Annotated in this window: 36 protein-coding genes and 1 pseudogene; 25 read left to right on the top strand and 12 right to left on the bottom strand. The window is 71.4% G+C overall.

Features of this window, described 5'->3' with window-relative positions; translation table 11 throughout:
- Positions 1–252: 252 nt before the first annotated feature.
- The 3 genes from QYS60_RS25290 to QYS60_RS25280 all read right to left on the bottom strand — a co-directional run bounded on the left by QYS60_RS25290 (position 253) and on the right by QYS60_RS25280 (position 1,832).
- Positions 253–474 carry a GIY-YIG nuclease family protein gene (locus tag QYS60_RS25290; RefSeq protein WP_003937946.1) on the bottom strand — a complete coding sequence of 74 codons (222 nt, stop codon included), beginning with the start codon at positions 472–474 and terminating at the stop codon, positions 253–255.
- A 509-nt stretch (positions 475–983) separates the two neighbouring features.
- Positions 984–1,370, bottom strand: a complete 387-nt coding sequence (locus tag QYS60_RS25285; RefSeq protein WP_371384603.1) for an alpha/beta fold hydrolase — start codon at positions 1,368–1,370, stop codon at positions 984–986.
- Positions 1,371–1,424: 54 nt separating this feature from the next.
- Complete coding sequence (locus QYS60_RS25280; protein ID WP_371384602.1) at positions 1,425–1,832, bottom strand: alpha/beta fold hydrolase; 408 nt, start codon at positions 1,830–1,832, stop codon at positions 1,425–1,427.
- Between the two features lie 597 nt (positions 1,833–2,429).
- On the opposite strand from QYS60_RS25280, the pseudogene QYS60_RS25275 reads away from it, so the two are divergent.
- Positions 2,430–2,684, top strand: a pseudogene (locus QYS60_RS25275) (integrase); the annotation flags it as partial.
- A gap of 40 nt (positions 2,685–2,724) precedes the next feature.
- Here the strand turns inward: QYS60_RS25275 and QYS60_RS25270 are convergent.
- The 3 genes from QYS60_RS25270 to QYS60_RS25260 all read right to left on the bottom strand — a co-directional run bounded on the left by QYS60_RS25270 (position 2,725) and on the right by QYS60_RS25260 (position 3,964).
- Entirely contained in the window at positions 2,725–2,955 is a 231-nt protein-coding gene (locus tag QYS60_RS25270; protein ID WP_371384601.1) for an alpha/beta hydrolase, read from the bottom strand.
- A 65-nt stretch (positions 2,956–3,020) separates the two neighbouring features.
- Positions 3,021–3,653 (bottom strand): ATP-dependent Clp protease proteolytic subunit, encoded by a 633-nt coding sequence (locus QYS60_RS25265; protein ID WP_371384605.1) that lies wholly within the window; start codon positions 3,651–3,653, stop codon positions 3,021–3,023.
- Between the two features lie 41 nt (positions 3,654–3,694).
- Positions 3,695–3,964, bottom strand: a complete 270-nt coding sequence (locus QYS60_RS25260) for a helix-turn-helix domain-containing protein (RefSeq protein ID WP_371384600.1) — start codon at positions 3,962–3,964, stop codon at positions 3,695–3,697.
- Positions 3,965–4,082: 118 nt separating this feature from the next.
- Between QYS60_RS25260 and QYS60_RS25255 the strand changes: the two genes are divergently transcribed.
- Entirely contained in the window at positions 4,083–4,922 is an 840-nt protein-coding gene (locus QYS60_RS25255) for an alpha/beta fold hydrolase (RefSeq protein WP_371384599.1), read from the top strand.
- An 85-nt stretch (positions 4,923–5,007) separates the two neighbouring features.
- On the opposite strand, the gene QYS60_RS25250 is transcribed toward QYS60_RS25255, so the two are convergent.
- The 3 genes from QYS60_RS25250 to QYS60_RS25240 form a co-directional block, all read right to left on the bottom strand.
- Positions 5,008–5,652 (bottom strand): hypothetical protein, encoded by a 645-nt coding sequence (locus QYS60_RS25250; protein WP_003937952.1) that lies wholly within the window; start codon positions 5,650–5,652, stop codon positions 5,008–5,010.
- 231 nt (positions 5,653–5,883) lie between these two features.
- Positions 5,884–6,339: a universal stress protein gene (locus QYS60_RS25245; RefSeq protein ID WP_371384598.1), complete on the bottom strand. Its 456-nt coding sequence runs from the start codon at positions 6,337–6,339 to the stop codon at positions 5,884–5,886.
- Between the two features lie 311 nt (positions 6,340–6,650).
- Entirely contained in the window at positions 6,651–7,151 is a 501-nt protein-coding gene (locus QYS60_RS25240) for a DUF427 domain-containing protein (RefSeq protein WP_371384597.1), read from the bottom strand.
- A 314-nt stretch (positions 7,152–7,465) separates the two neighbouring features.
- On the opposite strand from QYS60_RS25240, the gene QYS60_RS25235 reads away from it, so the two are divergent.
- Positions 7,466–18,010, top strand: coding sequence for an SDR family NAD(P)-dependent oxidoreductase (locus tag QYS60_RS25235; RefSeq protein WP_371384596.1), 10,545 nt, complete (start codon positions 7,466–7,468; stop codon positions 18,008–18,010).
- Positions 18,011–18,144: 134 nt separating this feature from the next.
- Here QYS60_RS25235 and QYS60_RS25230 read toward each other — a convergent pair whose 3' ends face one another.
- Complete coding sequence (locus QYS60_RS25230) at positions 18,145–18,834, bottom strand: MBL fold metallo-hydrolase (RefSeq protein ID WP_003937956.1); 690 nt, start codon at positions 18,832–18,834, stop codon at positions 18,145–18,147.
- A gap of 173 nt (positions 18,835–19,007) precedes the next feature.
- On the opposite strand from QYS60_RS25230, the gene uvrA reads away from it, so the two are divergent.
- Both uvrA and QYS60_RS25220 read left to right on the top strand, forming a co-directional pair.
- Positions 19,008–21,941 carry an excinuclease ABC subunit UvrA gene (uvrA, locus tag QYS60_RS25225; RefSeq protein WP_289381040.1) on the top strand — a complete coding sequence of 978 codons (2,934 nt, stop codon included), beginning with the start codon at positions 19,008–19,010 and terminating at the stop codon, positions 21,939–21,941.
- Positions 21,942–21,983: 42 nt separating this feature from the next.
- Positions 21,984–23,132 (top strand): lipase family protein, encoded by a 1,149-nt coding sequence (locus tag QYS60_RS25220; protein WP_371384594.1) that lies wholly within the window; start codon positions 21,984–21,986, stop codon positions 23,130–23,132.
- A gap of 8 nt (positions 23,133–23,140) precedes the next feature.
- Here the strand turns inward: QYS60_RS25220 and QYS60_RS25215 are convergent, their stop codons facing one another.
- Positions 23,141–23,842: an alpha/beta fold hydrolase gene (locus QYS60_RS25215; protein ID WP_371384593.1), complete on the bottom strand. Its 702-nt coding sequence runs from the start codon at positions 23,840–23,842 to the stop codon at positions 23,141–23,143.
- Between the two features lie 118 nt (positions 23,843–23,960).
- On the opposite strand from QYS60_RS25215, the gene QYS60_RS25210 reads away from it, so the two are divergent.
- On the top strand, positions 23,961–25,772 hold the full coding sequence (locus QYS60_RS25210; protein WP_371384592.1) for a pyruvate kinase: 1,812 nt from the start codon (positions 23,961–23,963) through the stop codon (positions 25,770–25,772).
- Between the two features lie 11 nt (positions 25,773–25,783).
- On the opposite strand, the gene QYS60_RS25205 is transcribed toward QYS60_RS25210, so the two are convergent.
- Positions 25,784–26,137 carry a DUF1844 domain-containing protein gene (locus QYS60_RS25205; RefSeq protein ID WP_003937961.1) on the bottom strand — a complete coding sequence of 118 codons (354 nt, stop codon included), beginning with the start codon at positions 26,135–26,137 and terminating at the stop codon, positions 25,784–25,786.
- A gap of 357 nt (positions 26,138–26,494) precedes the next feature.
- Here QYS60_RS25205 and infC point away from each other — a divergent pair, with 357 nt between their 5' ends.
- From infC to tyrS, 19 genes are all read left to right on the top strand, one after another.
- Positions 26,495–27,154 (top strand): translation initiation factor IF-3, encoded by a 660-nt coding sequence (gene infC / locus QYS60_RS25200; RefSeq protein ID WP_003937962.1) that lies wholly within the window; start codon positions 26,495–26,497, stop codon positions 27,152–27,154.
- Between the two features lie 89 nt (positions 27,155–27,243).
- Positions 27,244–27,438, top strand: a complete 195-nt coding sequence (rpmI, locus tag QYS60_RS25195; RefSeq protein WP_003937963.1) for a 50S ribosomal protein L35 — start codon at positions 27,244–27,246, stop codon at positions 27,436–27,438.
- A 64-nt stretch (positions 27,439–27,502) separates the two neighbouring features.
- Entirely contained in the window at positions 27,503–27,889 is a 387-nt protein-coding gene (rplT, locus tag QYS60_RS25190; RefSeq protein ID WP_003937964.1) for a 50S ribosomal protein L20, read from the top strand.
- 49 nt (positions 27,890–27,938) lie between these two features.
- The gene (locus tag QYS60_RS25185; RefSeq protein WP_003937965.1) at positions 27,939–28,751 is read left to right on the top strand and encodes an RNA methyltransferase; all 813 of its coding nucleotides are present in this window, start codon (positions 27,939–27,941) and stop codon (positions 28,749–28,751) included.
- 108 nt (positions 28,752–28,859) lie between these two features.
- On the top strand, positions 28,860–29,930 hold the full coding sequence (gene pheS, locus QYS60_RS25180) for a phenylalanine--tRNA ligase subunit alpha (protein ID WP_003937966.1): 1,071 nt from the start codon (positions 28,860–28,862) through the stop codon (positions 29,928–29,930).
- Positions 29,931–29,985: 55 nt separating this feature from the next.
- Positions 29,986–32,472: a phenylalanine--tRNA ligase subunit beta gene (gene pheT / locus QYS60_RS25175; protein ID WP_289381030.1), complete on the top strand. Its 2,487-nt coding sequence runs from the start codon at positions 29,986–29,988 to the stop codon at positions 32,470–32,472.
- A gap of 28 nt (positions 32,473–32,500) precedes the next feature.
- Positions 32,501–32,887, top strand: coding sequence for a PspA/IM30 family protein (locus QYS60_RS25170; protein WP_371384590.1), 387 nt, complete (start codon positions 32,501–32,503; stop codon positions 32,885–32,887).
- Between the two features lie 60 nt (positions 32,888–32,947).
- Complete coding sequence (gene argC, locus QYS60_RS25165) at positions 32,948–34,021, top strand: N-acetyl-gamma-glutamyl-phosphate reductase (RefSeq protein ID WP_371384589.1); 1,074 nt, start codon at positions 32,948–32,950, stop codon at positions 34,019–34,021.
- Entirely contained in the window at positions 34,018–35,274 is a 1,257-nt protein-coding gene (gene argJ, locus QYS60_RS25160; protein ID WP_371384587.1) for a bifunctional glutamate N-acetyltransferase/amino-acid acetyltransferase ArgJ, read from the top strand. The genes argC and argJ overlap by 4 nt, the downstream gene beginning before the upstream one ends.
- A complete protein-coding gene (gene argB / locus QYS60_RS25155) occupies positions 35,271–36,209 on the top strand; it encodes an acetylglutamate kinase (RefSeq protein ID WP_003937971.1) in 939 nt (312 codons plus the stop codon). Before argJ ends, argB begins: the two co-directional genes overlap by 4 nt.
- Positions 36,206–37,393, top strand: coding sequence for an acetylornithine transaminase (locus tag QYS60_RS25150; protein WP_371384586.1), 1,188 nt, complete (start codon positions 36,206–36,208; stop codon positions 37,391–37,393). The genes argB and QYS60_RS25150 overlap by 4 nt, the downstream gene beginning before the upstream one ends.
- 4 nt (positions 37,394–37,397) lie before the next feature.
- Positions 37,398–38,327 (top strand): ornithine carbamoyltransferase, encoded by a 930-nt coding sequence (argF, locus tag QYS60_RS25145; protein ID WP_003937973.1) that lies wholly within the window; start codon positions 37,398–37,400, stop codon positions 38,325–38,327.
- Positions 38,300–38,854, top strand: coding sequence for an arginine repressor (locus QYS60_RS25140; protein WP_371384585.1), 555 nt, complete (start codon positions 38,300–38,302; stop codon positions 38,852–38,854). Before argF ends, QYS60_RS25140 begins: the two co-directional genes overlap by 28 nt.
- Before the next feature lie 58 nt (positions 38,855–38,912).
- Positions 38,913–40,112: an argininosuccinate synthase gene (locus QYS60_RS25135; protein WP_003937975.1), complete on the top strand. Its 1,200-nt coding sequence runs from the start codon at positions 38,913–38,915 to the stop codon at positions 40,110–40,112.
- A gap of 2 nt (positions 40,113–40,114) precedes the next feature.
- The gene (gene argH, locus QYS60_RS25130) at positions 40,115–41,536 is read left to right on the top strand and encodes an argininosuccinate lyase (protein WP_371384584.1); all 1,422 of its coding nucleotides are present in this window, start codon (positions 40,115–40,117) and stop codon (positions 41,534–41,536) included.
- 127 nt (positions 41,537–41,663) lie between these two features.
- Positions 41,664–44,627 carry an AMP-binding protein gene (locus QYS60_RS25125; protein WP_371384604.1) on the top strand — a complete coding sequence of 988 codons (2,964 nt, stop codon included), beginning with the start codon at positions 41,664–41,666 and terminating at the stop codon, positions 44,625–44,627.
- Between the two features lie 42 nt (positions 44,628–44,669).
- Complete coding sequence (locus tag QYS60_RS25120) at positions 44,670–44,903, top strand: Trm112 family protein (protein ID WP_003937978.1); 234 nt, start codon at positions 44,670–44,672, stop codon at positions 44,901–44,903.
- Positions 44,904–44,905: 2 nt separating this feature from the next.
- The gene (locus QYS60_RS25115) at positions 44,906–45,523 is read left to right on the top strand and encodes a DNA-3-methyladenine glycosylase (protein ID WP_289381928.1); all 618 of its coding nucleotides are present in this window, start codon (positions 44,906–44,908) and stop codon (positions 45,521–45,523) included.
- A 7-nt stretch (positions 45,524–45,530) separates the two neighbouring features.
- The gene (gene tyrS / locus QYS60_RS25110; RefSeq protein ID WP_289381929.1) at positions 45,531–46,808 is read left to right on the top strand and encodes a tyrosine--tRNA ligase; all 1,278 of its coding nucleotides are present in this window, start codon (positions 45,531–45,533) and stop codon (positions 46,806–46,808) included.
- Positions 46,809–47,309 lie beyond the last annotated feature (501 nt).

Raw genomic sequence — 47,309 nt, 5'->3', positions numbered from 1 at the left:
CCCGCTGCTGCAGCGGCTTGACAGCAAACATAGGGACACCCCCCGCGTCAGGTGTGTATGACAAAACGGTGTCTGGCGTAGGGGCGTTCCGCAGTTCCCGTGCCGTCTCCGGGGTTTTCCAGAGGATGGACAAGGCTCGATCGGCCGAAGGCGGCCTTGTCGCGCTGCATGCCAGTAAGCACCCTCACCCGCTGGCAGGACTACCCAGGCATGGACCGCGGCATTCGGCGGGCCCCGGTGCAGTTCCCGGCGTCAGAACGAGGCGTCTTTTCTGCCGATGCTGATCCGGTATTCCTCCGCCTCGGGTTCGGCGGTGTAGGAGAGTACCTCCCCGACGTGCTGGCGTAGCACGTCGAGCACCTCCTCAGGGGTGGCGTAGAAGAATTCCCGCCGGGGGTTGACCTTGTTGACCCGGCGGTCGGGGAAGGCCTGGTGCAGCGTGTTTCCACGGTGACGTGCGCCGCCGGTGCTCATCGAGGATTTCCACAGGGTGGTCACGACCGCCCTGTTCGGCCCCAGCACCGCGAAGACCTCACCTGCTCACACCGTGAGGGACGCCCCCCGTCGACGGCGCGCACGTCCCCACCATGCGGGCTCATCCCCAGGGGATGAGCGTCGAGAAGCCCTTGTGGCGCAGGCCGGCGTGTACCTCGACGGGGACGGGCAGGCGGCGGAACCGGTGCAGCGGGGTGAAGGGCCGTCGATCATCCCGCGGCCGGTGGTGCCCAACGGTGCCGGGCTGTACCGGAACCTGCTCCGGCACGGGACTCCACCGAGACCGTCCCCTCTTCCGAGCGGAGCAGAGGCCACCGCCCGGAGGTGGGGACCGCGGCGGTGGGGCGAGTACCGATCGTGAGGGCGAGGTGCGCGCACGTCGAGCGCTGGTTGTTCGCGGACGCGCAAAAGCGGCCCTCGACATCGGATGGTCCGTCACCTGGGTCGGTTGCAGCTCGAGGTGGGCGTCGGATAGGTGATGTCCCGTCTCAGCTCGGTCGAGGCTGCCGGAGGAAGGTGTCCACCTCGCGGGTGAACGCCTGCGGTTCCTCGACGAACGGCGCATGCCCGCTGCGTTCGAACACGACCAGTCGACTGCCCGTGATCCCTGCGACCAGCTCGCGGGCACACGGAATCGGTGTCTGCGGATCGTGCCGCCCGACGGCCACCAGAGTGGGCGCCGTGACCTGGGTGAGACGGCGGTGGTAGTCCACCTCGCGGACCGTCTGCAACCAGATCGCCCGCGCCGGCTGCGGCCGTCGCCGGTCCCCGCGCTCGATCACGAACGGTTCGGCCAGGCGGGGATCGACGTACGAGGCGCCCTCGACGAGGTTGTCCAGGCGCCGGTAGCTGGCGAGGGTGCCACGGCCCACCATGTGGCGGGTGCCCCACCAAATGCACTGCCACCACTGCCGGTCGCGCCACGGGCTTCAGTTGTGCGGGATGCCCCAGCGGCGCGCGGCGGGGAAGCCGGACAGCGAGCCCACCAGCACCAGGCGCGCGACGAGGTCGGGTCGCTCGACGGCCAGCCCCAGCGCACACAGCGAGCTCATGCTGTGGCCCACGGTCGACACCGGTACCCCGATGCCCGCCACGGCGAGGGCCTCGGCGCAACAGTCGAGCATCTCGGGCATGTCGCCGCGCATCGGGCGCGACGACTGATAGGCCCCCGGCGGGTCGAAGGACACCACGGCGAAGCCGGCCCCGACGAGGACGTCGGCCAACAAGTCCTCCGCCATCGGCCGATGCGTCGACGCGTGCGGGTAGGGCGGTACCAGAACCGGCGGCCCCGTACCGCGCCGGTACACCGCCAAGCCCTCGTGCTCGAGGATGTCCACATCGCCTCCCGCAGGGCACCCGAGGAAGCACCCACCGTGTCCGGCCCCGGCCCTCAGCCAGCGTCGGCTGCTCCCATCGCACCCTGGGCCGGATGGCGTCCGTGATGCCACGGCTGCTGCCCGTCCTCGCGGGGCCTGGCATCGATGTTCGCCCCGATAAGCGCCTCCTGGCCGACTCTCATCGTCGCACCGGGAAGTAGTTCCGGTCTTCGCGGAAGCGCACCGAGCGTTATCCGCACCCTTGCAGAGCGGGTGCATGACGCAGCACGCCATCGAAAGGGACAGGTGTCCGGTGTGTTTCCTCGGCCCGGAGTCGGTGTCCGAGATGTGGGGCCGGCCGGCGCGCACGGGAACGGGGCGAGAGAGGAAGAGCGACAGTCGAACCTCGACGGGCTGTCCCTAGACGAGGGAAAGTCGCAGGAGGTGATCTCGATGCGGCTGCGCCATGCCGCGCCCACACCGTGAGCACCGACCTGTCCGCGGCCGCACGGCACCGACTCGACTCCGACTCCGGCGACGGCGCCCACGGCCCTACGCCCGGGCCGTGGTCGACATCCCACCCCTGCGCCCATGCGGTCGCGGTCACGGGTTGCGGGCACACCGTTGTCCGGGGCGGCGGTGCACCACGCGATCCGCCGCCGCGCCGAGCTGGCCGGCTACGACCCCGAGATCATGAGCCAGCTCGGTAGACACTCGCTGCGGGCCGGATTCGTCACCAGGCCTTCCGCAACGGCGCCAGTGCGCACGCGATCATGCGCCCGACCGGACACACCACCTCCCGCCATGCTCGAGGTCTACGCCCGCGAACACGCACCCCTGCTCGGCAACGCCGTGACGAAATTGGGTTTGTAGCGCCGAGAGCATCCCCGCTGACCGGCGCGACGACCCACCGCTACCACCCGACGTGGCGGGAGCGCGGTACCGGCACGACTGGGCACTGCTCACCGACCGGTGCACCGCCACCGACCAACTCCCGCCGCCCGCCGGCCGAGTCCCCTGCTGTTGCGATGCGTGTGGGCTCGATTCCTTGGGTAAGCAGCCACCAGAAGACCTTCTGTGCTTCGTCGAGTTGGTTCGGGTACGGATAGTCGGGTGTCCGGCGGTGATCGACCAGCACTTTCACACCGGCCGCCTGGCCGGGTGACCGGCGAGTTTGCGGTGACGTCCGGCCAGTGGCCGGCCCGACGATCACCCCCTGTCCGGCGGCCTCGGTGCGTGCAGCCTCCGATCCCCGCCGATCGCATCGACCAGGCCGTAGTCACGTGCCTGCTCGGCGGTCAGGATCCGGTGGGCGCGCATGTCCTGGGCGATCTCGTCGATGGGGTGGCGGCACAGGTCCGCGAGCCGTTGCTGCAGTGCCCGCAGTTCCTGCCGGTAGCGGTCCACCTGGGCGTCGACGGTTGCCGCGGGACCGTCGCACGCGGTGCGGGGCTCGCGCAGATGGAAGGTGGCGTGCGGCGCGGCGGTGCGCCGGTCGGCGGCCGCCAGGAGGGCGACGGCCGCGCCGGTGACGGCGCCGAGGCAACTCACCCGGATCGGCACACCCATCAGGTCGAGGGTGTCGAGGAGCGTCGTCGCGGTGTCGAGATCGGCGTCGACGTCGTGCAGCCACAGCTGCACCGGGTCGTCGCCGGAGGCGTCGAGCAGCGCGAGCGTGGCGGCGGCGCGGTTGGCGGCGTCGTGGCCGAGACGACCTGTGAGCCGGACGATCCGCTGGTCGAACAGTCGCTCGGTGAGCCAGTCGGAGCCGGGCGCGACGAGCGAGGTGTACTGCGCCGGTGCCGGAGCCGGCGGGCGCGGTTCGGGCTGCCACGGGGGCATCGGCGGGGGCGGGGGAGGGGGAGGAACGGGCGGCCAGATGTTCATGTCGTCTCCGGGGGCGGGTGGATCTGCCAGTCGACGGTCTGCCCCACCGCCTGTGCATACCGTTCGAGGGTGGACAGGCGCGGATCGAGATCGCCGCGCTCGAGTCGGGCCACCGCCGACTGGGAGGTGCCCATCCGGGCCGCAATCTCGGTCTGGCTCAGTCCCTGTCGTCGCCGGGCCGCCGCCAGCTCGTCCACCAGCGCTCGACGCCGGTCGGCGAGACGGTCCAGACCCGGGAACGACGTTCGGCGAGGCGACGTCGACATATCAGCAATGATATCTCGGCAATGCGCTACCGGACAGCCCTTGACACGGGCGGCGCTCGGCGCCGATCCTCGACCCATCCGAGACGGTTCCGCGTCCCGGCCCGACCCGGAGCACGCCATGACCATGCCCCGAATTCCGGACACGCGACGGTCGTACCTGCGGGTGCGCGACGTCGACCTGTACTGCGAGGACACCGGCGGTGAGGGCGAGCCGATCCTGTTCCTGCACGGGTTCCTCTTCGACGGGCGAATGTACGAGGCGCAGATCGCGGCACTGCGGGATCGGTACCGCTGCGTCACCCTCGACTTCCGCGGGCAGGGCCGGTCCGGGCACGCCCGGACCGGATACCAGCTCGAGCAACTCACCGCCGACGTGCTCACCGTGATCCGGCGGCTCGACCTCGCCCCGACACACCTGGTCGGTCTGTCCATGGGCGGCTTCGTCGGCATGCGCATCGGCGCGCGGGAACCGGACCTGTTGCGCTCGCTGACCCTGCTCAACACCGGCGCATCCCCGCATCCGCCCGGGCGGTACCCGCTGCACCTTGCCCTCACGGCCGTGGCACGGTTGCTCGGGCCGTCGCCGGCCCCCGTGCTGCGGGGCATCGAGAAGGAACTCTACGGCGAACCGTTCCGCAGCGAACCCGGCCGAAAGGCCGACCGTGAGGTGTGGCGCAGACGATGGGAGACCGCCGATCGGTCGTCACTGGCGAACACGATGCTCGGCATGATGGTCCGCCCCGACATCCGGGACGAGCTTCCCGGCGTGAGTGTGCCGACGCTGATCGTCGCGGGGCAACTGGACGTCGAGATGCCACCGCGTCTCGCCCGCGAGATGCACACCCTGATCCCGGGCTCGCAACTGGTCGAACTCGACGGTGTCGGTCACAGCGCGACGCTCGAAGACCCGGCCCGGGTCACCGGGATCCTGGAGCGCTTCCTCGCCGAGATCGGCTGACCGGCGAGAACACTCCCGGCGGTGCGTGGCGCCCGGTCCGTCAGGCCCCTCACCCGGGCGGCGACACCGTCCCGACCCGCGCGTCCTAGATCGGACGGAACCCCGCCCCGGCCCCGCCCCGCGCATCGGCGTCACCGACGACGGCCGTCATGCTCGTGCCGACCTCCGGACCGAGGCAGGCAACGGTGAGGTAGCCGTTCACCATGCCGACGAGGGTGGTTCCGACCACCACCGGACCTCCCGAGTCGCCGAGGTCGACGCACGTCTGCGTCCAGGTCTGCCCCGAACCGAACACATCGCCGTAGGCCACCCCGCAGGTATGTCCCGTGGTGCGGCCCTGCTTGCAGACGATGTCCGGGAACTGCGCCGGACCCCCGATCCCCGTGATCGTCGTGTTTCCGACCCGATTCACGGGCACCACCTTCGCCGGCTCGAACACGATCACCGCGTAGTCCAAGTCCGCATCGGTGTAGGCGATCGTGCCGACCACACCGGCATCCGGATCTGCCTCCGAGGCGACCGTGGACCCGGCGTTTCCGCAGTGCCCCGCCGTGAATCCGACCAGCCGGCCCCCGGAATCGGGACCGATCGTGGTGAGGGTGCAGTAGTTCCGGCCGTCCATGACGATGCCGGAACCGCCGCCGAGGACGGCCGGATCGGCGGCCGCTGCAACACCGGTGCCGGCGAGCAGCGACGCGCCGACGGCGAGAACGAGGATGCCGAGTCTCATGGCGGGCCTCTTCCGAAGGTCGAGCGAACGAGTCGGACACGCGCAGGAAGGGGGGTCGCGCGTACGATCCACCGCCCTCGGGCGCTGCTTCTCGATCATCCGCCGCCCCCGGGGCTGTTCGCAGCGTTTTCCGGGACGAGAAGGCGCGGCGGGGCCGATCCGGGGAGGGGGACCACCGGATCGGCAGATCGGGGCGGCCCGGTGCGCCGGGGGAGCGTCGTCGCGATCGCCTCAGGGCGAGACGGGCGGGGGCGGGGTGTCGCCGTGGATGACCAGCACCGGGCAGTGTGCGTGCTCGGCGCATGCGGCGCTGACCGAACCGAGCAGCAGGCCGCTGAAGCCGCCGTGCCCCCGGCTTCCCACCACCAGGAACTGCGCATCGCGGCTCTCGTCGAGCAGGACCCGCGCGGCTCCGCCGCGGCGAACCAGTTCCTGCACGGACACGCCGGGCTCGCTACCGAGGACGCCGGTGACCGTCTCGTGCAGCATCCCGGACGTTTCCCGCTCGGGGTCCCAGTCGGACGGCCAGCCTTCGGCGGCAGCCCAGGGAATCTCCCAGGCCGCCACGGCGTCGACCTCGAATCCCGCCGAGCGGGCGACGAATCGTGCCCACCGCAGTGCTCCCTTCGACGGCTCCGATCCGTCCACTCCGACCACGACGCGGCCGGTCACTTCGCCGCCGGTCACGTCGGCTCCTCTCCGGCCCGGCACGGTCGGGAACGATCGGACCGGTCCGCGCCGGGATCCTCGACGCGGCCGGCGCCGAGGGACGGTCGCTCACCGCATCCGGGCGGTACCGCTTCGTGCGGGCCGGTGCGTGACCGTCCGAGCGAACCCGCGAAGCCCGCGCCGGAGGGAGGGCTGGACTCGACCACCGGCCAGCGGGAGTGCCCTGCACCGGCGCGGTGCGTATCGACATCGGAAACGATGCCCATCGGCCCAGTCTAGTGCTCGCGCCGCCCGCAGGCGCGCATCGGCTTCGACGCACAGCGGAGCGGCTACCAGCCCGCCGACCCGGGGATTCCCTTGAACGGGCCGACGACCGAGCTGGTGATCCAGCCGCCGTAGAACCCGCCCGGTTGCGGGACGACCTCCTCGCCGTCGACGGTGCACCGGTCGACCTGCGCGGCCATCACCGCGACGGCCCCGGCGATCGCACGGAAGGCGGGGGTGGGATCGTGGTAGGTCCATGCCGCCTTCGGCGCGACCCGCGAGTCGGTCACCAGGTCGTAGTAGCTCGCCCTGCCCTTCCACTCGCACCACGACGAGCCCGGCGCCTCCCACAGCACCCCGTCGGCGAAGGCGTCGGCGGGAAGGTAGTAGGTCGGCGGATGGCTGGTCTCCAGTACCCGCCAGGCGCGCGTGGTCGACGCGATGGTCCGGCCGCCCAATTCCACGGTGATCGAGCCGGTGAAGGGCTCCACGCGGGGCGGACGGGGATAGTCCCAGACCGACTCCTGCCCCGCAGCAGGTTCGACGGGTTCCGGCCGGGTCGTCACGGCGACCTCCTCGTGGTCACCTCCCCAGGTTACGGGGGACGACGCCAGGGGGCCGGGCGCGATGCCGGGGGACGGGGCGAGGAGGTGCGCTGCGCCGGTGGTGTGCAGCGGAGCTGTCGTGGCCGCAGATCCGCCCGCAGCGTGCGGCTGCGGCGTGCCCACCGTGCCTCTCGCACAGCGAACCGCGGCCCGCCCTCGCATCCGGACGCGCAGCGGTCACGATCGCACGAGCAGATCGCTGTGTCCGGGTGGGGGCGGCGGATACCATCGAGTTCTCGGCGCCGGCACGACGGCTCTCGGATTGGAGCTCGATTATGGCCGATGATGCGAAGCTCCTCGACTATCTGAAACGGGTGACCGCAGAGCTCTATCAGGCCCGGGAGAAGCTTCGCGAGCTCGAGGGGGTGAGCCGCGAACCGATCGCCGTCGTCGGGATGGGTTGCCGGTTCCCCGGCGGTGTCCGCTCCCCACAGGATCTGTGGCACCTGGTGGAATCCGGTTCGGAGACCGTCGCCGGGTTCCCCGCGGACCGGGGTTGGGAAGCGGCGGACCTCTACGATCCGACGGGCCGGCAGGCCGGCAGGACGTACACGGTGCAAGGTAGTTTTCTCGACGACGCAGCGGGTTTCGACCCGGAGGTCTTCGGAATCTCGCCTCGCGAAGCACTGGCGATGGACCCGCAGCAGCGACTCCTGCTCGAGACGAGCTGGGAGACCTTCGAGCACGCCGGCATCGATCCGCGGTCCGTGCACGGCAGGCAGATCGGCGTCTTCACCGGCCTGTCCGGGATCGACTACTCGGCACGGGCGGGCGGCGCCCCGCCCGAGGAACTCGCGGGCTACTTCATCACCGGGACCGCGATGAGCGTCGCCTCCGGCCGTGTCGCCTACAGCTTCGGACTGAACGGACCCGCGATCACCGTCGACACGGCATGCTCGTCGTCCCTGGTGTCCGTCCACCTCGCCATGCAGGCGCTGCGCAACGGCGAGTGCGAACTCGCCCTGGCCGGCGGGGCGACCGTCATGTCGACGCCCGCCGTGTTCGTCGAGTTCAGCCGGCAGCGTGGACTGGCCCGCGACGGGCGCTGCAAGGCGTTCGCCGCCGCGGCCGACGGCACGGCGTGGGGCGAAGGCGCCGCGATCCTCGCGCTGGAACGCCTGTCCGACGCCGAGCGCAACGACCGCCGGATCCTCGCCGTCGTCCGCGGCAGCGCGGTGAACCAGGACGGCGCCAGCAACGGCCTCACCGCCCCCAACAAGCAGGCCCAGGAACGGGTGATCCGGCAGGCCCTGACCGACGCCGGACTCGGCCCGGCCGACGTCGACGCGGTCGAAGCGCACGGCACCGGCACCACGCTGGGCGATCCCATCGAGGCGTCCGCCCTGCTGGCCGGCTACGGCCGCGATCGGCCCCCCGACCGGCCGTTGTGGCTCGGCTCGGTGAAATCGAACCTCGGGCACACCCAGGCCGCCGCCGGAGTGGCCGGCGTGATCAAGATGATCATGGCGATGCGCCACGGTGTGCTGCCGGAGACCCTGCACGTCGACCGTCCCACCCCCCACGTCGACTGGTCCGCCGGATCGGTGTCCCTGCTCACCGAGAACCGGGAATGGCCGGCGGCCGACCGGCCCCGCCGGGCGGCGGTCTCCTCGTTCGGCATCAGCGGCACGAACGCCCACGTCGTGCTGGAGCAGCCGACCCCGTCCCCGGACGCTGCGCCCACCGAGGGGGTCGACGCGTCGGACGACGTCGTGGCCTGGTTCGTGTCGGGCCACACCGAACCGGCACTGCGCGCGCAGGCCCACAGGCTGCGCGACTACGTCGCCGACCACCCCGAGCTGACACCCGCCCAGGTAGCCGGCCCGCTGCTGACGTCGCGCGCGACCTTCGACCACCGCGCCGCCGTGCTCGGCGCCGATCCGGCGGCCCTGCTGTCCGGTCTCGACGCGCTCGGCCGAGGCGCCCCCGACCCGGGTGTGATCACCGGCGTGGCCGTCGAGGCCGGCGACCGGCCGGTCTTCGTCTTTCCCGGGCAGGGTGCGCAGTGGGTGGGCATGGCCACCGAACTGCTGGAGTCCTCCCCGGTTTTCGCCGACAGCCTGCGCGAGTGCGCCGACGCCCTCGCCCCGCACACCGAGTTCGCGCTGCTCGACGTGCTCCGCGACCGCGATCCGGCGGCCCTGGACCGAGCCGACGTCGTGCAACCGGCGCTGTTCGCGGTGATGGTCGGTCTGGCGCGGCTGTGGCAGGCACACGGCGTCGAACCGGCGGCCGTGGTCGGACACTCTCAGGGCGAGATCGCCGCCGCCCACATCGCCGGCGCGCTGACCCTGCCCGACGCGGCGCTCGTCGTCGCGGCCCGCAGCCGGGTGATCACGGAATCGGCCCGGCGCGGCGGTGGCATGGTGTCGGTGGGTCTGCCGGCGGACGCCGTGCGGCAGCAGATCGAACCCTGGGCCGGGACCGTCGAGGTGGCGGCGATCAACGGTCCGGCCGCGACGGTCGTGTCCGGCCCAAGCGACGCCCTCGAGATGCTGGTCGCGCAGTGGCAGGCCGACGGTGTCCAGGCCCGGCGCATCACGGTGGACTACGCCTCCCACTGCGCGGACGTCTCGGTGCTGCGCAGGCCCGTTCTCGACGCTCTTGTCCCGATCACCCCGCAGCGTTCGCGGATCCCGTTCTACTCGACGGTGAGCGGGGACGTGATGGACGGCACCGCACTCGACGCCGACTACTGGTACCGGAACCTGCGCCGACCGGTGCGCTTCGAAGACGCGACGAGGTCCCTGGTCCGCGACGGGTACCGGCTGTTCGTCGAGTCGGGCAGCCATCCGGTCCTGACCGTGCCGCTGCAGGAGACCCTGGACGCGGCCGGCGTCGCGGGTCGCGCCCTCGGCACCCTCCGCCGCGACCGGGCAGGCCTGCGTCAGTTCACCACCGCCCTCGCCGAGGCACACGTGTCCGGGGCGCACATCGCGTGGGACCGGATCGGGTGGGCGCGCCGCACCGGTCACCGGCCGTGGGTGGACCTGCCCACGTATGCCTTCCAGCACCGCCGCTACTGGCTGGACGGGGGCGCGCCGCAACGTGATGCCGCCGCAGCCGGCATGGATGCCGGGGACCACCCGATGCTCGCCGCCTCGGTCGAACTCGGCGACGGCCGCGGCGCGGTGTTCACGGGCGTGCTGTCGCCGCACCGCCTGCCGTGGCTGAACGAGCACGCCGTGGACGGCACCGTGGTGCTGCCCGGCACGGCGTTCGCCGAACTCGCCCTGCACGCCGGGCACCGCGCCGGCTGCAGCCGTCTCGCGGAACTCACCCTCGAGACGCCCGCGACGATTCCCGCCGGTGGGGAACTCGCGGTGCAGGTCGCCGTCCTCACCGCCGACGACGCCGGGCACCGCACGGTGTCGGTGCACTCCCGCCCGGCGGACGCCCCGGCGCAGACACCGTGGACCCGGCACGCCGTCGGCACCCTCACGGGCGCGGCGCACACCGCGCCGGTTCCGATCCGGCAGTGGCCCCCGGCCGATGCGACGGCGATCGACGTGAGCGGTCTGTACGACGCGCTCGACGAGACCGGATACGGGTACGGGACGGTCTTCCGGGGCCTGCGCGCGGCGTGGCGCCACGGTGACGACCTGTACGGAGAGGTGCGCCTGGGGGGAGAGGACCCCGCCGCGGCGGTCGCCGGGTACGGGATCCATCCGGCGGTGTTCGACGCGGCGCTGCACCTGATCGCGTTCGCCGCCGCGGCCGGCGCCCGCGACCTGCGGCTGCCGTTCGCTTGGGACGACGTGCAGCTGCATGCCGTCGGTGCCACCGCCCTGCGCGTGCACATCGCCCCCGCCGGACCCGAACGGTACCGGGTGGCCGCGTACGACACCGCCGGCAATCCCGTGCTGACCGCCCGGTCGCTGGCGCTGCGGCCGTTCACAGGTCCGCGGGCGCCGGCCGCCGCGACCGGCACCGGCCTCTACCGCGTGGAATGGATCCCGGTCGAGGCCGGCGCCGCCCCGACGGCAGACCTCGCCCCGCTCGGGGAGGCACTCACCGGCGGCGATCCCGCCGGCCGCACCCTGCTGCTGGCCGGGACCCCGGACGACGACTCCGACGTGCCGACGCGCGCCCACGCCGCCGCGGAGGCGGCGTTGCTGGCGGTACAGGCCTGGCTCGCCGACGACCGCCTCGCCGAGACCCGACTGCTGGTGACGACAAGGCGCGCCGTGGCGATCGCCGACGACGAACCGATCGACGTCTGCGCCGCGCCCGTCTGGGGGCTGATAGGTGCGGTGCAGAACGAGCACCCGGACCGGATCACCCTGCTGGACCTGGACGGGCCGCCCGGTGGCCATCCCGATCCCACCGTGCTGTCCGCGGCCCTGGCCTGCGACGAACCACAACTGGCGGTCCGCGCCGGGACCCTCCTCGCGCCCATGCTCGCAGCGGCGGCGCCCCCCACCGACGCACCGCCCGCGGATCCGGTGCCGTTCGGCCCCGAGGGCACCGTCGTCGTCACCGGCGGCACCGGAACCATCGGCCGGCTCGTCGCCCGGCACCTCGTGCGGCGCTACGGGGTGCGCCGGCTCGTGCTGACCGGCCGACACGCGGTCCGCGCCGAGCGGGCGGCGGACCTGCGCGCCGAGTTCGCCGACGCGGGCGCCGAGATCCGCGCCGTGACCTGCGACGTCGCCGATCGGGCCGCGGTGGCCGCCCTGCTCGACACCGTCCCCGACCTGTCGGGTGTCGTCCACGCCGCCGGAGTGCTCGACGACGCCACCGCCGCCACCTTGGCTCCGGACCAGTTGCACGCCGTCCTGCGCCCCAAGGTGGACGGTGCCTGGCATCTGCACGAACTCACCCGCGATCGCGGTCTCGCGGCGTTCGTGCTGTTCTCCTCCGCGGCCGGTGTGCTCGGCGGCGCCGGCCAGGCGAACTACGCCGCGGCCAACGTCTTCCTCGACGCGCTCGCGCAGCACCGCCGCGCCGAGGGACTGCCGGGACTGTCCCTGGCCTGGGGACTGTGGGACCGTCCCAGCGGGATGACCTCCCATCTGAGTGCGGCCGATCTGGATCGGCTCCAGCGCACCGGCATCGACACCCTCACCCCGGAAGCGGGGCTGGCCCTGTTCGATGCGGCACTCGCCGCGAACCGTCCGTTGACGGTGCCGATACGGCTCGCGGCGCCCTCCCGCCGATCCGACGGTGACGCCCTCCCGCCGATCCTGCGCCGAGTGCTCGGCACGTCCCGTCGGCGCGCCGCGGCCGCCCCGTCGGCCCCCGGCCTCGCCGACGAACTGCGCGCGCTCGACCCCGCCGGGCGGCACGCCCGGGTCCTCGAGATCGTCACCACGCACGTCGCGGCGGTACTCGGCCACGACGGGAAGGAAGCCATCGATCCGGAGCGTGCCTTCAAGCAACTCGGCTTCGACTCGCTCACCGCGGTGCAGCTACGCAACCAGCTGACGACGGCCACCGGGGTACGGCTGGCCGCGACGGTGGTGTTCGACCACCCCACCGCGGACGCGCTCGCCCGCGAGATCGCGGCCCGGCTGCTCGGCCCCGAGGACGCCCCGCAACCGACCCGTCCGGCGCGCCGGCGCCACGACGACGACCCGATCGCGATCGTCGGAATGGCCTGCCGATACCCCGGGCAGGTCTCCTGCCCGGACGAGCTGTGGCGCCTCGTCCGCGACGGCCGCGACGCGGTGGGCGCGTACCCCGACAACCGCGGCTGGAACCTCGACGAGGTGTACCACCCGGATCCCGAGCGCAGCGGCACGACCTACATGCGGTACGGCGGCTTCCTCTACGACGCCGACCGGTTCGACGCCGCGTTCTTCGGGATCAGCCCCCGCGAGGCCGTCGCGATGGACCCGCAGCACCGACTGCTGCTCGAAAGCGCCTGGGAGGCACTGGAACACGCGGGAATCCCGCCGAACTCGCCCGGGCTCACCGACACCGGCGTGTACGTCGGAATGATGGGCGGCGACTACGGATTCCACCTCATGACCCGGCGGAGCACCGACGCCGAGGGCTACCTCATGACGGGCACCAGCAACAGCGTGGCCTCCGGCCGGATCGCCTACACGCTCGGCTTCACCGGCCCCGCGGTCACCGTCGACACGGCGTGTTCGTCGTCGTTGGTGGCGCTGCACCTGGCGGCGCGGGCACTGCGCGACGGCGAATGTACCCTCGCGCTGGCCGGCGGGGCGACGGTGATGGCGACCCCCGGCGTGCTGATCGAATTCAGCCGCCAGCGCGGACTCGCCCCGGACGGGCGGTGCAAACCGTTCTCCGATCGAGCGGACGGCACCGGACTCAGCGAGGGCGCGGGCATGGTCGTGCTCGAGCGGCTGAGCGACGCACAGCGCCACGGCCACCGGGTGCTCGCACTGATCCGCGGCTCCGCGGTCAACCAGGACGGCGCCTCCAACGGCCTGACCGCCCCGAACGGTCCGTCGCAGGAACGGGTGATCCGGCAGGCGCTGGCCGACGCCGCCCTCGACCCCGCCGACATCGACGCGGTGGAGGCCCACGGCACCGGCACGACACTCGGCGACCCGATCGAAGCCCAGGCCTTGCTCGCCACCTACGGGCAGCAACGCGACGGCCGGCCGCTGTGGCTGGGGTCGGTCAAATCGAACATCGGCCACTCCCAGGCGGCGGCCGGGGTGGCCGGCGTGATCAAGACGGTGATGGCGATGCGCCACGGTGTGCTGCCGCCGAGCCTGCACAGCGACGCCCCGACCCGGCACGTCGACTGGACCGCCGGCGAGGTCGCGCTGCTCGCCGACGCGGTGGCGTGGCCGCAGACCGGGCGCCCCCGCCGCGCCGGTGTCTCCTCGTTCGGCATCAGCGGCACCAACGCCCACATGATCCTCGAGCAACCCCCCGACATCGCCGCCCCACCGGCCCCGCCACGGCCGACGTCACCCCTGGTGTGGGTGCTCTCCGCCAAGACCGACGAGGCGCTGCGCGCGCAGGCCGCTCGGCTGACGGACGTCCTCGACACCGAGTCCCCACCGGATCCGGCCGATCTCGCCTACTCGCTGGCCACCACTCGGTCCGGCTTCACGCACCGCGCCGCCGTGACCGGCGAGACGCTCGCCGACCTGCGCGACGGCCTGGCCCGGCTCGTCGAGGGACGCGCCGGCGGCAACGTCGTCGCCGGCACGAGCACCCGCGGCAGGACGGCCTTCATGTTCACCGGCCAGGGCGCGCAGCGGATCGGAATGGGCCGCGGCCTCTACGACACCTACCCGGTCTTCGCCCGGGCCCTCGACGAGACCTGCGCCGCACTCGACGAGCACGTCGACACCCCGATACGGCAGGTGATCTGGGGCGACGCGGACGACGCCGCCGCGAGACTCGACCGCACCGAGTACACCCAGCCGGCCCTGTTCGCCGTCGAGGTCGCCCTCTACCGATTACTGCGGGAGTGGGGCCTCACACCCGACTACCTGATCGGGCATTCGATCGGAGAACTCACCGCGGCCCACGTCGCGGGCGTGTTCAGCCTGCCCGACGCCGCCGCCCTGGTGGCCGCGCGCGGCCGGCTGATGCAGGCCACCGCCCCCGGAGCGATGATCGCCGTCCGGGCCCGCCCGGAGGACATCCGCTCGCGGATCGACGGCCGAGTCGACCTCGCCGCGGTCAACGGCGCCGAATCCGTGGTGCTCGCGGGCGCCGCAGCCGACGTGCACGCCGTCGCCGCCGAACTGTCCACCACGGGAACCCCGGTCACCACGCTGCAGGTCGAACGCGCCTTCCACTCGGCGCTGATGGACCCCGTCCTCGACGAGTTCACCGCCCTCGTGTCGCGGCCGGCGGCGCAGCCGCCGACGATCCCCGTCGTCTCCACTCTCACCGGTCGCGTCGCCACGGCCGAGGAACTGACGTCGCCGCAGTACTGGCGCCGGCACCTGCGCCGAGCTGTGCGCTTCCACGACGGCATGCGCACCCTCGCCGAACTCGGAGTCACCCGCTGCGTCGAGATCGGACCCGGCGCGGCCCTGGCCGCCCACGCCGCCGAGATCGTCCCGCACCCGATCGCCGCGCTGCCCGGCCGCGGGGACGACGCCCGGGGGTTCGTCGAGGCGGTCGCCGCCGCGTCCGTGCAGGGCCTGACGATCGACTGGGATCGGGTGCTGTCCGGCCGCCGCCGGGTGGACCTGCCCACGTACGCCTTCCGGCGGCGCTCCTTCTGGCCGTCGGCGCCCGCGCGCCCCAGCGGCGATCCGACGGAGCTGGGGCTCAGCCCGGCGGACCATCCGCTGCTCGGCGCGGCCGTGACCCTCGACGACGACACCACCGTGTTCACCGGAGCGCTGTCGCGGCACCGGGATTCGTCGCTCGCGGCGCCGCAGCCCGGCGATCCGCCGACCGACGCTCCGCAGACACTCGTACCGGCCGTCCTGGTCGAACTGACCCTGCACGCCGCCCACCACGTCGGGTGCGACCGCATCGCCGCTCTCACCCTGCACCACCCCCTGGTCCTGCCGGCCGCGGGACCGCTGCCGATCCGGGTATTCGTGTCACCGGCCGGTGACGACGGCGCGCGCACCGTCACCATCTCGTCGAACACCGGACCGGCCGACGGCCCCTGGGTGCGGAACGCGTCGGCGACCGTCGACGACGTACCCGCCGCGCAACCGGGCCGGCTCCCAGGCGACACCGCGACCGAGGTGCGCCTCGACGACGGCCTCGACCCGGGCGGCTTCGGCATCCATCCGCACCTGCTGCAGGCGGCGCTCGACCCTGTCCTCGGCCCGGACGACTGGCCGCTGACCTGGTCGGGAACCCGGCTGCACCGCACCGGTGCGCAGGCGGTGTCGGTGCGGTGCGCGACCGGCGAGGACGGGCAGTACCGTGTCGACGCCACCGATGCCGACGGCGCACCCGTGCTGACCGTCGAGGCGCTGCACGTGGTGCCCCGGACGGGAGACGGGGACGGCGCGGGCCCGTCCGGCGCACGGCGACTGCACCGCCTGGCCTGGACCCGGATCGACGACGTCCCGTCCGGGCCGCCGGCCGGCCCGACGGTCGTACTCGGCGACGCGGATCCGGGATCGAGCCTGCCGCGCTGTCCCGACGCGGCGGCGCTGCGCACCGCGAGGGCGGCCACGCCCGACAACGCGCACCCCTGGACGGTGCTGGTGGGGTGCGGCACCGACGGCGACCCGGGCCCGGAGGCGACCCACCACCTGTGCGCCCGAACGCTGCGACTGCTGCAGGACTGGCTCGACGATGCCGAGTTCGCCGACAGTGTGCTGGTGGTCGTCACCCGCAACGCGACGGCCACCGGCGAGGAGGGCGAAGGACACGAAATCGACCTCGCGGCCGCGGCCGTGTGGGGTCTGGTGGGCTCCGCGCAGAACGAGCACCCCGGGCGGATCGTGCTACTCGACCTCGACCGGGAGACGGACGTCGACATGGCGATCACGCCGGCCCTGGCCAGCGGGGAACCGCAGGTCGCGGTCCGGGGCCGGGCGGTGCTCGTGCCCCGACTGCGACGCCTACCGGCCGTGCAGCGGTCCGCTCCGCTGTTCGATCCTCGCGGCACCGTGCTCGTCACCGGCGGCACCGGCACCGTGGGAACGTCGGTGGCGCGTCACCTCGTCAGCGCCCACGGGGCGCGGCATCTGGTATTGACCAGCCGACGCGGACCCGACGCCGACGGCAGCGACCGGCTGCGCCGCGAACTGCGCGATGCGGGCGCCCAGGTGAGCATCGTCGCCTGTGACACCGCCGACGAGGCGGCCCTGGCCGGGCTGCTGTCCCGGATCCCCGCCGAGCACCCCCTGACCGCAGTGATCCACGCGGCCGGAGTCCTCGACGACGCCACCCTCACCTCGCTCACCCCCGAGCGGCTCGACGCGGTGCTGCGGCCGAAAGTCGATGCGGCCTGGCACCTGCACCGGCTGACCGGCGGGGTGCACGCCTTCGTGCTGTTCTCGTCGCTCGCCGGTGTCCTCGGCGCGCCCGGACAGGCCAACTACGCGGCGGCGAACCGGTTCCTCGACGCCCTCGCCGAGCATCGGCGAGCCCACGGCCGGCCCGCGGTGTCGATCGCGTGGGGAATGTGGGCACCGCCGAGCGCCATGACCGGCAGGCTCGGCGCGGTGGATCTCGCCCGGGCCCGCCGCAGCGGCCTGGTGCCGATGAGCGAAGCCGACGGCCTGGACCTATTCGACAGCGCCGTGGCGTCCGACCTCCCCGCCGTGGTGGGGGCCCGGTTCGAACACTCCGGTGCGGCCGCGACGTCCGTTCCTGCTCCGCTGCGGGGACTGGTGCGGCAGTCGCGGCCGCGCGCGGCCGGATCGGAGTCCGCCGTGTCCGGACGGAACGGATCAGGACCGTCCGAGTGGGCGCAGCGGCTCACCGACCGGTCGGTGCCCGAACAGCGACACCTCGTGCTGGAGCTGGTCCGAGCCGGAGCTGCCGCAGTCCTCGGCCACGACGCGTCGGACTCGGTCGATCCCGACCAAGCGTTCAAGGAACTCGGCTTCGACTCGCTCGCCGCGGTGGCCCTGCGCAACCATCTCGGTGCCGCGACCGGTCTGCGGTTACCGCCGACGGTGGTGTTCGATCACCCCAGTCCCCGGGCCGTCGCCGAGTTCCTGCGCGCGGAGCTGGTACCGGACCCGGTGTCGGTGGCCGTCGCCGGGGTCGACCGCCTGCGGGCGGCCGTCGCCGACCTCGGCGCCGACGACGAGGCACGCGCGGCGGTCGCGCAGCGGCTCGAAGCCCTGCTCGCCGAGCTCGAGGGAGCCGACCGGGGCCGCGCCGACACGGTGGACAGAATTCACGCCGCGACCGGTGACGAGATCCTCGACCTCATCGACCGGGGTCTGTGAGCCGGCGAACAGCCTCCGCGTGACCGCCGAGGAACCGGTCTGCGCAGTGGACACCGGCCCCGCCCACGGAGCTGCCAGCGTCGCAGCTGCGCGAACGGACTGCGGGGGACGGCGGCCTCCCGCAGCCCACCCGGTCACCAGCCGCGCTCGCGCCACTCGGCGAGGTGCGGGCGCTCGGCGCCGAGGGTGGTGTCCTTGCCGTGCCCGGGGTAGATCACCGTGTCGTCACCGAAGCGGCCGAAGAGTTTGGTGTCGACGTCGTCGTACAAGGAGGCGAACTTCTCGGCGTCCGCGGTCTTGCCCAGGCCGCCGGGGAAGAGGGAGTCCCCGGTGAAGATGTGGTGCCGTCCGGTGCCGGCCTCGGTGAGGACCAGCGCGATCGAGCCCGGGGTGTGCCCGGACAGGTGGATCACCTCGAGACCGAGCTCGCCGACGGCGACGGTGTCGCCTTCCATGAGCAACCGATCGGGCGTGACCGGGAGCGGCTCGGCGTCGAGCGGGTGCGCGGCTGTAGGAACCCCGGTCGAGGCCGCGACCGCCTCGAGGCCCTGCCAGTGATCCCAGTGCTGGTGGGTCGTGATGATCAGCTCGAGTTTCGGGGCGTGCTCGGCGAGGAACCGGGTGAGCAACTCCGGCTCGTTCGCTGCGTCGAGGAACACAGATCTGCCGGTGGCGGAATCCGTGACCAGGTACGTGTTGTTGTCCATGGGTCCGACGGACAGCTTGACGATGGTCGCGCCGGGCACGGTGCGGCGCTGCGCGGGACCACCGGGGGTGACCTCGCCGGTGTAGTCGTCGTCGATGACCAAGGGCTGCTGCGACATGTGAGGCACGTTACCGCCGAGGTCCGTCGCCCGCGTGCGCGGCGGCCGGAAACCGGAACGTGTCGGTGGGCGCGCCTACCATGGTCCAGGGCCGAGTTGCGCGACGTGACGTCGGTGAATCGAGATGCGACCGGATCCGCCCGTCCAGGGGATCCGACGAGGAGGGACGTGGCGTGGCGGATCGCCTGATCGTGCGTGGCGCGCGGGAGCACAACCTGCGGGGGATCGACCTGGACCTGCCGCGTGACAGCCTGATCGTCTTCACCGGCCTGTCCGGGTCGGGCAAGTCGAGCCTGGCGTTCGACACGATCTTCGCCGAGGGGCAGCGCCGCTACGTCGAGTCGCTGTCCGCCTACGCGCGCCAGTTCCTCGGCCAGATGGACAAACCCGATGTCGACTTCATCGAGGGCCTGTCACCGGCGGTGTCCATCGACCAGAAGTCCACCAACCGGAACCCGCGCTCGACCGTGGGCACCATCACCGAGGTCTACGACTACCTGCGCCTGCTGTACGCCCGCGCCGGCACGGCGCACTGTCCGCAGTGCGGGGAGCGCATCGCCCGGCAGACGCCGCAGCAGATCGTCGACCAGGTCCTCGACATGGAGCAGGGCACGCGGTTCCAGGTGCTCGCACCGGTCGTGCGCACCCGCAAGGGCGAGTTCGTCGACCTGTTCGAACAGCTGACTGTGCAGGGCTACGCCCGCGTGCGGGTCGACGGGGTGGTCCATCCGCTCACCGATCCGCCGAAGCTCAAGAAGCAGGAGAAGCACGACATCGAGGTGGTCGTCGACCGGCTCGCGGTCAAGGCCGGTGCCAAGCAGCGGCTCACCGATTCGATCGAGACCGCGCTGCGCCTGGCGGAAGGCATCGTCGTCCTCGACTTCGTCGACCGGGACGAGAACGCGCCCGACCGCGAGCGCCGCTTCTCCGAGAAGCTCGCCTGCCCGAACGGGCACCCGCTGTCCATCGACGAACTCGAACCCCGCTCGTTCTCGTTCAACTCCCCGTACGGTGCCTGCCCCGAGTGCACCGGCCTCGGCATCCGCAAGGAGGTCGACCCGGAACTCGTCGTGCCGGACCCGGAACTCAGCCTCGAGGACGGCGCGATCGCGCCGTGGTCGATGGGGCAGACCTCCGAGTACTTCACCCGACTGCTGTCCGGGCTGGCCGACATCATGGGCTTCGAGATGTCCACCCCGTGGAACAAGCTGCCCGCCAAGGCCCGCAAGGCCATCCTCGAGGGCAGCCCGGAACAGGTGCACGTCCGCTACAAGAACCGCTACGGCCGGACCCGGTCGTACTACGCCGAGTTCGAGGGCGTGATGCCGTTCCTGCACCGCCGGCTCGAACAGACCGAATCCGAGCAGATGAAGGAACGGTACGACGGGTACATGCGGGAGATCCCGTGCCCGACGTGCGAGGGGGCGCGGCTGCGTCCCGAAATCCTGGCGGTGACGGTCGCCGCGGGCGAACACGGGCACAAGTCCATCGCCGAGGTCTCCGACCTGTCCATCGCCGAATGTGCCGAGTTCCTCGACGCGCTGACCCTCGGGGCGCGGGAGGAGGCCATCGCCGGGCAGGTGCTCAAGGAGATCCAGGCACGTCTCGGGTTCCTGCTCGATGTGGGACTCGAGTACCTCACTCTCTCCCGCGCGGCCGGCACCCTGTCCGGCGGGGAAGCGCAACGTATCCGGCTCGCCACCCAGATCGGCTCGGGCCTGGTCGGTGTCCTGTACGTCCTGGACGAGCCGTCCATCGGCCTGCACCAGCGCGACAACCGCCGCCTCATCGAAACCCTCACGCGGCTGCGTGATCTCGGCAACACCCTGATCGTCGTCGAGCACGACGAGGACACCATCCGGGCCTCGGACTGGGTCGTCGACATCGGACCGTACGCCGGCGAACACGGCGGTCGAGTGGTGCACACCGGCCCGTACAAGGAACTGCTCGACTGCACCGACTCGCTCACCGGCGCGTACCTGTCCGGACGACAGCGGATCGAGGTGCCGCAGCAGCGCCGGCCGGTCGACCGCAAACGTCAGGTCACCGTCGTCGGCGCGCGGGAGAACAACCTGCGCGGCATCGACGTGGCCTTCCCGCTCGGCGTGCTCACCGCGATCACGGGCGTCTCCGGCTCCGGCAAGTCGACCCTGGTCAACGACATCCTCGCGACGGTCATGGCCAACAAGCTCAACGGCGCGCGGCAGGTGCCCGGCCGGCACACCCGCGTCAACGGCCTCGACCAGCTCGACAAGCTCGTCCAGGTCGACCAGTCGCCGATCGGGCGTACGCCGCGGTCGAATCCGGCCACCTACACCGGTGTGTTCGACAAGATCCGCACCCTGTTCGCCGCGACCACCGAGGCCAAGGTGCGCGGCTACCAGCCGGGCCGGTTCTCGTTCAACGTCAAGGGCGGCCGGTGCGAGGCGTGCTCGGGCGACGGCACGCTCAAGATCGAGATGAACTTCCTGCCCGACGTGTACGTGCCGTGCGAGGTGTGCCACGGGGCCCGTTACAACCGCGAGACCCTCGAGGTGCACTACAAGGGCAAGACCATCTCCGAGGTGCTGGACATGCCGATCGAGGAGGCCGCCGAGTTCTTCGAGCCGGTCACCTCGATCCACCGCTACCTGCGCACCCTCGTCGACGTCGGCCTCGGATACGTGCGCCTGGGGCAGCCCGCCCCGACGCTGTCCGGCGGCGAAGCCCAGCGCGTCAAGCTCGCCGCGGAACTGCAGAAGCGGTCGACGGGCCGCACCGTGTACGTGCTCGACGAGCCGACCACCGGACTGCACTTCGAAGACATCCGCAAGCTGCTCGGCGTGATCAACGGGCTCGTCGACAAGGGCAACACCGTGATCGTGATCGAGCACAACCTCGACGTGATCAAGACCGCGGACTGGATCATCGACATGGGCCCCGAGGGCGGCTCGGGCGGCGGCACCGTCGTCGCGCAGGGCACACCCGAGGACGTCGCGGCGGTCGAGGGCAGCTACACCGGCAGATTCCTGAGCGAGGCGCTCGCCGAGTCCGTCGCGCCGGAGCCGGCGCCCGCCCGCAAGCCGGCGCGCAAGCGCGCACCACGGAAGGTGGCAGCCGCGAGCTGACCCTGACGGCGCCGACGCGCCGTGGACCGCAAGGGGGGACCGATGGCCCGGACATTCGCCCAGGCCCGTGTCCGCGGGATCGTCGCCGTCCTCGTGGCGAGCATGCTGGTCACGGCCGGGGTCGCGGCGGCACAGCCCCCGAGCCGTGAGACCGGCCCACCGGGCAGCGCCGTCCGCGTCGAGGCCCTGCCGCGGCAGTGGTGGCTGCCGGGCGCGGCCGCCGGCTCGGTGATCACCTACCGCACCACCGGTCCGCGCGGGGTGCCGGCCCTGAGCACCGGCGCGGTGTTCGTGCCGCCGGGTGCCGCGCCCGCCGGTGGCTGGCCGGTGCTCTCGTGGGGGCACGGCGCCGTCGGGATCGCGGACCGGTGCGCCCCCACCGTCGACGGCCGCATCGACAACGGATACCTGGCGCACTGGCTCTCCCAGGGATACGCGATCGTCGCCACCGACTACGTCGGCCTCGGCACCCCCGGCGTGCACGCCTACCTCGACGGGCCGTCGGAGGCGCACGCCCTGATCGACATGGTGCGCGCCGCCCGGACGGTGGAACCGTCCCTCGGGCCGCGTTGGGCCGCACTCGGCCAGTCGCAGGGCGGCCAGGCCGTCATGGTCGCGGCCTCCCTCGCGACCCGGTACGCACCCGAACTCGACTACCGCGGCGCCGTCGCCCTGGGCGTGCCGTCCAACATCGAGCACCTCGTGCCGTTCGGCGACCCCGCCTTTCCGCCACTGCCGCTCACCGGCACCGCCGTCTTCATCGCCTACCTGCTGGCCGGGATGCGCGCCACCTATCCCGAGGTCGAGGTCGACCGTTTCCTCAGCCCGCAGGGCCGCGACGTTCTCGCCCGGCTCGAGAACCTGTGCTACCGGGAAGCAGCGGCCGAGTTCCCGGATCTGTCGATCGGCGAGCTGTTGGCGCGGCGCACCGACGACCCGGCTCTGGTCGGCGCTGCCCGCGACATGCTCGAGATCCCCACCCGCGGCTACGACCGGCCGCTGTTCCTCGGCCAGGGCCTGACGGACACCGTCACCCCGGCGCCGTTCACCGTCAAGCTCGTCGCCGACCTGACCGCGGCCGGTACGCGGTTCGTGTTCCGCCCCTACCCGGCCGGTCACCTCGAGACGATGCGGGCCTCGCTGTCCGACGCGACGGCGTTCGTCCGGGAACTGTTCGCCTCGGGTGGGTGACACCACCCTCAACGGCGCGCTGCCGCGTCGAGCACCTCCGCGAGTTCGGCGGGACGCGACCACATCGGCCAGTGCCCGGTCGGCAGATCCACGTACTGCACGTCGGTGAGCCGACCGAGCTCACTGGCCACTGGATGCCCCACCCGCGCCATCTGCCGGATCGCACCGGACGGGAAGCTGGTGCACACGACGGTCGTCGGGACCGCCAGACGCGCGTCGGTGCGCAGGGCCAGGGGGGTCCGTGCCGGACCGGCCGGATGCGGCACAGCCCGCTCCCGGAACCGGTGCAGCGCGCCGTCGTCGAGTCCGTGCAGGCTGTTGCCGGCCGCCTCGAGTTCCGCCCACGGCGGCAGCGGGATCTCCGTCACGGCGGTATCGAGATCCGGCCGCAGCGCAGCGGCATCCGGCAACGGTCCGGTGTCGACGTACACCAGCCGGGCCACATCCGCCGGGACCCGGTCCGACGCCGCGTACGCGACCGGGCCGGCCCCGCTGTGCGCGACGAGGACCGCACCGCCCGCCACCGCATCCACGACGGCACCGACATGGTCGTCGAGCGTGATGCCGGAGCGGTCGGTCCGGACGGACTCGAGACCGGGCAGTGTCAGGGCGTCGACCCGGTGCCCCCGCGCCCGCAGTTCCTCGGCGACGGCCTCCCACGCCCACGCACCGAGCCAGAAGCCGGGAACGAGGACCAGGTGTGTGCCCATGACGGCCATCCTCGGTCATCCCGGCGACGGTGCGGGCCAACGACACGGTCGCCCACAGGAACGACACTGTTCAACCGGGCGCAAACCCCGCGCAACGCCGTGCCCCTACGGTGGGCGCATGACCGGTGCGCACGGCGACCTCGCGGCCCTCGCCGCCGCGCTCGACGAGCTGCGGGACGGCCTCGTCACCGCGGCCGGCGCCGACGAACGCTGGGCGCAGGCACACCCCGCTCACCGGGCCGGCGCGGAGAACCTGGCGCACTACGTCGCTCTGCGGCGCCGCGACATCCGCGAGCTGCAATCCGACCTCGCCGCCTGGGGATTGTCGTCCCTGGGACGCGCCGAAGCCCACGTCCTGGCCTCCGTCGACGCGGTGCGCCGAGCCGTGGCCGGCCTCGCGGACCTGCCCGAGGCCGACACCCGGCCCGGCCCGGTGGACTTCGTCACCGGCGAACGCCTGCTCGAACGCAACGCCGCCGCCCTGCTCGGTCCCGTCCGCGGTGGCCGCCGGACCCGCATCATGGTGACGCTGCCGAGCGAGGCAGCCACCGACGCCGACCTCGTCGACCGGGTCGTCGGGGCCGGCGCCGAACTCGTCCGGATCAACTGCGCTCACGACGAACCCGACGCGTGGGCCGCCATGATCGAGCACGTGCGCCGCGCCGAACGCGCCCACGGCCGGCACGTCACCGTCACCATGGACCTCGCCGGGCCGAAGCTGCGCACGGGCCCCGTCGCCCCCGGTCCCGCGGTAGTACACGCCAAACCCGAACGCGACGCGCTCGGCCGTACCGTCGCGCCCGTCCAGGTGCGGCTCACCCGCCGCGGCTCCGCGGCCGCCCCGGGCGAGGTGGTCGTTCCCGTCGCCGACGAGCTGTGGCTGGCCCGACGCCGACCCGGCGACCGCATCACCTTCCGCGACACCCGCGGTTCCAGACGCACGCTGGTCGTCACCGGCACCGACGCCGGGGACATCCGCACCGAACTGACCGACACCGCCTACCTCGTACCCGGCACCCGGCTGACCGCGCGCGGCGACGCCACCGCCGTCGCGGCCCTCTCCCCGCGCGAACGCAGACTCACCCTGCACGTCGGCGACGAGCTGATCCTGGACCCGGACCTCACCCCGGCCGATCCCGACGCCCGTCCGCCCCGGATCGGCTGCACCCTGCCCCAGGTGTTCGACGACACCCGGATCGGGCACCGGATCTTCTTCGACGACGGCCGGATCGGGGGGATCGTCGAGGAGGCCGGCCCGGAACGGCTGCGCATCCGCATCACCGACGCGGATCTGCGCGGCTCCCGGCTCGGCACGGCCAAGGGCATCAACCTGCCCGACACCGAGTTGCGGCTGCCGGCGCTCACCGACGAGGACCTGGACCGGTTGCCGTTCGTGGTCACGCACGCGGACGCCGTCAGCCTGTCCTTCGTCCGCAGCGCCGCCGACGTCGCGCGCCTGCAGGACCGGCTCGCCGAGCTCGGCGGCACCCGGCTCGGGGTGATCCTCAAGGTGGAGACGGTGGCGGGCTTCGAGAACCTGCCGGCCATCCTGTTCGCGGCCCTGCACTCACCCCGGGTGGGGGTGATGATTGCGCGCGGCGACCTCGCCGTCGAAGCCGGTTACGGCCGGCTGGCCGAGGTACAGGAGGAAATCCTGTGGGTGTGCGAGGCGGCGCACGTCCCGGTGATCTGGGCGACGCAGGTTCTCGACACCCTCGCGCGCACCGGCCGTCCCTCGCGTGCGGAGATCACCGACGCCGCAGCGTCGGGCCGCGCCGAATGCGTGATGCTCAACAAGGGCCCGTACGTCGACCACGCGGTGCGGTTCCTCGACGACGTGCTGTGCCGGATGGCCGACCATCAGCGCAAGAAGGACTCACTGCTGCGGCGCCTGCGGGCCTGGGAGGAGCCCGGCGTGCCGCTGCACTGAGACCGACCCGGTCAGAAGACCGGGCCGGTGTACTTCTCGCCCGGACCCTTGCCCGGCTCGTCCGGGTAGGCCGACGCCTCCCGGAAGGCCCGCTGCAGCGCCTGCAGTCCCTCGCGCAGCGGCCCGGCGTGCGGGCCCAGGTACTCCACCGACGCGGTGACCAGCCCGGCGAGGGCGGTGATCACGCGGCGCGCCTCGTCCAGGTCGCGGTGGGTGCCGGCCTCGGGATCCTCGTCGGCCAGGCCGAGCTTCTCGGCGGCGGAACTCATGAGCATCACGGCGGCGCGGCTGATCACCTCGACGGCCGGGATCTCGCCCAGGTGCCGGACGTCGTCGGCCACGGTCGGATCGGGGGTGTCGGTCATGACTTCACGATCCCACCCGCCGCACGCTGCCGCGAGAGCGGGTCGGGCCGCAACCGGCGATTCGATCGCGGGCTCGAAGTTTGCTAGGATTTGGAACACGACCGTCCGCGTGCCCTGCGCGCGGGCAGCAAAGTGGAGTCCGACTCCCACCTCTGCGCGGCCCATGACCTGGTCATGATCTTCGCTCAGTGGTCCGGTCCGCCGCTCTCCGGGATGTTCGGGGAGTGTGCACCCCGAGTGATCGGGGGACGAGAACGCACGACCGTCGTGTCGTGCGTTTCGTCGGGCCGGTCGGTATTCGGACCCCGCCCGGTGCGCGAGCGCCGTCGGCGGGGTTTTTCGTCGGAAGTCGGCCCCATGTGCTGCGGCGCGGTCACCCGGACCGCACCGCTCTACCTAGGAGGCCCCATCAGCGCTGAGACCCGCATCAACGAACGCATCCGAGTTCCCGAGGTCCGGCTCGTCGGACCCGGCGGGGAACAGGTCGGAATCGTGCGTGTTGAAGATGCACTCCGCCTGGCATACGAAGCCGATCTCGATCTGGTCGAGGTGGCCCCTGACGCCCGTCCGCCGGTCTGCAAGATCATGGACTACGGCAAGTTCAAGTACGAGGCTGCCCAGAAGGCGCGCGAGTCGCGCAAGAACCAGCAGCTGACCGTCATCAAGGAGCAGAAGCTCCGACCGAAGATCGACGACCACGACTACGAGACCAAGAAGCGCAACGTGGTGCGGTTCCTCGAGGCCGGGTCGAAGGTCAAGGTGACGATCATGTTCCGTGGCCGCGAGCAGTCCCGTCCCGAACTCGGGTTCCGGCTGCTGCAGCGCCTCGGTGCCGACGTCGCCGATCTCGGCTTCATCGAGACCGCCCCCAAGCAGGACGGTCGCAACATGACCATGGTCCTGGCCCCGCACAAGGGCGCCAAGACCCGCGCCAAGGCGCAGGAGACCGCTCAGGCCTCCGCCGCCCGGCCGGCTCCTGCCGCGGACAAGCCCGCAGCAGGCGACGGCACCGCGTAGCTCCGCCGGTCGACCGGGCCCACCGCCCGGCCGGCCGCTGCGCGCGTGCCGGACGAACACGAGTAAATCCCCGACGAACTGAGGACTCCATGCCCAAGTCGAAGACCCACAGCGGCACCGCGAAGCGATTCAAGGTGTCCGGCAGCGGAAAGATCCTGCGCCAGAAGGCCGGCCGCCGCCACCTGCTCGAGCACAAGTCCTCCCGGGTGACGCGTCGCCTCGACGGCAAGGCCGCCGTCGCCGACGTCGACGTCCCGCGCGTCAAGCGCATGCTCGGCATCTGAGCTTCTTTCCCCGACCGACCCCCGGGGGCGATCTACTGCCCCCCGAGATTGACAGGACATATCAGTGGCACGCGTGAAGAGGGCCGTCAACGCCCAGAAGAAGCGCCGTTCGATCCTCGAGGCTTCCAAGGGCTACCGCGGGCAGCGCTCGCGTCTGTACCGCAAGGCCAAGGAGCAGCAGCTCCACTCGCTGACCTACGCCTACCGCGACCGTCGCGCGCGCAAGGGTGACTTCCGCAAGCTGTGGATCAGCCGTATCAACGCCGCTGCTCGCGCCAACGACATCACCTACAACCGCTTCATCCAGGGCCTGAAGGCCGCGGGTGTCGAGGTGGACCGCAAGATCCTCGCCGAGCTCGCCGTCTCCGACGCCGAGGCGTTCGCCGGCCTGGTCGCCGTGGCCAAGGCCGCGCTGCCCGCCGACGTCAACGCGCCGGCCGACGCCGCCTGAGCGCAGCGCCGAGACGACGCTGAACGCCACACCGGCACAGGAACGACCCGTGGACCCGCTCACCGAGCGCACCCCACGGGTCGTTTCTGCTGTCAAACTGCTGCGCACCGCCGACCGCCGCAAGGCCGGCCGCTTCCTCGCCGAGGGCGAGAACTCCGTCGGCGAGGCTCTCGCCACGGCCGTCGTGTACGAGGTGTTCGTCACCGAAGCCGCCGCCGCCCGTTACCCCGACCTGCTCGACGCCGCCCACCGCCGGGGCGTGCGGGTCTCCACCGTCACCGAGCGTGCCGCCGCCCGGCTCTCGGACACCGTCACCCCGCCGGGCCTCGTCGCCGTGTGTGATCTGCTCGACGTGCCCCTCGCGCGGGCCCTGACACCGCCGCCCCGGCTGCTCGCCGTGCCCGTCGGGATCGCCGAGCCCGGCAACGCCGGCACCGTCATCCGCGTGGCCGACGCGGTCGGCGCCGACGCCGTGGTCCTGGCCGGCGACAGCGTCGACCCCCACAACGGCAAATGCGTCCGAGCCTCCGCGGGCAGTGTGTTCCACCTCCCGCTCGCCCGGGAACGCGACACCGGCACGGTCCTCGACGCGCTCGCCGCCGCCGGACTGCAGGTGCTCGCCACCGCTGCCGACGGCGAGGTCGACCTCGACGACGCCGACGAGCTGCTCGCCGCCCCCACCGCCTGGCTGTTCGGCAACGAGGCGCACGGCCTCGACCCGGCGGTCGCGGCACGGGCGGACCATCGGGTGCGCATTCCCATCCGTGGCCGCGCCGAATCGTTGAACCTCGCCACCGCCGCCTCGATCTGCCTGTACGCGAGCGCACGCGTGCAGCATCGCGCCGACAGGGCCGTGCCCTAGCGGGACCCGGCCATCACCTAGGATTCGGGTGCTGCGCTGGCGCGATCCGCTCGACGCCGAACGTGGCACCACACCCATTGTTCGCCCGAAGAAGGAGATGCACCGGTCGTGGCCAAGAACGAGGGCGGCACCCCGCCGGCAGTCGATCCGAGCGCCCTGAGCGAGGAGTCGCTCGCCGCGTCCACCCAGGCCGCACTGAAGGCGTTCGCCGCCGCCACCGACCTCGACGCGCTCGCCCAGGCCAAGATCGACCACCTCGGCGACAAGGCGCCCGTCTCCCTCGCCAAACGCGCCCTGGGCAGCCTGCCCGGCAACCAGCGCGCCGACGCCGGCAAGCGGGTCAATGCCGCCCGTGGTGCTGTCACCGCGGCGTACGACGAGCGCCGCGCCGTGCTCCTCGCCGAACGCGACGCCGCGGTCCTCGTCGCCGAGGCCATCGACGTCACCCTGCCCGCCGGCCGACGCCCCGCCGGCGCACGGCATCCCATCACGATCATCTCCGACCAGATCGCCGACGTGTTCGTCGGCATGGGCTGGGAGATCGCCGAGGGTCCCGAGGTCGAAACCGAACACTTCAACTTCGACGCGCTGAACTTCCTGCCCGACCATCCCGCCCGCACGATGCAGGACACCTTCCACATCGCGCCGGAGGGCTCACGGCAGGTGCTGCGCACCCACACCTCGCCGGTGCAGGTGCGCACCATGCTGCACCGGGACATCCCCATCTACGTGGTGTGCCCCGGCCGCACCTTCCGCACCGACGAGCTCGACGCCACGCACACCCCGGTGTTCTCCCAGATCGAAGGCCTCGCCGTGGACAAGGGCCTGACCATGGCCCACCTGCGCGGCACCCTGGACGCATTCGCCCGAGCCCTGTTCGGGCCCGAGACCCGCACCCGGATGCGCCCGAACTACTTCCCGTTCACCGAGCCGTCCGCCGAGGTGGACGTGTGGTTCCCCAAGAAGAAGGGCGGCGCCGGCTGGGTCGAGTGGGGCGGCTGCGGCATGGTCAACCCCAACGTGCTGCGCGCGAGCGGCATCGACCCGGACGAGTACACCGGTTTCGCGTTCGGCATGGGCCTCGAGCGCACCCTGCAGTTCCGCAACGGCATCTCCGACATGCGCGACATCGTCGAGGGCGACATCCGCTTCACCCTCCCCTTCGGGGTGCAGGGCTGACACCTCCCAAACCCGAGATCCGACAACCGAACCGACCGAAAGAGCTGAGCGAAAAGTGCGAGTAGCGCAGTCCTGGCTGACCGAGATCCTGCAGCGCGCCACCCCCGAGTGGAACGTCACTGCCGAGGAACTCGACGCGGGATTCGTCCGGGTCGGACTCGAGGTGGAGGAAGTCGACACCCTCGCACGCATCGACGGCCCCCTCGTCGTCGGCCGCGTCCTCGAGATCACCGAGCTCACCGAATTCAAGAAGCCCATCCGCTTCTGCCAGGTCGACGTGGGGGAGGACGCCCCGCGCGGCATCGTGTGCGGCGCCCGCAACTTCACCGAGGGCGACCTGGTGGTCGTCGCACTGCCCGGCGCGGTGCTCCCCGGCGGCTTCGCCATCGCCTCCCGCAAGACCTACGGCCGGGTCTCCGACGGGATGATCTGCTCGGTCGCCGAGCTCGGTGTCGGCAAGGACCACTCGGGCATCCTCGTGCTCGAGGAAGGCACCGCCGAGCCGGGCACCGACGCCAACGACCTGCTCGGCCTCGGCGACACCGTCATCGAGCTGAACATCACTCCCGACCGCGGCTACTGCTTCTCGTTGCGCGGACTGACCCGCGAACTCGCGTGCGGCTTCGACCTCGAGTTCGCCGACCCCGCGCACGTCGCACCCCACCCCGCCGAAGGCCCGGCCTACCCGATCCGGCTCGAACGCGAGACCGGAGCCACCCGCTTCGCCGCCCGCAAGGTCACCGGCATCGACCCCGGCGCCGTGTCGCCGTGGTGGCTGCAGCGGCGGCTGCTGCTGTCCGGCATCCGCCCGATCTCCCCGGCCGTCGACGTGACCAACTACGTGCTCCTCGAACTCGGGCAGCCGCTGCACGCCTTCGACGCCGCCACCCTCCGCGGTGAGCTCGTCGTCCGGCGTGCGCAGGCGGGGGAGAAGCTGACCACCCTCGACGGGATCGAACGCACCCTCGACCCCGAGGACGTCGTCATCACCGACGACTCCGGGGTGGTCTCCCTCGCCGGGATCATGGGTGGCGCCGCGACCGAGGTGAGCGGCACCACCACCGAGGTCCTGCTCGAGGCTGCCACCTGGGACCCGCTGGCCGTGTTCCGCAGCGCCCGGCGCCACAAACTGGTGAGCGAGGCGGGCAAGCGTTTCGAACGCAACGTCGACCCCGAGGTGGCGCTGCCGGCCCTGGACCGCGCCGCGGCGCTGCTCGTGGAGATCGCCGGTGGCCGCGTCGAGCCGGTCCTGACCGACCTGTCCGTGCCCGTCGAGCCGGTCTCGATCCGCATGGACATCGATCTGCCCGACCGCATCGCCGGGGTCGCCTACCCGACCGGCACCGCCGCGCGCCGGCTCACCCAGATCGGATGCGGCGTCGAGGTCGGTGTCGGCCCGGACGGACACGGCCAGCTCGTGGTGACACCGCCGACCTGGCGCCCCGACCTGCGTCAGCCCGCCGACCTGGTGGAGGAGGTGTTGCGGCTCGAGGGGCTGGAGCAGATCCCGTCCGTGCTCCCGGCCGCCCCGGCGGGCCGCGGACTGACCCCGAGTCAGAAACGACGCCGCGCCGTGGGCCGCGCCCTGGCCGCCGACGGTCACGTCGAGGTGCTCGCCCCGGTCTTCCTGCCGGCTCACGTGTTCGACACGTGGGGTCTCGACGCCGACGACCCCCGCCGCACCACCACGACGGTCCTCAACCCACTCGAGGCCGATCGTCCGGAGCTGGCGACGACGCTGCTGCCCGGCCTGCTCGAGGTGCTCGCCCGCAACGTCTCCCGAGGTCAGCGCGACCTGGCGCTCTATGCGATCGCGCAGGTCGTCCTGCCCGGCCCCGGCACCCGGCCGGTGCCGCCCCTGCCGGTGGACCGGCGCCCCACGGACGAGGAGATCGCGCTGCTCGAGGGTTCGCTGCCTGCGCAGCCCGTCCACGTCGGGGCCGTGCTGTGCGGCCTGCGGGAACCCGCCGGGCCGTGGGGACCGGGCCGGCCCGCGGACGCGACCGACGCGTTCGCCGCGGCAGAGACCGTCGCGGCCGCCGCCGGCGTCCGGCTGCAGCGCCGCGCCGCACAGTACCTGCCGTGGCATCCGGGCCGCTGCGCCGAACTGCTGGTCGACGGTGTCGTCGTCGGTCACGCCGGTGAGCTGCATCCCGCAGTGCTCGAGCGCGCCGGGCTGCCCGCCCGCACGTGCGCCTTCGAGCTCGACCTCGACGCGCTGCCGATCGTGGAGTCGTTGCCGGCGCCGAAGATCTCCCCGTTCCCGGCCGTCCTGCAGGACGTCGCAGTCGTCGTGGCCGAGGAGATCCCGGCCGCCGACGTCGAGGAGGCGCTGCGCGCGGGTGGCGGCGAACTGCTCGAGGACATCCGCCTGTTCGACGTGTTCGAGGGCGCACAGGTGGGGGAGGGGCGTAAGTCGCTCGCCTTCGCGTTGCGCTTCCGCGCGCTGGACCGCACCCTCACGGAGGACGAGGCCAGCGCGGCCCGGGACTCCGCTGTCGCCGCGGCCGGCGCGGCGGTCGGCGCCGAACTGCGGCACTGAGCCACCGCGGCGGACGTAGCCTGGGAGCATGACTACCGATCCGTCCGCACCCGATCCCGACGCCCCGGCCGCGCCCGTGCCGGACGTGACCCCGGCGGAACCCGGTTCGCCGTCGGTGCCGGACGTGACCCCGGCGGAACCCGGTTCCCCGTCGGTGCCGGACGTTCCCGCGTCCCCGGTCGGGCCGGACGTGACACCCGCAGAGAGGGAGGACTCCGGCTACACCCCGGCCGGAGTGCCCACGTTCGACTCGGTGCGGGAGAAGATCGAGCGACGCGCGGGCACCGCAATCGGTGCGGAGGAACTCGCCCGCGAGAGTGTGGCGGGGCGCACGCTCGAGGAGCAGTTCGACGAGCGCCGACAGGCCGCCGCCGACAGACTGCGCGAGATCCGCCGCTCGCTGGCTCAGGAGTGAACGGGTGCGCCCGCACCCGCCCGTGTGAATGAAGTTGCATGATGGTGCATAATCAATCGCATGGGTAACTCACCGGAATTCACGGCGACCGCACAGTCACCGATTCGGGTCGCCGTCGCAGGGGCGAGCGGGTATGCGGGCGGCGAGATCCTGCGTCTGCTCCTCGGTCATCCCGCCTACCAGGACGGCCGCCTCGTCGTCGGCGCACTCACCGCCGGTGGCAACGCCGGCGCGAAACTCCGCGAATTCCACCCCCACCTGCTCCCGCTGGCCGACCGCGTCCTCGGCGCCACCGACTTCGACACCCTGAGCGGCCACGACGTCGTGTTCCTCGGTCTGCCCCACGGCCACTCCGCCGTCATCGCCGAGCAGCTGCCCGACACCACCGTCGTCATCGACTGCGGCGCCGACTTCCGCCTGTCCGAGTCCGCCGACTGGCAGCGCTGGTACGGCGGAGATCACGCCGGGACCTGGCCGTACGGAATGCCCGAACTCCCCGGCAAGCGCGAGCACCTGATCGGAGCCACCCGGATCGCGGTCCCCGGCTGCTACCCCACCTCGGCCACCCTCGCCCTCGCCCCCGCCGTCGCAGCCGGCATCGTCGAGCCGGCAGTCCACGTCGTCGCCGTATCCGGCACCTCCGGCGCCGGCAAGTCCCTCCGAGCCGACCTCCTCGGCTCCGAGGTCATGGGCTCCGTGCGGGCCTACGCCGTCGGGGGAGCGCACCGGCACACCCCCGAAATCAAGCAGAACCTCGCCACCCTGACCGACGCCCCCGTATCCGTCTCCTTCACCCCCGTGCTGGCGCCGATGCCGCGCGGCATCCTCGCCACCTGCACCGCCCCCACCACCGCCACCGCCGACGAGGCCCGGGCCGTGTACGAGAAGGCCTACGCCGACGAGCCGTTCGTGCACGTACTGCCCGAAGGGACGCTGCCCAGCACCGGCGCGGTACTCGGCTCCAACGCCGTGCACCTCGCCGTCACCGTCGACTCCGACGCCGGCGTCCTCGTCGTCGTCGCCGCACTCGACAACCTGACCAAGGGCACCGCCGGCGCGGCGGTGCAATCCATGAACCTGGCGCTCGGCCTCCCCGAGACCGCCGGCCTGTCCACCGTGGGAGTCGCCCCGTGAGCATCGACAGACAGTCCACCGACGACAACGTCTACGCCGACGCGGTCGAGATCGCCGGCGGCCGCCTGATCCGCACCCAGGGCGTCACCTCGCCGGCCGGGTTCCGCGCCGCCGGCATCCCCGCCGGCATCAAAGCCTCCGGCAACCCGGACCTCGCGCTCGTATTCAACGAGGGGCCGGAGCTGACCGCAGCCGGCGTCTTCACCACCAACAAGATCAAGGCCGCGCCCGTGCTGTGGTCGCAGCAGGTCCTGAAGTCCGGCGCGCTGCGCGCGGTGATCCTCAACTCCGGCGGCGCCAACGCCTGCACCGGACCCGGCGGCTTCCAGGACACCCACGCCACCGCGGAGAAGGTCGCCGAAACCCTCAGCAACTGGGGCACCGAAACGGGTGCCGGCGAGGTCGCGGTGTGCTCGACCGGCCTCATCGGCGACCGACTGCCCATGGACAAGGTCCTCGCCGGCGTCGCGGAGATCGTCCACGAACTCGCCGGCGGGATCTCCGGCGGCACCGACGCCGCCTACGCCATCATGACCACCGACACCGTCCCCAAACAGGCCGCCCTGCACCACGCCGACAAGTGGAACGTCGGCGGCATGGCCAAGGGTGCAGGCATGCTCGCCCCCGCCCTGGCCACCATGCTGTGCGTGGTCACCACCGACGCGGTCGCCACCGCCGAGCAACTCGACCGCGCCCTGCGCGCCGCCACCCGGCTCACGTTCGACCGTCTCGACGTCGACGGGTCGACCTCCACCAACGACACCGTGCTGCTGCTCGCGTCCGGGGCCAGTGGCATCACCCCCACCCAGGATCAGCTCGACGCCGCCGTCCTCGCAGTGTGCGACGACCTCGCCGCACAGATGGCGGCCGACGCCGAGGGCGTCACCAAGCGGGTCACCGTCACCGTCCGCGGCGCCGCCACCGAACAGGACGCCCTCGTCGGTGCGCGGACCGTTGCACGCGACAACCTCGTCAAGACCGCCCTGTTCGGTTCCGACCCCAACTGGGGACGTGTCCTCGCCGCCATCGGTATCGCTCCCATCGCGCTCGACCCCGAGCGCATCTCCGTCACGTTCAACGGATCCCCGGTGTGCATCGACGGCGTGGGCGCTCCCGGCGCCCGAGAGGTCGACCTGTCCGGCCCCGACATCGCCCTCGACATCGACCTCGGCGTCGGCGACGTCGAGGTGACCATCCGCACCACCGACCTCTCCCACGGATACGTCGAAGAGAACTCGGCCTACTCGTCATGACCGGAACCGAGGCGAGCACCGACCCCATCGCGCAGCTCACCGCCCACCAGAAGGCCTACGTCCTCGCCGAGGCCTTGCCGTGGCTGCAGAAATTCCGCGACAGGATCGTCGTGGTCAAGTACGGCGGCAACGCCATGATCGACGACCGGCTCAAGCGCGCCTTCGCCGCCGACATGGCGTTCCTGCGCACCGTCGGCGTCCACCCCGTCGTCGTCCACGGCGGCGGACCACAGATCAACGCCATGCTGAAGCGACTGGGCATGACCGGGGAGTTCCGCGGTGGTTTCCGCGTCACCACCCCCGAGGTGATGGACGTCGTCCGCATGGTGCTGTTCGGGCAGGTCGGACGCGAACTCGTCGGCTTGATCAACGCCCACGGCCCGTACGCCGTCGGCATCTCCGGCGAAGACGCCCACCTGTTCACCGCCACGCGCCGAACGGTCGTCGTCGACGGCCTGGACACCGACATCGGTCTCGTCGGCGATGTCACCGCCGTCGACCCCGCCGCCGTCCACGACCTCATCGCCGCCGGCCGCATCCCCGTCGTCTCCACCATCGCCCCCGACGCCGACGGCGTCGTCCACAACATCAACGCCGACACCGCGGCCGCCGCGCTCGCCGAGGCGCTCGGAGCGGAGAAACTCGTCGTCCTCACCGACGTCGAAGGCCTCTACACGGACTGGCCCGACCGCAGTTCCCTCACCAGCGCCATCGATGCCGACGCGCTGGCCGAGCTACTGCCGTCCCTCGACGCGGGGATGGTCCCGAAGATGGAAGCCTGCCTGCGCGCGGTCCGCGGCGGCGTGCCGACGGCCCACGTCATCGACGGACGACAGCCGCACTCGGTGCTGCTCGAACTCCTCACCGAGGAAGGCATCGGCACGATGGTCACCCCCCACCCCGCGGTCGCTCCCACCCAGGAAGGCACCCCATGACCGGCACGTCCGAACTCCAGCAGCGCTGGGCCGGGTCGCTGATGAACAACTACGGCGTCCCCAAGATCGCCCTGGTCGCCGGCGACGGTGCCGTGGTCACCGACGCCGACGGCAAGCAGTACCTCGACCTGCTCGGGGGCATCGCCGTCAACGCCCTCGGCCACCGCCATCCCGCCATCCGCGAGGCCGTCACCGCACAACTCGACACCCTCGGTCACGTGTCCAACCTCTACGCCAGCGGACCCGTCGTCGAACTCGCCGAACGCCTCCTCGCGCACTTCGGGCACCCCGGCCGGGCGTTCTTCTGCAATTCCGGCACCGAAGCCAACGAGGCGGCGTTCAAACTCGCCCGGCTCACCGGACGGCCCAAGATCATCGCGGCAGAGAAGGCCTTCCACGGCCGCACCATGGGTGCGTTGGCCCTCACGGGCCAGCCCGACAAGCGCGCCCCGTTCGAACCCATGCCCCCCGGCGTCGAGTTCGTCCCCTACGGCGACGCCGATGCCCTCGATGCCGCAGTCGACGAGAACACCGCCGCCGTGTTCCTCGAGCCCATCATGGGCGAGTCCGGTGTGGTCGTGCCTCCCGAGGACTACCTCGTCCAGGCCCGCCGCATCACCGCCGAACGCGGGGCACTGCTCGTCCTCGACGAGGTGCAGACCGGCATCGCACGCACCGGGACGTTCTTCGCCCACCAGGCCGCCGGTATCGTGCCCGACGTCATGACCCTCGCCAAGGGCCTCGGCGGTGGCCTGCCCATCGGTGCCGTCCTCGCCACCGGTCCGGCCGCCGAGTTCTTCCAGCCCGGCAAGCACGGCACCACTTTCGGCGGCAATCCGGTGTGTGCCGCCGCCGCGCTCGCCGTCCTGCGCACCATCGACGAGCAGGACCTGCTCGCCCACGTCGACGCCGTCGGCAAATCCATCGCCACCGGCATCGAGGCACTCGGCCACCCCCTCGTCGACCACGTCCGAGGCGCCGGCCTGCTGCTCGGCATCGTCCTCACCGACACCCGGGCCCCCGCCGTCGAAGCGGCCGCCCGGGACGCCGGCTATCTCGTCAACGCCGCCGCACCCGACGTCGTCCGCCTCGCCCCACCGCTGATCCTCACCCAGGAACAGGCCGACGGATTCGTCGCGACACTGCCCTGCGTGCTCGACGCCGCCCGGCAGGAAGGAAACTAGACCCATGGTGAAGCACTTCCTGAAGGACGACGACCTCACGCCCGCGCAGCAGCGCGAGGTCCTCGACCTCGCCGCGGCCCTGAAGAAGGCGCCGTTCTCGGCCCGTCCCCTCGAGGGCCCGCGCGGCGTCGGCGTCATCTTCGAGAAAAACTCGACCCGCACCCGATTCTCCTTCGAGATGGGCATCGCCCAGCTCGGCGGCCACGCCGTCGTCGTCGACGGCCGCACCACCCAGCTCGGACGGGAAGAAACCCTGCAGGACACCGGCCGCGTCCTGTCCCGCTACGTCGACGCCGTCGTCTGGCGCACCTTCGGCCAGGACCGACTCCAGGCGATGGCCGAAGGCGCCACCGTGCCCCTCGTCAACGCCCTGTCCGACGAGTACCACCCCTGCCAGGTCCTCGCGGACCTGCTCACCCTGCGCGAACACAAGGGGGAGCTGCAAGGACTGAAACTGACCTACCTCGGCGACGGCGCCAACAATATGGCGCACTCGCTCATGCTCGGTGGCGTCACCGCCGGCATCGACGTCACGATCGCCGCCCCCGCCGGTTTCGCCCCGGATCCCGCCGTCGTGGCCGCGGCCCGCGCCCGCGCCGCCGAAACCGGCGCGCAGATCACCCTCACCGAGGACGCGCGCGCCGCCGCCACCGGCGCCGACGCCCTCGTCACCGACACCTGGACGTCCATGGGCCAGGAGAACGACGGACTCGACCGCGTCGGTCCCTTCCGCCCGTACCAGGTCAACGCCGAGCTGCTCGCACTCGCCGACCCGAAGGCCGTCGTGCTGCACTGCCTGCCCGCCCACCGCGGTGACGAGGTCACCGACGAGGTTCTCGACGGACCGCAGTCGGTGGTGTGGGACGAGGCCGAGAACCGCCTCCACGCCCAGAAGGCACTGCTCGTATGGCTGCTCGAGCAGCGCGAACGATAACCGTGAGCAGCGTGGCCGAACCGTCGAGCGGCGCCGGACCGGCCGGCGCCGCCGCGGCCCCGACCCGCGCGGCCCGGCAGGCCCGGATCACCGCACTCGTCGCCACCCGCGCGATCCGCAGCCAGCCGGAACTCGCCGCGCTGCTCGCCGCCGAAGGCATCGAGGTGTCCAACGCCACCCTCTCCCGCGACCTCGAGGAACTCGGTGCGGTCAAACTCCGCGGCGCCGACGGCGGGCCCGGGGTGTACGTCGTCCCCGAGGACGGGAGCCCCGTCCGGGGCGTGTCCGGAGGCACCGACCGGCTCTCCCGCCTCCTCGGCGAACTGCTGGTCTCCACCGACTCGAGCGGCAACATCGCGGTGCTCCGCACCCCACCCGGAGCAGCGCACTATCTGGCCAGCGCACTCGATCGGGCATCATTACCCGAAGTGGTCGGCACCATCGCCGGCGACGACACCATCGCGGTGATCGCGCGTGAGCCCCTCACCGGAGCCGACCTCGCCGCGAAGATCGAATCCCTGGCCTGATCCGATCGCGCACCGAGCACCACAGACACACGTTCAATCAAGAAGGAGCACAAACACAATGGCCGATCGCGTCGTACTCGCCTACTCGGGCGGGCTGGACACCTCCGTCGCCATCAGCTGGATCGGCAAGGAGACCGGCAAGGAGGTCGTCGCCGTCGCCATCGATCTCGGCCAGGGCGGCGAGGACATGGAGGTCGTGCGCCAGCGCGCCCTCGACTGCGGCGCCGTCGAATCGATCGTCGTCGACGCCAAGGACGAGTTCGCCAACGAGTACTGCCTGCCCACCGTCCAGGCCAACGCGCTCTACATGGACCGCTACCCCCTGGTCTCGGCCATCAGCCGGCCGCTGATCGTCAAGCACATCGTGCAGGCCGCGCGTGAGCACGGCGGCACCGTCGTCTCCCACGGCTGCACCGGCAAGGGCAACGACCAGGTTCGCTTCGAGGTGGGCTTCGGCGCCCTCGCACCCGACCTCCAGGTCATCGCCCCGGTCCGCGACTACGCATGGACCCGCGAAAAGGCCATCGCCTTCGCCGAGGAACACGGCCTGCCGATCAACGTCACCAAGCGCTCGCCGTTCTCCATCGACCAGAACGTGTGGGGCCGCGCCGTCGAGACCGGCTTCCTCGAGGACCTGTGGAACGCCCCCACCAAGGACGTCTACGACTACACCGAGGACCCCACCGCCCACTGGCAGGCACCCGACGAGCTGATCGTCAGCTTCGAGGCCGGCCGCCCCGTCGCCATCGACGGCAAGCACGTCACCGTCCTCGAGGCCATCCAGGAGCTCAACAAGCGCGCCGGTGCCCAGGGCGTGGGCCGCCTCGACATGGTCGAGGACCGCCTCGTCGGTATCAAGAGCCGCGAGATCTACGAGGCCCCCGGCGCCATCGCCCTCATCACCGCGCACCAGGAACTCGAGCACGTCACCGTCGAGCGCGAACTCGGCCGCTACAAGCGGCGCGTGGAGGAGCGCTGGAGCGAGCTGGTCTACGACGGCCTGTGGTTCTCGCCGCTGAAGCACGCCCTCGACGCGTTCATCAAGAACACCCAGGAGCGCGTCACCGGCGACATCCGCATGGTCTTCCACGGCGGCCACATCACCGTCAACGGACGTCGCAGCCCCGAGTCGCTCTACGACTTCAACCTCGCCACCTACGACGAGGGCGACAGCTTCGACCAGTCCAACGCCAAGGGCTTCGTGCAGATCCACGGCCTGTCCTCCAAGGTCGCCGCGAAGCGGGATCTGGGCCTGTAGCGATGACCGCTCACGGCACCAACGAAGGCGCCCTGTGGGGCGGCCGGTTCGCATCCGGACCGGCCGCCGCCATGGCGGCGCTGAGCAAATCCACCCACTTCGACTGGGCACTCGCCCCCTACGACGTCCGTGCCTCCAAGGCACACGCGCGGGTGCTGCACAAGGCCGGCCTGCTCAGCGATGCCGACCTCACCGCCATGCTCGACGGCCTCGACCGGCTCGCCACCGACGTCGCCTCCGGTGCGTTCACCCCCGCCGAGTCCGACGAGGACGTCCACGGCGCCCTCGAACGCGGGCTCATCGAGCGGGTCGGGCCCGAGGTCGGCGGCCGGCTGCGCGCCGGTCGCTCCCGTAACGACCAGGTCGCCACGCTGTTCCGGATGTGGCTGCGCGACGCAGCGCGACGTATCGCCGACGGGGTCCTCGCCGTCGTCGACGCCCTCGCCGACCAGGCCGCCGCCCATCCCACCGCCGTGATGCCGGGCAAGACCCACCTGCAGGCGGCACAGCCGGTACTGCTCGCGCACCACCTGCTCGCCCACGCCCATCCGCTTCTGCGCGACGTACAGCGGTTGCGGGACTTCGATGCGCGTGCCGCGGTGTCCCCGTACGGTTCCGGAGCCCTTGCGGGCTCCTCTCTCGGCTTGGACCCCGACGCGATCGCGGCCGAGCTGAACTTCGACTCCGCCGCCGAGAACTCGATCGACGCCACCTCCTCACGGGATTTCGCCGCCGAGGCCGCGTTCGTGTTCGCGATGATCGCGGTCGACCTTTCCCGCATGGCGGAGGAGGTCATCCTGTGGAGCACGCCGGAGTTCGGCTACATCACCCTCGCCGACGAATGGTCCACCGGCTCGTCGATCATGCCGCAGAAGAAGAATCCGGACGTCTCGGAGCTGACCCGAGGCAAAGCAGGCCGCCTCATCGGCAACCTCACCGGCCTGCTCGCCACCCTCAAGGCCCAGCCGCTGGCGTACAACCGGGACCTGCAGGAGGACAAGGAGCCGGTGTTCGACTCGGTCGCGCAGCTCGAGCTCCTGCTGCCGGCGATCACCGGGCTCGTGTCCACCCTGACCTTCCACACCGATCGCATGGCCGAGCTGGCACCGGCCGGGTTCACTCTCGCCACCGACATCGCCGAGTGGATGGTGCGCCAGGGAGTGCCGTTCCGGGTCGCGCACGAGGCGGCCGGCGCCTGCGTGCGCGCGGCGGAGGCACGGGGCGTCGGACTCGAGGACCTGACCGACGACGAACTGGCCGCGGTCGACGCCGCACTGACCCCGCAGGTACGTGAGGTCCTCACCGTGGAGGGCTCGATCGCCTCGCGCAACGCCCGCGGCGGCACCGCAGGCGTCCGGGTCGGTGAACAGCTCGACGGTGTCCGTACCGCCACCCGCGCGCTGCGGGACTGGGTACGCGGCTGACCGACGTGCTCGGCGAACGCCGCCATCGGGTCGACGTAATGTGGCAGGCTGTCATTCCTGACAGGGTCGACACACGCAGAACTCGGCGGATGGGAAGAGGTTCGTGGCACTGGGCGGTGGATCGGTGATTGGGCCCCTGCGACGTGTGGTGGCGACCGCGCAGAACGGCCTCGAGGTGATCCGTCACGGCGGCCTGGAAACGGGGGCGACACCCTCCCCGTTCCAGGTCGTCGAGCGGACCGGCATGTACAGGCTGCGGCACTACTACCCGGAATCCGACGCTGCCGAGAACGGCGCTCCCGTGGTGATGGTTCCCCCGATGATGATGTCGGCGGACGTGTACGACGTCACTCGTGAGACGGGAGCGGTCGGCATCCTGCACTCGATGGGCCTCGATCCCTGGGTGGTCGACTTCGGTTCCCCGGACCGGGAGGAAGGCGGGTGGGACCGCACCCTCACCGATCACATCATCGCCCTCGACGAGATCGTCGACCACGTACACGACTACACCGGCCGTGACATCCACCTCGCCGGGTACTCGCAGGGCGGGATGTTCTGCTATCAGGCCGCGGCCTACCGCCGTAGTCGGCACGTCGCGAGCCTGATCACCTTCGGCAGCCCGGTGGACACCCTGGCCGCGCTGCCGTTCGGGATCCCGGAGGGCGTCGCGGTCCGGGCGGCCGACTTCCTCGCCGACCACGTCTTCAACCGTCTCGCCATCACCGGTTGGATGGCCAAGACCGGCTTCCAATTCCTCGACCCTGTCAAGACGGTCCGGTCGCGCATCGAGTTCCTCATGCAGCTGCACGACCGGGAAGCCCTTCTGCCACGCGAACCTCAGCGCCGCTTCCTCGACACCGAGGGTTGGGTGGCCTGGTCCGGCCCCGCGGTGGCCGAACTGCTGCGCCAGTTCATCGTGCACAACCGCATGGTGAGCGGCGGATTCGTCATCAACGACCGCGCTGTGAGCCTGGCCGAGATAACCTGTCCGATCCTCGCGTTCGTCGGCGAGGTGGACGACATCGGCCAGCCCCTCGCAGTGCGCGGCATCCGAAAGGCCGCCCCCCGGGCTCAGGTGTTCGAATATTCGCTACGCGCAGGGCATTTCGGACTAGTCGTGGGTGGCACCGCGGCGCGGCAGACCTGGCCCGCCGTCGGCGAATGGGTGCAGTGGCGTGAAGGACACGGCGACCGACCGGTCGGCATCGGCCGGATGGCCATCCCCGAACTCCACGCGGAAGGGGAGACCGGGGTGTCCGTCGCGACCCGGCTCACCCACACCGTCGCGACCATCGCAGAGGTCGGCGTGGAGGTCGGCAAGGGCATCGCCGATCTGGCGTCCGAGACGGTGCGCGGCGCGCGGGAGCTGTCGGGGGAAGCCGCCCGGGCACTACCGCGACTGGCCCGGCTCGGACAGATCCAGCCCCGCACCCGGATCTCCCTTGCCGGTGTCCTCACCGAGCAGTGCCGCAAGGGGCCGCACCGCGAGTGCTTCATCTACGAGGACCGCGTCTACACCTTCGCCGACGTCAATCGCCGGATCGACAACGTAGTGCGCGGACTGGTGCACTGCGGCGTGCGTCCCGCCGCTCACATCGGCATCCTGATGGACACCCGTCCCAGCGCTATGGCTGCGGTCACGGCCGTCTCCCGGATCGGCGCGGTGTCGGTCCTGCTCCCACCCGGGCCCGACCTCGACGAAGCGATCCGGTTGGGTGGTGTCCAGAAGATCATCACCGACCCCGAGAACCTCGATCGGGCACTCGCCACGGGGATTTCGGCCCTGGTACTCGGCGGTGGCAGCATTCGCGAACTCGACATCGCGCCCGGTGCGGACGCCGTCGATCTCGAGCACCTCGACATCACCACGATCGAACTCCCCGGCTGGTATGCCCCCGACCCCGGTGTCGCGCGGGAACTTGCGTTCCTCCTGTTCACCGGGAGTGGTGAGACCCTGGAGATGCGTCAGATCTCCAACCACCGATGGGCGCTCTCCGCCTTCGGGACCGCCACCGCCGCCGCGCTCGGCCGCGGCGACACGGTCTACTGCCTTGCCCCGCTTTATCATTCGTCCGGTCTGCTGGTCAGCTTCGGCGGCGCACTCGCGGGTGGCTGCCGAATAGCGCTGTCCCACGGTCTCGATCCCGCGCGCTTCAGCGAGGAAGTTCACCGCTACGGCGTCACCGTCGTCACCTACACCTGGGCGATGATGAGGGACATCCTCGACAGCCCCGCGCTGCACATCGACGAGATCCATCCGGTCCGCCTCTTCATCGGCTCGGGCATGCCTCCCGGACTGTGGCGGCGGACCCTCGACCGTTTCGCTCCCGCACAGGTGCTCGAGTTCTATGCCTCCACCGACGGCGAGGTCGTCCTCGCCAACGTCTCGGGTGCCAAGATCGGGTGCAAGGGACGACCGTTGCCCGGCAGCGCCGAGGTGCGCTTGGCCACCTGGGATCCCACGACCGGGCGCCTGGTGGAGGATGCGCGGGGCTTCGTCCGCGAAAGCGCGGACGGCGAGGTCGGACTCCTGCTCGGGCGGCCCAGTGCCTCGACCGAAATACTGCCCGGTGTCATGCGGGGAGTGTTCGAAGTCGGCGACGTATGGGTGCCTACCGAGAACCTCTTCCGTCGAGACCAGGACGGTGACTACTGGCTGCTCGACAGCAAGCACACTGTCATCCACACCCCGCACGGACCGGTATACGGCCAGCCGGTGGCAGACGCTCTCGGTAGTATCCCGAAGGTCGATCTCTGCGTCGTCTACGGTGTGCGCACCGCCGACACCGAAGTCGCCGTGGCCGCCTGCACCCTGCGCGAGAACCGCGCGCCGAGCGCCGCCGAGATCACCGCGGCACTCGACGCAGTCCCCGCCTCGGAACGACCCGATCTCGTGCATGTCGTGCCGCACATCGAACTCGGGCCCACATTCCGGCCCGTGCCCGGCGATCTGCCGGCGCGAGGCCTGCCGAAGCCGACGGTGCGATCGTGGTTCGCCGATCCCGACACCGGAACCTACAAGCGGTTCACCAAAGCGGTCGCGGTGAGATTTGCCGGCGTCGGCGCTGGTCCGGCGCCGGGCGCACGGTAGCGTGGGCCCGTCCGACCCCACAACACCGTCGAGAGGACAACCGTGGCTGTCGATCCCATGTTGCTGAGCATCCTGGCCTGCCCGCAGGACAAGGGGCCGCTGCTCCTCGTCGACGATTCGGTCCTCTACAACCCGCGGTTGCGCCGGGCATATCCGATCGAGAACGGCATTCCCGTCCTCCTCGTCGACGAGGCGCGAGACGTGACCGACGCCGAACACGAGGACTACGTCGCGCGCGGCGTGGCCGGTTGGACCGAGGACCCGGTGACGGACTGAACGTGGCGTTCGAGCGGCTCACCGCGGTCGACCCGCTGAAGGCGGCGCACACGATCCTCGGTGCCACGCTGTGTGCGGGCGGAGTGATCCTGCGGATCACGGAGGTGGAGGCTTACGGGGGGCCCGAGGACGGTCCCTGGCCCGATCCCGCGGCGCATTCCTACCGGGGACGTACGCCTCGGAACGCGGTGATGTTCGGTCCCGCCGGTCATCTCTACGTCTACCGCAGCTACGGGCTGCACCACTGCGCCAACATCTCGGTCGGCCCCGACGGAGTGGCTGCGGCGGTGCTGCTGCGAGGCGCGGAAGTCGTTGCGGGAGAGGAAACCGTTCGCGCCCGGCGAACGGCCGGGACTCCCGCGTCGAACCTCGCCCGCGGACCTGGCAACCTTGCCGAGGCGCTGGGGCTGACGCTCGCGGACAACGGGATCGACGTACTCGACGACGGTGCCTCGGTGAAGCTCACCCTGGGAGACGCCGATCGGGTCGCGGCGGGACCCCGCGTCGGGATCAGCGTCGCGGCCGAGCGGCCGTGGCGACTGTGGATCCCGGGGGCCGTGGGAGTGTCGGCCTACCGGCGCAGCCCGCGCGCGCCGGCCGCTCCGGGCCGGATGGGATGATCGAGCAGTGACTGAGCACATCCTCGACGAACTGACCTGGCGCGGGCTGATCGCCCAATCGACCGACCTCGACACACTACGCGGCGACCTCGACGCGGGCCCGGTCACGCTCTATGCCGGCTTCGACCCCACCGGCCCCAGTCTGCATGCGGGTCACCTCGTGCCGTTGCTCGCACTGAAGCGCTTTCAGCGGGCGGGCCACCGGCCGATCGTGCTGGCGGGCGGCGCCACCGGCATGATCGGAGATCCGCGCGAGGTAGGGGAGCGGACCATGAACTCGGCGGACACGGTCGCCGAATGGGCCGAACGCATCCGCGGGCAGCTCGAGCGGTTCGTCGACTTCGACGATTCCCCGACCAGCGCGATCGTCGTGAACAATGCCGACTGGACCTCGTCCCTCAGCGTCGTGGACTTCCTCCGCGATGTCGGCAAGCACTTCTCCGTCAATGTCATGCTCGCGCGCGACACGGTGAAGCGGCGGCTCGAGGGCGACGGCATCTCGTACACCGAATTCAGCTACATGCTGCTGCAGGCCAACGACTACGTGCAGTTGCGTCGTCAGCACGGGTGCACTCTGCAGGTGGGTGGATCGGACCAGTGGGGCAACATCATCGCGGGCGTCGAGCTCAACCGGCGGACCGACGCCGCCGCAGTGCATGCGCTCACCGTCCCGCTAGTCACCTCGGCCGACGGAAAGAAGTTCGGTAAGTCCACCGGCGGCGGAAGCCTGTGGCTCGATCCGCAGATGACCACCCCCTACGCCTGGTACCAGTACTTCGTCAACGCGGCGGACGCCGATGTCGTGAAGTACCTGCGGTGGTTCACCTTCCTGGATCGAGACGAACTCGCCGACCTCGAGACGGCGACGGCCGAGCGGCCGCATGCGCGCGAAGCGCAGCGCCGCCTTGCAGCCGAGATGACGACGCTTGTCCACGGAGAGGCGAACACCCGCGCGGTCGAGCTTGCGAGCCGGGCGCTGTTCGGGCGTGGCGAGCTGGCGGAGTTGGACGAGGCAACCCTTTCCGCCGCGCTGGCGGAGGCCTCGGTCGCGGAGGTGCACGACGGGCAGCCCGACACGATCGTGGACCTGCTCGTCGCGACGGGTCTATGCGAGAGCAAGGGCGCTGCCCGGCGCACGATCAAGGAGGGCGGCGCCTCGGTCAACAATCAGCGCATCGCGTCCGAGGACTGGGTCCCGTCGAATGCGGATCTTCTGCACGGTCGCTGGCTTGTTCTTCGGCGAGGCAAGCGCAACTTCGCCGGCGTCCGCATCCGACGCGGCTGACGAGAACCTCTTCGCCCGCTGACGGGCCCCTGACCTGCGGGTTTGACGGCCCGTTAGCGGTGGCGTAACTTTGTCGTCGTTCGAGCGACACGGACACCAACCCGGACCGAGAGGTACGGAAATTGGTTGCGCCCTGATCGGTCGAACGGCCGACACGAAGATCGCAGACGCTTCTTGCGTAGGTGAATTCGGAGTGTTAAGATAGAACGGTTGCCCCGGAGCAGGACGCGAGAGCGTCAGGCGATGGTGTGTGCGTGTTCTTTGAGAACTCAACAGTGTGCCGATGAATGTCAGTGCCAAATTATTTTTGGTGCGGCCGCCCCGCGTTCGTGGGGGGTGGTTGTTGCTGGACATCGCATTCTTCCGTCTGTGATGGTCCAGTGTTTTTGCTAGTTTGAGTTTTTTGCTAGTGATTCGGCTCTACGCTTATGGCTGATTACTCTTTCGGGAGGAATCGAGAGTCTTCAACGGAGAGTTTGATCCTGGCTCAGGACGAACGCT

It is taken from the genome of Rhodococcus sp. GXMU-t2271 (assembly GCF_041414735.1).
In the GTDB taxonomy this organism is placed as follows: domain Bacteria; phylum Actinomycetota; class Actinomycetes; order Mycobacteriales; family Mycobacteriaceae; genus Rhodococcus; species Rhodococcus indonesiensis.
The sequence above is the reverse complement of the archived record's forward strand: the minus strand, read 5'-3'. Positions and strand labels throughout refer to the sequence as shown.

Excerpts from the sequence above, each read along its gene's own strand:
- QYS60_RS25290 (WP_003937946.1), bottom strand. The coding sequence starts at position 474 with ATGAGCACCGGCGGCGCACGTCACCGTGGAAACACGCTGCACCAGGCC.
- QYS60_RS25285 (WP_371384603.1), bottom strand. The coding sequence starts at position 1,370 with ATGGTGGGCCGTGGCACCCTCGCCAGCTACCGGCGCCTGGACAACCTC.
- QYS60_RS25265 (WP_371384605.1), bottom strand. The coding sequence starts at position 3,653 with ATGCCCCCGTGGCAGCCCGAACCGCGCCCGCCGGCTCCGGCACCGGCG.
- QYS60_RS25260 (WP_371384600.1), bottom strand. The coding sequence starts at position 3,964 with ATGTCGACGTCGCCTCGCCGAACGTCGTTCCCGGGTCTGGACCGTCTC.
- QYS60_RS25255 (WP_371384599.1), top strand. The coding sequence starts at position 4,083 with ATGACCATGCCCCGAATTCCGGACACGCGACGGTCGTACCTGCGGGTG.
- QYS60_RS25250 (WP_003937952.1), bottom strand. The coding sequence starts at position 5,652 with ATGAGACTCGGCATCCTCGTTCTCGCCGTCGGCGCGTCGCTGCTCGCC.
- QYS60_RS25235 (WP_371384596.1), top strand. The coding sequence starts at position 7,466 with ATGGCCGATGATGCGAAGCTCCTCGACTATCTGAAACGGGTGACCGCA.
- QYS60_RS25230 (WP_003937956.1), bottom strand. The coding sequence starts at position 18,834 with ATGTCGCAGCAGCCCTTGGTCATCGACGACGACTACACCGGCGAGGTC.
- QYS60_RS25220 (WP_371384594.1), top strand. The coding sequence starts at position 21,984 with ATGGCCCGGACATTCGCCCAGGCCCGTGTCCGCGGGATCGTCGCCGTC.
- QYS60_RS25215 (WP_371384593.1), bottom strand. The coding sequence starts at position 23,842 with ATGGGCACACACCTGGTCCTCGTTCCCGGCTTCTGGCTCGGTGCGTGG.
- QYS60_RS25210 (WP_371384592.1), top strand. The coding sequence starts at position 23,961 with ATGACCGGTGCGCACGGCGACCTCGCGGCCCTCGCCGCCGCGCTCGAC.
- QYS60_RS25205 (WP_003937961.1), bottom strand. The coding sequence starts at position 26,137 with ATGACCGACACCCCCGATCCGACCGTGGCCGACGACGTCCGGCACCTG.
- infC (WP_003937962.1), top strand. The coding sequence starts at position 26,495 with ATGTGCTGCGGCGCGGTCACCCGGACCGCACCGCTCTACCTAGGAGGC.
- rpmI (WP_003937963.1), top strand. The coding sequence starts at position 27,244 with ATGCCCAAGTCGAAGACCCACAGCGGCACCGCGAAGCGATTCAAGGTG.
- QYS60_RS25170 (WP_371384590.1), top strand. The coding sequence starts at position 32,501 with ATGACTACCGATCCGTCCGCACCCGATCCCGACGCCCCGGCCGCGCCC.
- argC (WP_371384589.1), top strand. The coding sequence starts at position 32,948 with ATGGGTAACTCACCGGAATTCACGGCGACCGCACAGTCACCGATTCGG.
- argB (WP_003937971.1), top strand. The coding sequence starts at position 35,271 with ATGACCGGAACCGAGGCGAGCACCGACCCCATCGCGCAGCTCACCGCC.
- QYS60_RS25150 (WP_371384586.1), top strand. The coding sequence starts at position 36,206 with ATGACCGGCACGTCCGAACTCCAGCAGCGCTGGGCCGGGTCGCTGATG.
- argF (WP_003937973.1), top strand. The coding sequence starts at position 37,398 with ATGGTGAAGCACTTCCTGAAGGACGACGACCTCACGCCCGCGCAGCAG.
- QYS60_RS25140 (WP_371384585.1), top strand. The coding sequence starts at position 38,300 with ATGGCTGCTCGAGCAGCGCGAACGATAACCGTGAGCAGCGTGGCCGAA.
- QYS60_RS25135 (WP_003937975.1), top strand. The coding sequence starts at position 38,913 with ATGGCCGATCGCGTCGTACTCGCCTACTCGGGCGGGCTGGACACCTCC.
- argH (WP_371384584.1), top strand. The coding sequence starts at position 40,115 with ATGACCGCTCACGGCACCAACGAAGGCGCCCTGTGGGGCGGCCGGTTC.